Annotated in this window: 47 protein-coding genes (1 of these 47 running past the window's edge); 26 read left to right on the top strand and 21 right to left on the bottom strand. The window is 63.3% G+C overall.

Annotated elements, in window-relative coordinates:
• Positions 1-98: 98 nt before the first annotated feature.
• Positions 99-2,024: a transglycosylase SLT domain-containing protein gene (locus tag ACKLLE_RS23615; protein ID WP_064303194.1), complete on the bottom strand. Its 1,926-nt coding sequence runs from the start codon at positions 2,022-2,024 to the stop codon at positions 99-101.
• 205 nt (positions 2,025-2,229) lie between these two features.
• Between ACKLLE_RS23615 and ACKLLE_RS23620 the strand changes: the two genes are divergently transcribed.
• Positions 2,230-4,155, top strand: a complete 1,926-nt coding sequence (locus ACKLLE_RS23620) for an ATP-binding cassette domain-containing protein (protein WP_064303193.1) — start codon at positions 2,230-2,232, stop codon at positions 4,153-4,155.
• Between the two features lie 35 nt (positions 4,156-4,190).
• Here the strand turns inward: ACKLLE_RS23620 and ACKLLE_RS23625 are convergent, their stop codons facing one another.
• Positions 4,191-4,634 carry a universal stress protein gene (locus ACKLLE_RS23625; protein ID WP_009404606.1) on the bottom strand — a complete coding sequence of 148 codons (444 nt, stop codon included), beginning with the start codon at positions 4,632-4,634 and terminating at the stop codon, positions 4,191-4,193.
• Between the two features lie 110 nt (positions 4,635-4,744).
• On the opposite strand from ACKLLE_RS23625, the gene ACKLLE_RS23630 reads away from it, so the two are divergent.
• The 7 genes from ACKLLE_RS23630 (at position 4,745) to ACKLLE_RS23660 (ending at position 13,130) form a co-directional block, all read left to right on the top strand.
• Positions 4,745-5,182 (top strand): hypothetical protein, encoded by a 438-nt coding sequence (locus ACKLLE_RS23630; protein ID WP_009404608.1) that lies wholly within the window; start codon positions 4,745-4,747, stop codon positions 5,180-5,182.
• Between the two features lie 469 nt (positions 5,183-5,651).
• On the top strand, positions 5,652-7,799 hold the full coding sequence (gene fadB, locus ACKLLE_RS23635; protein ID WP_009404610.1) for a fatty acid oxidation complex subunit alpha FadB: 2,148 nt from the start codon (positions 5,652-5,654) through the stop codon (positions 7,797-7,799).
• 31 nt (positions 7,800-7,830) lie between these two features.
• Entirely contained in the window at positions 7,831-9,006 is a 1,176-nt protein-coding gene (gene fadA / locus ACKLLE_RS23640; RefSeq protein WP_064303191.1) for an acetyl-CoA C-acyltransferase FadA, read from the top strand.
• A gap of 74 nt (positions 9,007-9,080) precedes the next feature.
• Positions 9,081-9,332, top strand: coding sequence for a DUF1653 domain-containing protein (locus tag ACKLLE_RS23645; RefSeq protein ID WP_009404614.1), 252 nt, complete (start codon positions 9,081-9,083; stop codon positions 9,330-9,332).
• 100 nt (positions 9,333-9,432) lie between these two features.
• Positions 9,433-12,042, top strand: a complete 2,610-nt coding sequence (topA, locus tag ACKLLE_RS23650; RefSeq protein WP_420059224.1) for a type I DNA topoisomerase — start codon at positions 9,433-9,435, stop codon at positions 12,040-12,042.
• Positions 12,043-12,320: 278 nt separating this feature from the next.
• Entirely contained in the window at positions 12,321-12,842 is a 522-nt protein-coding gene (locus ACKLLE_RS23655) for a DUF6586 family protein (RefSeq protein ID WP_420059225.1), read from the top strand.
• Positions 12,843-12,893: 51 nt separating this feature from the next.
• Positions 12,894-13,130, top strand: coding sequence for a hypothetical protein (locus ACKLLE_RS23660; protein ID WP_009404620.1), 237 nt, complete (start codon positions 12,894-12,896; stop codon positions 13,128-13,130).
• 53 nt (positions 13,131-13,183) lie between these two features.
• On the opposite strand, the gene sulA is transcribed toward ACKLLE_RS23660, so the two are convergent.
• Positions 13,184-13,657 (bottom strand): SOS-induced cell division inhibitor SulA, encoded by a 474-nt coding sequence (sulA, locus tag ACKLLE_RS23665; RefSeq protein ID WP_064303188.1) that lies wholly within the window; start codon positions 13,655-13,657, stop codon positions 13,184-13,186.
• Between the two features lie 12 nt (positions 13,658-13,669).
• On the bottom strand, positions 13,670-14,284 hold the full coding sequence (gene lexA, locus ACKLLE_RS23670) for a transcriptional repressor LexA (protein ID WP_064303187.1): 615 nt from the start codon (positions 14,282-14,284) through the stop codon (positions 13,670-13,672).
• A gap of 183 nt (positions 14,285-14,467) precedes the next feature.
• Between lexA and ACKLLE_RS23675 the strand changes: the two genes are divergently transcribed.
• The 3 genes from ACKLLE_RS23675 to nagZ are packed head-to-tail and all read left to right on the top strand — an operon-like array spanning position 14,468 to position 16,771.
• Positions 14,468-15,181, top strand: coding sequence for a TetR/AcrR family transcriptional regulator (locus ACKLLE_RS23675; protein WP_420059226.1), 714 nt, complete (start codon positions 14,468-14,470; stop codon positions 15,179-15,181).
• A gap of 44 nt (positions 15,182-15,225) precedes the next feature.
• On the top strand, positions 15,226-15,750 hold the full coding sequence (locus tag ACKLLE_RS23680) for a L,D-transpeptidase family protein (protein ID WP_420059227.1): 525 nt from the start codon (positions 15,226-15,228) through the stop codon (positions 15,748-15,750).
• 22 nt (positions 15,751-15,772) lie between these two features.
• On the top strand, positions 15,773-16,771 hold the full coding sequence (gene nagZ / locus ACKLLE_RS23685) for a beta-N-acetylhexosaminidase (RefSeq protein ID WP_420059264.1): 999 nt from the start codon (positions 15,773-15,775) through the stop codon (positions 16,769-16,771).
• A gap of 38 nt (positions 16,772-16,809) precedes the next feature.
• Here nagZ and ACKLLE_RS23690 read toward each other — a convergent pair whose 3' ends face one another.
• The 4 genes from ACKLLE_RS23690 to mfd form a co-directional block, all read right to left on the bottom strand.
• The gene (locus ACKLLE_RS23690; RefSeq protein WP_420059228.1) at positions 16,810-18,279 is read right to left on the bottom strand and encodes a hypothetical protein; all 1,470 of its coding nucleotides are present in this window, start codon (positions 18,277-18,279) and stop codon (positions 16,810-16,812) included.
• A 152-nt stretch (positions 18,280-18,431) separates the two neighbouring features.
• Positions 18,432-21,713, bottom strand: coding sequence for a DEAD/DEAH box helicase (locus ACKLLE_RS23695; RefSeq protein ID WP_420059265.1), 3,282 nt, complete (start codon positions 21,711-21,713; stop codon positions 18,432-18,434).
• 12 nt (positions 21,714-21,725) lie between these two features.
• On the bottom strand, positions 21,726-22,298 hold the full coding sequence (locus ACKLLE_RS23700) for a CsiV family protein (protein ID WP_420059229.1): 573 nt from the start codon (positions 22,296-22,298) through the stop codon (positions 21,726-21,728).
• Positions 22,299-22,307: 9 nt separating this feature from the next.
• Positions 22,308-25,757, bottom strand: coding sequence for a transcription-repair coupling factor (mfd, locus tag ACKLLE_RS23705; RefSeq protein WP_009404629.1), 3,450 nt, complete (start codon positions 25,755-25,757; stop codon positions 22,308-22,310).
• A gap of 169 nt (positions 25,758-25,926) precedes the next feature.
• Here mfd and ACKLLE_RS23710 point away from each other — a divergent pair, with 169 nt between their 5' ends.
• From ACKLLE_RS23710 to sthA, 3 genes are all read left to right on the top strand, one after another.
• Positions 25,927-27,390, top strand: a complete 1,464-nt coding sequence (locus ACKLLE_RS23710) for a glyceraldehyde-3-phosphate dehydrogenase (protein ID WP_009404630.1) — start codon at positions 25,927-25,929, stop codon at positions 27,388-27,390.
• Positions 27,391-27,571: 181 nt separating this feature from the next.
• Entirely contained in the window at positions 27,572-28,594 is a 1,023-nt protein-coding gene (locus ACKLLE_RS23715) for an FAD:protein FMN transferase (RefSeq protein WP_420059230.1), read from the top strand.
• Between the two features lie 170 nt (positions 28,595-28,764).
• The gene (gene sthA / locus ACKLLE_RS23720; RefSeq protein WP_009394761.1) at positions 28,765-30,159 is read left to right on the top strand and encodes a Si-specific NAD(P)(+) transhydrogenase; all 1,395 of its coding nucleotides are present in this window, start codon (positions 28,765-28,767) and stop codon (positions 30,157-30,159) included.
• Positions 30,160-30,201: 42 nt separating this feature from the next.
• Here the strand turns inward: sthA and ACKLLE_RS23725 are convergent, their stop codons facing one another.
• Both ACKLLE_RS23725 and ACKLLE_RS23730 read right to left on the bottom strand, forming a co-directional pair.
• Positions 30,202-30,924 carry a glycerophosphodiester phosphodiesterase gene (locus tag ACKLLE_RS23725; RefSeq protein ID WP_279899201.1) on the bottom strand — a complete coding sequence of 241 codons (723 nt, stop codon included), beginning with the start codon at positions 30,922-30,924 and terminating at the stop codon, positions 30,202-30,204.
• A gap of 37 nt (positions 30,925-30,961) precedes the next feature.
• On the bottom strand, positions 30,962-31,549 hold the full coding sequence (locus ACKLLE_RS23730; protein ID WP_420059231.1) for a PilZ domain-containing protein: 588 nt from the start codon (positions 31,547-31,549) through the stop codon (positions 30,962-30,964).
• Positions 31,550-31,643: 94 nt separating this feature from the next.
• Here ACKLLE_RS23730 and ACKLLE_RS23735 point away from each other — a divergent pair, with 94 nt between their 5' ends.
• The 3 genes from ACKLLE_RS23735 (at position 31,644) to ACKLLE_RS23745 (ending at position 34,910) form a co-directional block, all read left to right on the top strand.
• Positions 31,644-32,894 carry a lipoprotein-releasing ABC transporter permease subunit gene (locus tag ACKLLE_RS23735; protein WP_009394767.1) on the top strand — a complete coding sequence of 417 codons (1,251 nt, stop codon included), beginning with the start codon at positions 31,644-31,646 and terminating at the stop codon, positions 32,892-32,894.
• Positions 32,895-32,901: 7 nt separating this feature from the next.
• Positions 32,902-33,585: a lipoprotein-releasing ABC transporter ATP-binding protein LolD gene (gene lolD / locus ACKLLE_RS23740; protein ID WP_170394411.1), complete on the top strand. Its 684-nt coding sequence runs from the start codon at positions 32,902-32,904 to the stop codon at positions 33,583-33,585.
• An 80-nt stretch (positions 33,586-33,665) separates the two neighbouring features.
• Positions 33,666-34,910, top strand: a complete 1,245-nt coding sequence (locus tag ACKLLE_RS23745; protein WP_064303179.1) for a lipoprotein-releasing ABC transporter permease subunit — start codon at positions 33,666-33,668, stop codon at positions 34,908-34,910.
• A 6-nt stretch (positions 34,911-34,916) separates the two neighbouring features.
• Here ACKLLE_RS23745 and ACKLLE_RS23750 read toward each other — a convergent pair whose 3' ends face one another.
• Positions 34,917-36,260 carry a heavy metal sensor histidine kinase gene (locus tag ACKLLE_RS23750; RefSeq protein WP_420059266.1) on the bottom strand — a complete coding sequence of 448 codons (1,344 nt, stop codon included), beginning with the start codon at positions 36,258-36,260 and terminating at the stop codon, positions 34,917-34,919.
• Positions 36,257-36,937, bottom strand: a complete 681-nt coding sequence (locus tag ACKLLE_RS23755; RefSeq protein WP_009394771.1) for a heavy metal response regulator transcription factor — start codon at positions 36,935-36,937, stop codon at positions 36,257-36,259. The genes ACKLLE_RS23750 and ACKLLE_RS23755 overlap by 4 nt, the downstream gene beginning before the upstream one ends.
• A 150-nt stretch (positions 36,938-37,087) precedes the next feature.
• On the opposite strand from ACKLLE_RS23755, the gene ACKLLE_RS23760 reads away from it, so the two are divergent.
• Positions 37,088-37,573 (top strand): cupredoxin domain-containing protein, encoded by a 486-nt coding sequence (locus ACKLLE_RS23760; RefSeq protein ID WP_420059232.1) that lies wholly within the window; start codon positions 37,088-37,090, stop codon positions 37,571-37,573.
• 57 nt (positions 37,574-37,630) lie between these two features.
• Positions 37,631-38,461 (top strand): NADPH-dependent 7-cyano-7-deazaguanine reductase QueF, encoded by an 831-nt coding sequence (gene queF, locus ACKLLE_RS23765; RefSeq protein WP_420059233.1) that lies wholly within the window; start codon positions 37,631-37,633, stop codon positions 38,459-38,461.
• A gap of 122 nt (positions 38,462-38,583) precedes the next feature.
• On the opposite strand, the gene ACKLLE_RS23770 is transcribed toward queF, so the two are convergent.
• Positions 38,584-38,847, bottom strand: a complete 264-nt coding sequence (locus tag ACKLLE_RS23770; protein WP_009394774.1) for a DUF4404 family protein — start codon at positions 38,845-38,847, stop codon at positions 38,584-38,586.
• Between the two features lie 110 nt (positions 38,848-38,957).
• Positions 38,958-39,548 (bottom strand): HAD superfamily inactivated hydrolase PcrP, encoded by a 591-nt coding sequence (locus ACKLLE_RS23775; RefSeq protein ID WP_420059234.1) that lies wholly within the window; start codon positions 39,546-39,548, stop codon positions 38,958-38,960.
• A gap of 174 nt (positions 39,549-39,722) precedes the next feature.
• On the opposite strand from ACKLLE_RS23775, the gene ACKLLE_RS23780 reads away from it, so the two are divergent.
• From ACKLLE_RS23780 to rssC, 3 genes are all read left to right on the top strand, one after another.
• Positions 39,723-40,427 carry an MlaA family lipoprotein gene (locus ACKLLE_RS23780; RefSeq protein WP_064303174.1) on the top strand — a complete coding sequence of 235 codons (705 nt, stop codon included), beginning with the start codon at positions 39,723-39,725 and terminating at the stop codon, positions 40,425-40,427.
• 378 nt (positions 40,428-40,805) lie between these two features.
• Complete coding sequence (gene rssB / locus ACKLLE_RS23785; RefSeq protein WP_420059235.1) at positions 40,806-41,990, top strand: two-component system response regulator RssB; 1,185 nt, start codon at positions 40,806-40,808, stop codon at positions 41,988-41,990.
• Positions 41,987-42,469 carry an anti-sigma factor antagonist RssC gene (gene rssC / locus ACKLLE_RS23790; protein WP_420059236.1) on the top strand — a complete coding sequence of 161 codons (483 nt, stop codon included), beginning with the start codon at positions 41,987-41,989 and terminating at the stop codon, positions 42,467-42,469. Before rssB ends, rssC begins: the two co-directional genes overlap by 4 nt.
• A gap of 92 nt (positions 42,470-42,561) precedes the next feature.
• Here the strand turns inward: rssC and ACKLLE_RS23795 are convergent, their stop codons facing one another.
• The 3 genes from ACKLLE_RS23795 to dusA form a co-directional block, all read right to left on the bottom strand.
• Positions 42,562-44,457: an alkaline phosphatase D family protein gene (locus tag ACKLLE_RS23795; RefSeq protein ID WP_420059237.1), complete on the bottom strand. Its 1,896-nt coding sequence runs from the start codon at positions 44,455-44,457 to the stop codon at positions 42,562-42,564.
• An 84-nt stretch (positions 44,458-44,541) separates the two neighbouring features.
• A complete protein-coding gene (tal, locus tag ACKLLE_RS23800; RefSeq protein ID WP_064303171.1) occupies positions 44,542-45,468 on the bottom strand; it encodes a transaldolase in 927 nt (308 codons plus the stop codon).
• A gap of 119 nt (positions 45,469-45,587) precedes the next feature.
• Positions 45,588-46,598, bottom strand: a complete 1,011-nt coding sequence (gene dusA / locus ACKLLE_RS23805) for a tRNA dihydrouridine(20/20a) synthase DusA (RefSeq protein WP_420059238.1) — start codon at positions 46,596-46,598, stop codon at positions 45,588-45,590.
• A 225-nt stretch (positions 46,599-46,823) separates the two neighbouring features.
• Here dusA and ACKLLE_RS23810 point away from each other — a divergent pair, with 225 nt between their 5' ends.
• Complete coding sequence (locus tag ACKLLE_RS23810) at positions 46,824-47,852, top strand: Fic family protein (RefSeq protein WP_420059239.1); 1,029 nt, start codon at positions 46,824-46,826, stop codon at positions 47,850-47,852.
• A gap of 49 nt (positions 47,853-47,901) precedes the next feature.
• Complete coding sequence (locus ACKLLE_RS23815; RefSeq protein ID WP_420059240.1) at positions 47,902-49,605, top strand: diguanylate cyclase; 1,704 nt, start codon at positions 47,902-47,904, stop codon at positions 49,603-49,605.
• Positions 49,606-49,623: 18 nt separating this feature from the next.
• On the opposite strand, the gene ACKLLE_RS23820 is transcribed toward ACKLLE_RS23815, so the two are convergent.
• The gene (locus ACKLLE_RS23820) at positions 49,624-49,857 is read right to left on the bottom strand and encodes a DUF362 domain-containing protein (RefSeq protein ID WP_420059241.1); all 234 of its coding nucleotides are present in this window, start codon (positions 49,855-49,857) and stop codon (positions 49,624-49,626) included.
• Positions 49,858-50,010: 153 nt separating this feature from the next.
• Here ACKLLE_RS23820 and ACKLLE_RS23825 point away from each other — a divergent pair, with 153 nt between their 5' ends.
• Positions 50,011-50,967, top strand: coding sequence for a DMT family transporter (locus ACKLLE_RS23825; protein WP_420059242.1), 957 nt, complete (start codon positions 50,011-50,013; stop codon positions 50,965-50,967).
• Positions 50,968-51,067: 100 nt separating this feature from the next.
• On the opposite strand, the gene ACKLLE_RS23830 is transcribed toward ACKLLE_RS23825, so the two are convergent.
• A complete protein-coding gene (locus ACKLLE_RS23830) occupies positions 51,068-52,657 on the bottom strand; it encodes a sensor domain-containing diguanylate cyclase (protein ID WP_420059243.1) in 1,590 nt (529 codons plus the stop codon).
• Between the two features lie 250 nt (positions 52,658-52,907).
• Here ACKLLE_RS23830 and ACKLLE_RS23835 point away from each other — a divergent pair, with 250 nt between their 5' ends.
• Complete coding sequence (locus ACKLLE_RS23835) at positions 52,908-55,487, top strand: sensor domain-containing protein (RefSeq protein ID WP_420059244.1); 2,580 nt, start codon at positions 52,908-52,910, stop codon at positions 55,485-55,487.
• Positions 55,488-55,545: 58 nt separating this feature from the next.
• On the opposite strand, the gene ACKLLE_RS23840 is transcribed toward ACKLLE_RS23835, so the two are convergent.
• On the bottom strand, positions 55,546-56,790 hold the full coding sequence (locus ACKLLE_RS23840) for an OprD family porin (protein ID WP_420059245.1): 1,245 nt from the start codon (positions 56,788-56,790) through the stop codon (positions 55,546-55,548).
• Positions 56,791-56,819: 29 nt separating this feature from the next.
• Positions 56,820-57,671, bottom strand: the 3' portion of a protein-coding gene (locus ACKLLE_RS23845) for a cation acetate symporter (protein ID WP_420059246.1). Its footprint extends 807 nt past the window's final position; only the last 852 of its 1,659 coding nucleotides appear in the window; the start codon falls outside the window, past its right edge; it ends in the stop codon at positions 56,820-56,822.

Raw genomic sequence — 57,671 nt, forward strand, 5'->3', positions numbered from 1 at the left:
ACCCGCCGCCCGGGCCCCCCCCCCCCCCCACCCGACCCCCCCCCCCCCCCCCCCCCCCCCCCCCCCCCCCCCCCCCCACAGGGGCTGCGCTGGCCTACTCACTGATCATCGAAATACCGCTCATGCCAATCCACCAACGGCTGTGGTGAGTTGAGCTTCTGCCCGTAGATCACCGCATAAGACAGCACGTTCTGTACGTACTGGCGGGTTTCATCGAAGGGAATCGATTCGACCCATACGTCGAAACTCAGGTGATCCGCGCCGCGCAGCCATTGCCGTACCCGGCCAGGCCCGGCGTTGTACGCCGCCGAAGCCAGCACCCGGTTGCCGTTGAACTGCCCGTGGACCTGGCTCAGGTAGGCCGCGCCCAGCTGGATATTCTTGTCCGGATCCAGCACCTGGCTGGGCGAAGCCAGCGGAATGCTGAACTTGCGCGCGGTCTCCTTGGCCGTCGCCGGCATCAATTGCATCAGCCCGCTGGCGCCGACGCTGGAGCGGGCGTCATCCATGAAGGCACTTTCCTGGCGGGTAATCGCGAATACCCAGCTCGAATGCAGGCCGCGAACCTTGGCCTCGCGTACCAGGGTGTCGCGGTGGGCCATCGGGAAGCGGATATCCAGGTCATCCCAGTATTGCGCCTGGCTGATGGTGCGGATGGCCGGGAAGTACCAGCGCAGGTCGTAGGCGATACGCGCCTGGGCGACCATCTCGTCGCGATTGAAGTGGCGGCTGACGTGGTACCACTCGCGGCGGCCGTTGACGATCTCGCCGCGTGCGTGGAACTCAAGGGCGCGCCGGATGCCCGGGGTGTTGCGCACCTTGTTCATCAATTGCTGGCTGATCACCAGCGGTTTGTTGTTCAGCTGATAGGGCGTTTGCGCACGGTCGGCAGCGAGGAACCCATAGAAATCACGTTCACGCGCAACGGTCTTGTACAGCAGCGGAATCTGCGGATTCTGCGGCTGCGCCAGTTCCAGGCTGCGCGCCTGCCAATAGCGCCAGCGGTTGCTGCTGGCAAGGTCCTGGGGCAGGCGCTTGCTCAGTTCATAGGCCTCTTCCCAGCGACCCAGGCGCAGCAGCAGGCGCATGCGCCATTCGCTGACGGTGTTGTCGCGCAGTTGCGGGTCGTAGCGGGTCATCAGGTCCAGCGCCCGCGGGTCGTAGCGACGGGCCAGGGTCAGGCCGATCTCGCGGGCGATGGCAACTTTCTCTTCTGCCGAGAAGTGCATGCGGTTGGCGTAGTCGTCGAGCAGCGCCATGGCCCGGTCCGGATCCTGGCGGGCCAGGCGACGCAGGCCGAGGCTGACCACGTCGGACATGGCTTCGTTGGCCGGGGTGAAGCGCGACGGCTGGTTGAGCAGTTCCGGCTTCTGTGCGACATCGATCAGCAGTCGACCTTCGTTGCCAAGGGTCGGCAGGGTTTTCACCAGGTTGTTGGCCAGCGCGTAGTTGCGAGCCTGTGCGGCCAGCTTGGTGCGCAGCCAGCGTTTCTGTTCGGTGAGCTGGCCTTCCGCAGCCCAGCGTTCGAACAGCGCGTCGCAGGCGGCCGGCTGCGACTTGCCCACGGCCCAGAGTTTGTCGGCGGTGGCATAGCCTTCGGCGCGCAGGCCGTGGGCCAGTTGGTACTGGCCATTGAGGCAGTCCAGTTCGGTGAAATTCAGTTTCGGGTCGTAGTACTTGACGAAGGGCTGCCAGTCGCCGCGCTCGGCCAGCCAGCGCAGCCAGCGCAATTTCATCCAGTTGGCCTGGGGCAGGTCGCCGTTTTTCGCCAGGAACGCTTCGATCTCGGCGTTGCTTGCGGTTTTCAGGCGGGCCGTCAGCTCGTCATAGGCGAGGTAGGGTTCCAGCGGATAGTCCTGCAACGCAGCGGCGTAGCGCTGGTACGGGCCTTTGTCGCCCTTGGCCAGGGCGCGCTTGGCTTCGTCGTACATCTGGCGTTGTTGGGCAAGATCGGCGGCTTGCGCGATGCCGGCCACCGAGGCGGAAAGAAGCAGGCAGGAAACGAGGTTGAGCAGGCGGCGCATGAGACTTCCAGGCAGTTGACCAAAACGAGTGGCGGCGTCGCCAGCACTGTGGGTTCACAGGCCTTAGCTTAGCTGTTTGCCAGCCGTCGATGAAAGCATTGTGCTTGCATCCGGACGTAATGGCGCGCCGCCCGGCGGATACCGGTGCAGGCTGTGTCGGACGGTCAAGTCGGGTAGAATGCGCGCCCGCTTTATGGAGAAGAACATGACCCTGCTCAAATTCAGCGATGTGTCCCTCGCTTTTGGCACCATGCCCTTGCTGGACAAGGTGTCCTGGCAGATCGCCCGTGGTGAGCGGGTCTGCATCATCGGCCGCAACGGCACCGGCAAGTCGAGCATGCTGCGTCTGGTCAAGGACGAGCAGAAGCCCGACGACGGTGAAATCTGGCGCGCCCCCGGCCTGAAGATCGGCGAATTGCCCCAGGAATTGCCGGTGGCCGACGACCGCACCGTGTTCGACGTGGTCGCCGAGGGCCTGCAAGGTGTCGGCGCACTGCTTGCCGAATACCATCATCTGAGCCAGAACATCCACAGCGATGCCGACCTGGAAAAGCTCATGCATGTCCAGCAGGACCTCGAGGCCCGTGATGGCTGGCGCCTGCAACAGCTGGTGGACAGCACCCTGAGCCGCCTGCAGTTGCCGGCCGACAAGACCCTTGCCGAGCTCTCCGGTGGCTGGCGCCGTCGTGTGCTGCTGGCCCAGGCCCTGGTCTCGGAGCCGGACCTGCTGCTGCTCGACGAACCGACCAACCACCTGGATATCGGTGCCATCGCCTGGCTGGAAGACGCCTTGAGCAGCTTCCCCGGCGCCGTGCTGTTCATCACCCACGACCGTTCCTTCCTGCAGAACCTGGCCACCCGTATCCTCGAACTGGACCGCGGCGGCCTGATCGACTGGAACGGCGACTACGCCAGCTTCCTGGTGCACAAGGAAGCGGCGCTGGCCGCCGAGGAAACCGCCAACGCGCTGTTCGACAAGCGCCTGGCCCAGGAGGAAGTGTGGATTCGCCAGGGCATCAAGGCCCGGCGTACCCGTAACGAAGGCCGTGTGCGCGCACTGAAGGCCCTGCGCGTGGAGCGCAGCGAGCGTCGCGAGCGCCAGGGCAAGGCGAACATTCAGATCGAATCTGCGGAAAAGTCCGGCAAGCAGGTGATGGTGCTGGAGAACGTCAGCTTCGCCCACCCGGGTGGCCCGACCCTGGTCAAGGATTTCTCCATGGTCCTGCAGCGCGAGGACCGTATCGGCCTGCTCGGCGCCAACGGTACCGGCAAGACCACCCTGCTCAAGCTGATGCTGGGCGATCTGCAGCCGACCAGCGGCAAGGTCGAGGCGGGCACCCGTATCGAGGTCGCGTACTTCGACCAGCTGCGCAACCAGCTGGAACTGGAAAAGACCGTGATCGACAACCTGGCCGAAGGCCGGGACTTCATCGAGATCGATGGCCAGAGCCGCCATGTGCTCAGCTACCTGGGCGACTTCCTGTTCAGCCCGCAGCGTGCGCGCACCCCGGTCAAGGCATTGTCCGGAGGCGAGCGCGCGCGGTTGCTGCTGGCCAAGCTGTTCAGCAAGCCGGCCAACCTGCTGGTCCTCGACGAACCGACCAACGACCTCGACGTGGAAACCCTCGAACTGCTGGAAGAAGTGCTGTCCGGCTACAAGGGCACTGTGCTGATGGTCAGCCATGACCGGGCCTTCCTCGACAACGTGGTGACCAGCACGCTGGTCTTCGAAGGCGAGGGGCGGGTGCGTGAGTACGTCGGTGGTTACCAGGACTGGATCCGTCAGGGCGGCTCGCCACGTCTGCTGGGGGTGAGCGAAAGCAAGTCGGGCAAATCCGAGCTGAACAGCGCAGTGGTTGCGGCGCCGGTGGCCGAGGCTGCGCCGGTCGCTGCCGCTGCGGCGCCGGAAGCGAAGAAGAAACTCAGCTACAAGCTGCAACGCGAGCTGGAGGCCCTGCCCGGGCAGATCGACGAACTGGAAGAGAAGATCGCTGCGGTGCAGCAGGAAATCTCCGACCCGGGCTTCTACCAGAAGCCGATCGACCACACCGCCAAGGTGCTGGCCAGCCTGGAGAGCATGCAGGCGGAGCTGGATGTGTTGGTGGAGCGTTGGGCAGAGCTGGATAGCTAATAAAGGAATGGGGCCGCAAAGCGGCCCCAAACCTGTCAGTCGGCTTTCTTCTGCAAGCGAACCGCCAGTACATCGCACGGCGCACCATGCAGCACGTCGTTGGCAGTCGAGCCGAGCAGCAAGGCCAGGCCGTGGCGGCCATGGCTGCCGACCACGATCAGGTCGCAACGCTGGTCCTTGGCCAGTTGGTGGATTTCCTGGCGGGGTTGGCCATAGGTCAGGTGCGAGTCGCCGCGATTGATCTCCGGATACTTGTTGAACAGGCGATCCATGCGCTCCTTGGCCTGGTCGAACTGCTGCTGTTGCAGTTGCGACAGGTCCATCGGCACGTCGCCGCCAAAGGCCATGGCCATCGGCTCGACGATATGCACCAGCGACACCTTGGCATTGCTCGGGCCGGCCAGCTCGCGGGCGCGCTTGATGACCGGATCGCATTCTTCGGTCAGGTCGACGGCAACCAGAATGTGTTCGTAGGGCATGAGAGGTACTCCTGACAATCGTAATAAAGAAAGTATGGCCCGTTTCAGGCTGATCGCATCCAGCTGCGGCTAACCCGCTCATCGGTAACGTGTTGATAGGAATAACAGATATGACGGTCTGGGTAGTTGTGTCAATCCTCGCGCTGATTCTCAGCCCCCTGGCCTGGCTGCTGCCGTCCCGGCGCATGAGCGGGCGCATGGCGTTGCGCCTGGAGGCGCGGCGCATGGGCATGAACATGCAACTGGCGCCACAGACCTGGCCGCACTGGCTGCCGCACGAGCCGCCGGCGACCTGCGCGCAATACCACCGGGCGCGGCGCAAGGGCAGTGCGGATACCTGGAGCTACTGGCAGACCGAGCCGGGTGTCTGGCTTGACCAGTGGCGTGAGCCCTGCGTTGACGAGCGCGTGCTGGAGCAGCTCAAGCGCTTGCCGGCCAGTGTCTACAAAGCCGAGGCTGGCACGCAGATGATCGCCCTGTGCTGGGGCGAGCGCGAGGACGCTGCTGTATTGCAGGATGTTGCTCAGGTGCTGCAAAACCTGGCATGAAAAAAGCCCGCCCGGGCATCCGGGCGGGCTGCGTTACGCTGCTGAAAAAAAGGCCAGGCAGGCCGGGAGGTATTTCAGTAGTTCGCAGTGTAGTGGGCAATTCATCTTCGCGCGCGGCAAATTCCCTTCTTTTTTCTCCTCTACTCCTGTTTACCCCGCTGGATCGATTTCCGGCCACGGGCGTCTATCGCTTACGTGAATGATCGCCGATCACCGTCATGCGCTGTTGCTCAAAAGCCGTACAGAACTGACTGCAAGGTCGCTTTTTGCCAGTGCTTTTGGGGGTTTGACAAAGATCATCTTTTCGTTGAATGTGTGCACACCCCAATCAAACGGGCGTATGAATTGAGCGTTTGTATTGTAAGAAAGCTCGTACAGAATCCCGACTATCACGCTGCCGGTCAGGTCTGAAACAGAACAAAAGCGGTCAGCGTGTACAGTTCAGCTTCCATATCGTGGAGATCAGTTGATGATTTACGAAGGTAAAGCCATCACGGTTAAGGCTCTTGAAAGCGGCATCGTCGAACTGAAGTTCGACCTCAAGGGTGAGTCCGTCAACAAATTCAACCGTCTTACCCTGAACGAACTGCGTCAGGCGGTGGATACCATCAAGGCCGACGCTTCGATCAAGGGCGTGATTGTCAGCAGTGGCAAGGACGTGTTCATCGTCGGTGCCGACATCACCGAATTCGTCGACAACTTCAAGCTGCCCGAGGCCGAGCTGATCGCCGGCAACCTGGAAGCCAACCGCATCTTCAGCGACTTCGAAGACCTCGAGGTGCCGACCGTCGTCGCCATCAACGGCATCGCCCTGGGTGGCGGTCTGGAGATGTGCCTGGCGGCCGACTTCCGCGTGATGTCCACCACTGCCAAGATCGGCCTGCCTGAAGTCAAGCTGGGTATCTACCCGGGCTTCGGCGGTACCGTGCGCCTGCCGCGCCTGATCGGCGCCGACAACGCGGTCGAGTGGATCGCCTCCGGCAAGGAAAACCGCGCCGAAGACGCCCTGAAAGTGGGCGCGGTCGATGCCGTGGTCGCTCCTGAGAAACTCGGCGAAGCGGCCCTGGACCTGATCAAACGTGCCATCAGCGGCGAGTTCGATCACAAGGCCAAGCGCCAGCCGAAGCTGGAAAAGCTCAAGCTCAACGCCATCGAACAGATGATGGCCTTCGAAACCGCCAAGGGCTTCGTCGCTGGCCAGGCCGGCCCGAACTACCCGGCGCCGGTCGAAGCGATCAAGACCATCCAGAAGGCCGCCAACTTCGGTCGCGACAAGGCCATCGAAGTGGAAGCCGCCGGCTTTGCCAAGTTGGCCAAGACCTCGGTAGCCGAAAGCCTGATCGGTCTGTTCCTCAATGACCAGGAACTCAAGCGCAAGGCCAAGGCCCATGACGAGATCGCCCACGACGTGAAGCAGGCAGCCGTGCTCGGCGCCGGCATCATGGGCGGCGGCATCGCCTACCAGTCCGCGGTCAAGGGCACGCCGATCCTGATGAAGGACATCCGCGAGGAAGCTATCCAGCTCGGCCTGAACGAAGCGTCCAAGCTGCTCGGCAAGCGTGTCGAGAAAGGCCGCCTGACGCCTGCCAAAATGGCCGAGGCCCTGAACGCGATTCGTCCGACCCTGTCCTACGGCGACTTCGCCAATGTCGACATCGTCGTCGAAGCCGTGGTCGAGAACCCCAAGGTCAAGCAAGCGGTGCTGGCCGAGGTTGAAGCCCAGGTCAAGGACGATGCGATCCTTGCCTCGAACACCTCGACCATCTCCATCAACCTGCTGGCCAAGGCACTCAAGCGCCCGGAAAACTTCGTTGGCATGCACTTCTTCAACCCGGTGCACATGATGCCGCTGGTGGAAGTGATCCGTGGCGAGAAGTCCAGCGAAGTGGCGGTGGCTACCACCGTTGCCTACGCCAAGAAGATGGGCAAGAACCCGATCGTGGTCAACGACTGCCCGGGCTTCCTGGTCAACCGCGTGCTGTTCCCGTACTTCGGCGGCTTCGCCAAGCTGGTCAGCGCCGGCGTCGACTTCGTACGCATCGACAAGGTCATGGAAAAGTTCGGCTGGCCGATGGGCCCGGCGTACCTGATGGACGTGGTCGGCATCGACACCGGTCACCATGGTCGCGACGTGATGGCTGAAGGCTTCCCGGACCGCATGAAGGACGATCGTCGCTCTGCCGTCGACGCTCTGTACGAGGCCAACCGCCTCGGCCAGAAGAACGGCAAGGGCTTCTACGCCTACGAAACCGACAAGCGCGGCAAGCCGAAGAAGGTCGCCGATGCTTCGGTGCTGGAAGTGCTCAAGCCGGTGGTCTACGAGCAGCGCGAGGTCAGCGACGAGGACATCATCAACTGGATGATGGTCCCGCTTTGCCTGGAAACCGTGCGCTGCCTTGAAGACGGCATCGTCGAGACCGCAGCCGAGGCCGACATGGGCCTGGTCTACGGCATCGGTTTCCCTCCCTTCCGCGGCGGCGCGCTGCGCTACATCGACTCCATCGGTGTAGCCGAGTTCGTGGCCCTGGCAGACAAGTACGCCGATCTGGGCCCGCTGTACCACCCCACCGCGAAGCTGCGTGAAATGGCCAAGAACGGCCAGCGCTTCTTCGGTTAAGCGCCCAACGGTATAGAGCGAGAGTAAATATATGAGCCTGAATCCAAGAGACGTGGTGATTGTCGACTTCGGTCGCACGCCGATGGGCCGCTCCAAGGGTGGCATGCACCGCAATACCCGTGCCGAAGACATGTCCGCGCACCTGATCAGCAAGGTGCTGGAACGCAACGCCAAGATCGACCCGGCCGAAGTCGAGGACGTGATCTGGGGCTGCGTCAACCAGACCCTGGAACAGGGCTGGAACATCGCGCGCATGGCGTCGCTGATGACCCAGATCCCGCACACCGCCGCCGGCCAGACCGTCAGCCGCCTGTGCGGCTCGTCGATGAGCGCCCTGCATACCGCCGCCCAGGCGATCATGACCGGCAACGGTGATGTCTTCGTGGTCGGTGGTGTCGAGCACATGGGCCACGTCAGCATGATGCACGGGGTCGACCCGAACCCGCACATGTCCCTGTACGCCGCCAAGGCCTCGGGCATGATGGGCCTGACTGCCGAGATGCTCGGCAAGATGCACGGCATCAGCCGTGAGCAACAAGACCTGTTCGGCCTGCGCTCGCACCAGCTCGCCCACAAGGCGACCGTGGAAGGCAAGTTCAAGGACGAGATCATCCCGATGCAGGGCTACGACGAGAACGGCTTCCTCAAGGTCTTCGACTACGATGAAACCATTCGCCCGGACACCACCCTGGAAAGCCTCGCGGCGCTGAAGCCTGCCTTCAACCCGAAAGGCGGCACCGTGACTGCCGGTACCTCCTCGCAGATCACCGACGGCGCTTCGTGCATGATCGTCATGTCGGCCCAGCGCGCCCAGGACCTGGGCATCCAGCCGCTGGCGGTGATCCGCTCCATGGCGGTGGCTGGCGTGGACCCGGCGATCATGGGCTACGGCCCGGTCCCTGCGACCCAGAAAGCGCTCAAGCGCGCAGGCCTGAGCATTGCCGACATCGACTTCATCGAGCTCAACGAAGCCTTCGCCGCCCAGGCCCTGCCGGTGCTGAAGGATCTGAAAGTGCTCGACAAGATGGATGAGAAGGTTAACCTGCACGGCGGCGCGATCGCCCTGGGTCACCCGTTCGGCTGCTCGGGCGCGCGTATTTCCGGTACGCTGCTCAACGTCATGAAGCAGAATGGCGGTACCCTCGGCGTTTCGACCATGTGCGTCGGCCTCGGCCAGGGCATCACCACGGTCTTCGAGCGCGTCTGATCGCGTGGTTGACCAAACCGGGGCCTGGTGCCCCGGTTTTTGTTTTTTCGGATTTTTTCAGGAGGGCCAGCGGCATGCAGATACAACCAGGCGTATACCGGCATTACAAAGGGCCTGAGTACCGTGTCTTCGGCACTGCGCGGCATTCCGAAAGCGAGGAATGGGTAGTCTTCTACCAGGCGTTGTACGGCGAATTCGGCCTGTGGGTACGGCCGTTGTCGATGTTTCTCGAATCGGTGGAAGTTGACGGGGAGCAAGTCCCACGCTTTGCTTTGGTCGAGGCCGAAGCGACGCTGTTTTCGCGACCGGATGGCGCAGGCGGCTGAACTCCCGTGCTTGACCTCATTCTATAGCCACTATATATAGCGGTGCCGCGTCAGGTGCCTGGCGTGTTTTTTATTTCGATATTCAGGAATTTTCCGATCCATGGGCAAATCGCTGGTCATTGTGGAATCCCCGGCTAAGGCCAAGACCATCAACAAGTACCTGGGCAACCAGTACGTGGTGAAGTCGAGTATCGGCCATATCCGCGACCTGCCCACCAGCGGTTCGGCCAGTGCCACCAAGGAACCGGCCGCCAAGCGCGGCAAGGCTGCCGGTGAAGCGCCGGCGCTGTCGCCCAAGGAAAAGGCGCGCAAGCAGCTGGTTGCGCGCATGGGCGTGGATCCGGATCACGGCTGGAAGGCCAAGTACGAGATTCTCCCGGGCAAGGAGAAGGTCATCGACGAACTGCGTCGGTTGGCCAAGGATGCCGACACCATCTATCTCGCAACCGACTTGGACCGCGAAGGGGAGGCCATCGCCTGGCACCTGCGCGAAGCCATCGGTGGTGACGACAGCCGCTACAAGCGCGTGGTGTTCAACGAAATCACCAAGAAGGCCATCCAGGAAGCCTTCTCGCAACCGGGCGACCTCGATATCGACCGGGTCAATGCCCAGCAGGCGCGGCGCTTCCTCGACCGCGTGGTCGGCTACATGGTCTCGCCACTGCTCTGGGCCAAGATCGCCCGTGGCCTGTCCGCTGGCCGGGTGCAATCGGTGGCGGTGAAGCTGGTGGTCGAGCGTGAGCGCGAGATCCGCGCCTTCATTCCCGAGGAGTACTGGGAGGTCCACGCCGACCTCGGTACCGCGAAGAACGCCAAGGTGCGCTTCGAGGTTGCTCGTGAGAAGGGCGAGGTGTTCAAGCCGCTGAACGAAGCCCAGGCCATGGCGGCGCTGGACAAGCTCAAGGCCTCTTCCTACAGCGTGGCCAAGCGTGAAGACCGGCCGACCAGCTCCAAGCCTTCGGCACCGTTCATTACCTCGACCTTGCAGCAGGCGGCGAGCAACCGTCTCGGCTTCGGGGTGAAGAAGACCATGATGATGGCGCAGCGGCTGTATGAAGCCGGCTACATCACCTATATGCGTACCGACTCGACGAACCTGTCGACCGACGCCGTGGAAATGGCGCGCAGCTATATCGAGAGCGAGTTCGGCAAGAAATACCTGCCCGATGCGCCGATCGTCTATGGCAGCAAGGAAGGCGCCCAGGAGGCGCACGAAGCGATTCGTCCTTCCGACGTCAACACCCATCCGAGCAAGCTCAGTGGTATGGAGCGTGATGCCGAGCGCCTGTACGAGCTGATCTGGCGCCAGTTCCTCGCCTGCCAGATGCCACCTGCACAATACCTGTCGACCACCGTCAGCGTCGCTGCTGGTGATTTCGAGCTGCGAGCCAAAGGGCGCATCCTCAAGTTCGACGGTTATACCCGCGTGCTGCCACAACAGAGCAAGCCGGGCGAAGACGATGTCCTGCCGGAAATGAACCAGGGCGAAGTGCTCAAGCTGATCCAGCTGGATCCGAGCCAGCATTTCACCAAGCCGCCGGCGCGCTACTCCGAGGCCAGCCTGGTCAAGGAAATGGAAAAACGTGGTATCGGTCGTCCATCGACCTATGCCGCGATCATTTCCACCATCCAGGACCGCGGCTACGTGACGCTGCACAACCGCCGCTTCTATTCCGAAAAGATGGGCGACATCGTTACCGAGCGCCTGTCCGAGAGCTTCTCCAATCTGATGGACTACGGCTTCACCGCCGACATGGAGGAGAACCTCGACGACGTTGCCCAGGGCGAACGCGACTGGAAGAACGTGCTGGACGAGTTCTACGGGGACTTCAGCAAGAAGTTGCAGGCCGCGGAGTCCAGCGAGAACGGCATGCGTGCCAACCAGCCGACCCCCACCGACATTCCGTGCAAGGAATGCGGCCGGCACATGATGATCCGTACCGCCTCCACCGGCGTGTTCCTTGGCTGCTCGGGCTATAGCTTGCCGCCGAAGGAGCGCTGCAAGGCCACGGTCAACTTGGTGCCGGGCGACGAGATCGCTGCGGACGACGAGGGTGAATCGGAGTCTCGTGTGCTGCGCGGCAAGCATCGTTGCCCGATCTGTTCGACGGCGATGGACGCTTACCTGCTGGACGAAAAGCACAAGCTGCATATCTGCGGCAACAATCCGGACTGCCCTGGCTACGAGATCGAGGAGGGCAGCTACCGGATCAAGGGCTACGAAGGCCCGAGCCTGGAATGCGACAAATGCGGTAGCGAGATGCAGCTCAAGACCGGCCGATTCGGCAAGTTCTTCGGTTGCACCAATCCCGAGTGCAAGAACACCCGCAAGTTGCTCAAGAACGGCGAGGCGGCACCACCGAAGATGGACAAGGTGGATATGCCGGAGCTCAAGTGCGAGAAGGTCAACGACACCTATGTGTTGCGCGACGGCGCCTCGGGCCTGTTCCTGGCGGCCAGCCAGTTCCCGAAGAACCGCGAGACCCGGGCGCCACTGGTGCTGGAGATCATCCCGCACAAGCATGAGATCGATCCGAAGTACCACTTCCTCTGCGACGCACCGCAGAAGGATCCTGAGGGTCGCCCGGCGGTGATTCGCTACAGCCGCAAGACCAAGGAGCAGTACGTGCAGACCGAAGTGGACGGCAAGCCGACCGGCTGGCGCGCGTTCTACGACGGCAAGGCGTGGAAGGTCGAAGACAAGCGCTAAGCGCTTCGGCGGGTAATGTGGAGGCCGCGGCTGACGATGTCAGGCGCGGCCTTTTTGTTTGAATATCCCGGGCACCATGCGGATCCTGTGGGAGCGGGTTCACCCGCGATTGCAATTGTGGATTCACTACCGCAATCGCGGTGAACCCGCTCCCACAGGGTCCGCGTTGTATCAGATCCCAATCTCAAATACGAAAAAGCTTACAGATCCTTGCACAGGACAAGGCCTTCCCCGAAACTGACAGACCCCGCCTCGCAGCCCTACCGGAGAGCGCCTCAATGGCCCAGGAACTCTACACCCGCACCAATCAGAAAATCTTCTTCGCCGGCCTGGCCCTGGAAGGCTTGGGCAAGGCGCAGGAAAGCCGGGCCATGAATGCCCAGGCGCTGGTCCAGGCCGAGCGGGAGTCGGCGCTGTTCCACCTGTACGGTGCATTGCTGGGGCTGTGCCATGAGATCGCCGGGTTTTATCGCCTGCCAGAGGCCAATGCGTCCCGCGCCGAGCAACTGTTGATCCCGCAGGTTCTGGAAAGCATCGCAATCCCGGAAATGGCCGAACTGGTAGAACTGGCCCAACAGCCGGAAACCTGGCTGGCGCGTTTGTTGAAAGCTTATTCCGATTTGTTCAAACCGCCGGTCGCCAATAAAGCGCCGAAAGGCGACGTCACCCAGCCGCTGATTCAGGCCGTCAACCTTGACGAGCCTTTTGTCGCGCCGCTTTCCCGGGAGGAACTGGAGGAATGGCGGCAAAACCTGAAGAAGCTGACCGTGCGTTTCCGCGAGGGTTTGAGTGAGTGCTGATTGTGACCGGCACTGTTACAATATCGCCCTTTCCTGGAGACCTCTGCTGATATGCCCACGTCCTTTCTAGAAATTGTCGAATTGCCAGACGGTCGCATCGAGCTGCGCCGTGCCGAGGACGAGGGTTCCCTGGTTACCCTGAGTTTTTCCGAAGACGCCAAGGCGTTCCTGCAGGGCCAGCATGTCGAGGTGGCGAAGGCCATGCTCAGCGTTGGCGTGCAGATGGCGGGGCGTTTGGTGGAAGGTGAGATCGAGCGTGAAGACGAAGGACCGCGCGTCCTTCATTGAGACTGGCCGGGCTTCCTCGCAATGAGGAAGCCGGATGTTCGGCGTCGTAGCGGTTAACCCAGGCGAATGTTCAGGCTCTGCGCGCTTCCGGCGTTGGCGGCACGGGTTAGTTGTTGCCGTGCTGCGCTGCCAAGTGGGGTCAGCCAGCTCACCACGGTGTGGCTGCGGCCCAGGCGCAGGGCGTCGCAGGCCAGTTGCAGGGCGCTTTGGTTGCCACGCGGTTGCAGGATCAGGATGCGCTCGCGGTTCAGCCCGGCATCACGCAGCCAGGCCTGGGTGAGGCTGGCAGGTGGTGCGATCAGTGTCAGCCAGCGTGCATCTTCTTCCTCGCTCAATTCCCGCAGGACCGGTGCCAGCAGGTTCTGGCAGTGCTCCAGCGCACCACGGAAAGACAACTCGCTGAAGACCTGCGGTTCATTGCTGGAACGCGCAGGCTTTTCCGCTTTGAGTCCAGGCAGCGCAGGCTGGGCCAGGAATGCCTCGAACAGGGGTAACTGTGCTTGCTGTGGTGTGTGGGTAAACTGCATGACGCCTCCTGGTTACCGGCGAATGACGCCGACGCTCAACCCCTCGATCACCAGGTCCTGTTCCTTCAGGTTGACCTCGATGGGGGCGAATTCGGGATTTTCCGCGATCAGCCAAACCTTGCTGCCTTCACGTTTGAAGCGCTTGACCGTGACTTCGTCACCCAGCCGGGCTACGACGATCTGCCCATTGCGTGCTTCGCGGGCGGTGTGCACGGCGAGAAGGTCGCCGTCGAAGATGCCGACGTCCTTCATGCTCATGCCATGCACGCGCAACAGATAATCGGCGCGAGGATGGAAGAACGAAGGGTTGATGGCGCAGGACTCCTCGATGTGCTGCTCCGCGAGGATGGGGGCGCCGGCGGCGACCCGGCCGATGATCGGCAGCGAGGTCTCGTCCTGTGGCGGGCGGGCTTCGAAGCCTGGAATGCGGATGCCACGGGATGCGCCCGGCGTCATCTCGATTGCACCCTTGCGTGCCAGTGCCTTGAGATGCTCTTCGGCGGCATTGGGAGACTTGAAGCCCAGCTCCTGGGCGATTTCGGCGCGGGTAGGCGGGAAGCCGTTGTCTTCCAGGCAGCGCTTGATAAAAGCCAGAATCTCAGCTTGGCGTGGCGTCAGTTTTAGCATGTCGATGGCTCTGTCTTTTTATACAGTGACTGGGATTATATACAGTAGATTGGCTGCTGCAAGCTTCAGGCTACAGGCGGTAAGAAAAAGCGGGGCGGCTGTGCTCTAATAGCGCCCTCTGACTTGACAGTCACGTAGATGAAACGTATGTTTCAAACAACTGTTTGTCAGGTAGATCATTTCATGGCCCAATCGGAAACCGTCGAACGCATTCTTGATGCTGCAGAGCAGCTGTTCGCGGAAAAAGGCTTCGCCGAAACCTCGCTGCGCCTGATCACCAGCAAGGCCGGGGTCAACCTGGCGGCGGTCAATTATCACTTCGGCTCGAAGAAAGCCTTGATCCAGGCGGTTTTCTCGCGTTTCCTGGGGCCGTTCTGCCAAAGCCTCGAACGCGAACTGGACCGGCGCCAGGCGCGCCCCGAGCACAGGCCAAGCCTCGAAGAGCTCCTTGAAATGCTCGTGGAACAGGCACTGGTGGTACAGCCGCGCAGCGGCAACGACCTGTCCATCTTCATGCGCTTGCTGGGCCTGGCCTTCAGCGAGAGCCAGGGGCACCTTCGGCGGTATCTGGAGGACATGTACGGCAAGGTCTTCCGCCGCTACATGCTGCTGGTCAACGAGGCAGCCCCGCGCATTCCCCCGATCGAGCTGTTCTGGCGCGTGCATTTCATGCTCGGTGCCGCAGCGTTCAGCATGTCCGGGATCAAGGCGTTGCGGGCGATCGCCGAAACCGATTTCGGTGTCAACACGTCCATCGAACAGGTGATGCGCCTGATGGTGCCGTTCCTCGCCGCCGGCATGCGTGCCGACAGCGGGGTCACCGACGAGGCCATGGCCGCAGCGCAACTGCGCCCGCGCAGCAAGTCGACCGGTGCGCCGGCTCCGGCCAAGGCCTGATTGCGACTGGGCGTGACGCCTGGCTTCGGCTAAGCTAGCGCCCCATGTCTACTCTCGATCTGCTGCATATTTCCCTCGCCGACCAGGCCCTGTACGGCTTCGCCCAGGGGCGCCTGGTCGTGCGCCTGCCGGTGTCCACGGCGCTCAACGGCCCGGGTGAACGCAACGGTTCGGGCTGTACGCCGCGTGGCCTGCACCAGGTGCGGGCGAAGATCGGTGCCGGCCTGCCACAAGGTGCGGTGCTGCGTGGCCGACGCTGGACCGGTGAAACCTGGAGCCCCGCGCTGCACGAGCAGTTTCCCGGCCGCGACTGGATCCTGACCCGCATTCTCTGGCTCAGCGGCTGCGAACCCGGCCGCAATCGCCTGGGGCCGGTCGATACTTTCCGCCGCTACATCTATCTGCACGGCACGCCGGACACCGAGCCCATGGGCGTGCCGTTGTCCCATGGCTGCATTCGCCTGCGCAATGTCGACCTGTTGAAGCTGTTCGACCAGGTTCCGGCGCACTGCCCGGTACGAATCGAAGAAGCCGCCTGCCCGCAGTGGGCAGGCGCGCCCCTTAACTGAAGGATCATTCATGACTGCCAGCCTGCAAGGCTCCCTGATGGTGGATATCGCCGGTACCTGGCTGACCGCCGAAGACCGCCATCTCCTGCGCCAGCCCGAAGTGGCCGGCCTGATCATCTTTGCCCGCAACATCGACAGCCCGCGCCAGGTGCGCGAGCTGACCGCGTCGATCCGCGCCGTCCGCCCGGACCTGATCCTCGCCGTGGACCAGGAAGGCGGCCGTGTCCAGCGCCTGCGCCAGGGCTTCGTGCGTTTGCCGGCGATGCGCGCCATCGCCGACAACGACAACGCCGAGTACCTCGCCGAGCAGTGCGGCTGGCTGATGGCGACCGAAGTGCTGGCGGTGGGCCTGGACCTGAGTTTCGCTCCGGTGCTGGACCTCGATCACCAGCGCAGCGCTGTGGTCGGCAGTCGCGCGTTCGAGGGCGATCCGCAACGCGCCACGGCCTTGGCCGGCGCCTTTATCCGCGGTATGAACGCGGCGGGCATGGCGGCTTGTGGCAAGCACTTCCCCGGTCACGGCTGGGCCGAGGCCGACTCCCATGTGGCCATTCCTACCGACGAGCGCAGCCTGGAGCAGATCCGTGCTGCCGACCTGGTGCCGTTCACCCGGCTCAGCGGCCAGTTGGCAGCTGTAATGCCGGCCCATGTCATCTACCCGCAGATCGACAACCAGCCCGCTGGTTTCTCCCGCCGGTGGCTGCAGGAAATCCTGCGTGGCGAGCTGGGCTTCGATGGTGTGATCTTCAGCGATGACCTGTCCATGGCCGGTGCCCACGTGGTGGGTGATGCGGCGAGCCGGATCGAGGCGGCGCTGAGCGCCGGCTGTGATATGGGGCTGGTGTGCAACGATCGCGCTGCGGCGGAGTTGGCCTTGAGTGCGGCGCAGCGGATGCAGGTCAAGCCTTCTGCGCGCATTGCGCGGATGCGCGGGCAGGGTTTTGCGCGTACCGACTACCGGCAGCAGCCGCGCTGGCTGGAGGCGCTGGGGGCGCTGAAGCAAGCGCAGCTGGTCGACTGACGACGTTGCGGTTTTTTGGTCCGCTGTTGCAAGACCTGCTAGTCGGCAGGGTGGGTAAACCAATGGTATCCGGGGTCGTCGGGATTGGCTGGCGCGCCTGGTACGGCGGTAAGGCTGTTGTCGCTGAACCTGACCATGTACATGATCAGGTTGTATCCCGAAGTCCTCAGGGCCCTTCCCTCGGCAAGCCAGCGTTCATTGGCGCAAGTCGATTCTGAAAGGCTGACGCTTTGGTAACCCGTGCCTACCCCCATACGAAGGCAAAGTGATGGTTTGGCCGCGAGCCTGAACTGGATTTTCTCGTCGTAGTAGCTCTTGTACCAGCGCTGATTGGGGTTGAACCTGTCGCATAACCAGAGCCCGACTTCAGAGCCTTCCCCGGGGTTGCCACCCAGTACGTCCACGCATTGGGTGGGTGCGCTGAGGCTGCTCAACAGCATAGGCCTGGTCATATCGTTGCCCTCACCACTGCTTTTGCCTGGCGCGTTCTCTCGCCAGACCCGGGCCATGTCGGCAGTTGCCGGATCGCCGAGGGGGACACCGTCCGGGGCGCGCTTGGCTGGATTGGAGTACGAAAGGAACCAACTGCCCTTGCGGCACAGCAATGAGCTGTACTCTCCCGTGAAGTAACCGAAGTGGTATCCATTTCCCTCCGGGCAATGTATGCCGCCGATGTTATGGCCTATCTCATGGGCGAAGGTGCTGGTGGTGGCTACATGGGTCATGCTGAGTCGGCCATTCCGGTAGGCTATTCCATTGATGCCATTCCAGGTTCCGACGAAGCTGGCTATCAGGTCCGCTTTGGCATGGTTGGGAAAGAGACTTTCCAGCATGGCCAGGCTGGGTGAGCTTATCTCGTAATCGATCGGGGTCGTGGAAACACCGGCAAGGACCGCCTTGATATGGAGCAATCCAGTGTTTCTGAGCGCCATGTTCAAGGTCTCGATCTGTGCCTGTGCAAAAGCGGTCGGGTCACCGACCCGCTCTGCGGAGGCATGCGAGAATCCTGCAAGTATCGTCAGGACGACGGGCTGTTCGGCGTCCGCAGGGGTAGCGGGGGATTTATCCGTTCGCCGGGTCTGTTCCGCCGTCGGCTGCGGCTCCATGACGTAGTCATCCTCCCTGTCCGATTTCGGCTCTTCCTGGAACGTCTGGGAGCCATCGGCCTTACCCACGACCAGGCCGCTTCGTGCCGCGGTGTTGACCAGTGCTGTAAAGGCGCCATCGTCGCGATTGACCAGTACGATAAACCCATCGGGCTTGCCCTGCGTATCGACCAGCATGGCGCTGTTCACGCGATAGCCGGCGGCGCTGGGCTGCGCTTCCAGATGCGGTGCCTTGATATTGGCCAGAAGGGGCGAGGTGCTGGTGTCCGCATGGTTTTCCAGCAAGGCGGGCACATCCAGGAAGTGCCCCTTGACCTCCTCGGGCGTTGCAGCGAACGCTGCGTGCGCCATAACCACCATCATCGCCGCGAACGCGCAGCGGCCCAGGTTGGATATGCCCATGTTGGACTCCTGTTTCGTGAATGAACCATTCATGAGGAATACAGGTAGCCCTACTGCGGAAATAAAGAGCGTCTCTCAAGCCTGACTGTAGTGCATGTCCGAAGTCCCGGCTTCAGTCGGATCGGGCTAATGCTTAAGTGGTGCGGATGTTCTCAGCGAGCCTTCTGCTGCTCCGGCAACGGCGAGAACAACGCCTCGATATCATCCGCCGCCAGCTTCCACTGACCCGCGGCGTTCCCCTCCAGCAACCCCGCTGCCAGCGCCGCCTTTTCCTTCTGCAGTTGCTGGATCTTCTCTTCCACGGTGCCGCGGGTGATCAGTTTGTAGACGAATACCGGCTTGTCCTGGCCGATGCGATATGCGCGGTCGGTGGCCTGGTTTTCCGTGGCCGGGTTCCACCAGGGGTCGTAATGGATCACGGTGTCGGCGGCGGTGAGGTTGAGCCCGGTGCCGCCGGCCTTGAGGCTGATCAGGAACAGGGGTGTGTCGCCATTCTGGAACTCCTGCACCGGCGTGCGCCGGTCCTTGGTGTCGCCGGTCAGCAGGCTGTAGCGGATCTTGCGCTTCTCCAGTTCTTGCTCGATGAGCGCCAGCATCGAAGTGAACTGGGAGAACAGCAGGATCTTGCGCCCTTCGCTGAGCAGGTCGTCGAGCATGTCCATCAGGCTGCCCAGTTTGCCCTTGTCGGACTGCGACCCTTTCACTGTGGCATTGGCCACCAGGCGCAGGTCGCAGCAGACCTGGCGCAGCTTGAGCAAGGCTTCGAGAATCACGATCTGGCTGCGCGCCGCGCCATTGCGGGTGATTTCGGCGCGGACCTTGCTGTCCATCGCTACCCGCACGGTTTCGTAGGTGTCGCGCTGGGCGTCGCTGAGATCGACCCAGTGGATGATCTCGCTTTTCGCCGGCAACTCGGTCGCCACCTGCTCCTTGGTCCGGCGCAGCAGGAACGGGCGGATCCGCGCGGCCAGGTGGCTCATGCGTTCGCTATCGCCGTACTTCTCGATGGGCGTGCGGTAGTCGCGGGCGAAGGTCTTGCTGTCGCCCAGCCAGCCCGGCATGAGGAAGTGGAAGATCGACCAGAGCTCGCCCAGGTTGTTTTCCATGGGCGTGCCGGTCAGGCACAGGCGCTGGTCGGCTTTCAGCTCGCGGGCGGCCTGGGCGGCCTTGCTGGTGGCGTTCTTGATGTTCTGCGCTTCGTCGAGGATCAGCAGGTGCCAGTCGATCGGGGTGAAGTGCTCGAGATCGCGAGGGAGCAGGGCGTAGGTGCTGAGGACCAGGTCGTAGTCGCGCAGGTTGGCGAAATGCCGGTTGCGCCCGGCGCCATGCAGGGCGACGACCTTGAGCTGCGGAGCGAAGCGCTCGGCCTCGTCAAGCCAGTTGGGGATCAGGCTTGTCGGCATGATCGCCAGTGCCGGGCTTTCAAGGCGACCGGCGTTCTTTTCCGCGAGCACATGGCTGAGGGTCTGCAGGGTCTTGCCCAGGCCCATGTCGTCGCCGAGCAAACCACCCACCTCCAGTTCACGCAGGGTTTGCAGCCAGCTCAGGCCTTCCAGCTGGTAAGGCCGCAGTGTTGCATTCAGGCCTTGCGGCGCCTGGACTTCGGTGTACTGCGCATTCTTCAGGCGCGAGGCGAAGTCACGCAGGCGTTCGCCGCCTTGCCAGGTCAGGGAGATGTCGTCGAGGTTGCTCAGGCGCGCCGCATCCGGGGCGGACAGGCGCAGGCTGCGGCCATCGTTTTCCGTCAGGTACAGCTCGCCAAGGGTCGCCATCAGCGGTTTGATCCGCGCGTAGGGCAGGGCGACCCGTGCTGCCGTGGTGCCGTGGCGATGGCGATTGAGGTCGATCAGCAGGTGTTCGTCGTCGCCGCGCCTGGCCAGTTCGCTGCTGCGCAGCAGTTCCGGATTGCTGCGCAGCAGGTGCAGGAGGATCGGCAGCAGGCTGTGGCGTTCGCCGTTGACCACGATGCCCAGCTCCAGGTCGAACCATTGGTGCCCGCCGCCTTCCTCGATGTCGGCGTACCACTCGTCCACTTCCTGCAGGTTGAAGGCGAAGTCGGCGTGGATCTCGATTTCCCAGCCAGCCTCACGCAGCGCGGGCAGGCCTTCACGGGCGAAGTCCAGCCATTGCTGGTCGGTGTCGAGCAGCAGCAGTTCGCCGGCGCTTTCCGGCAGGGCCTTGCTTTGTCGGGTGGCGACCTTGAAGCCCCAGCCATGCAGGACCTTGCGCAAGGCTTGTTCGGCCTTGGCGTCGCGCTGGATATGCTGGGTGACATTGTCGACGAAGCGGGTCAGTGGCTTGTTGCCGCTGGCACGCAGGCCGTCGTAGTTGAACGACAGGGCGGCGCGGTGTTGCAACTGGCGCTGCATGCGCCCGCTCTTCGGGGCGTAGGCGCTGAATTCGTGGCTTCCGAGGATCAGGTGGGCGATGGGCTGGATGCCGTCGAGGGTTTCTTCGCGCAGCCTGGTGGGTGTCGGCAGTTGCTTGTCCAAAGCCGCGAGGCGGTGGCTGAGCTGGGCTACCAAGGGTTCCGGTACGTCCGGTGCCAGGGTCAGTTGCTGGGCAACGTAAGGATCCAGGCTATGCCGGAGCAGGCCGGCCTGCATGATGGTGATATCGAACCAGTACAACGGTTGCAGCGGCAGGACCCGGCGCACGGGTTCATCGCCGTGATGCCACATTCCCCAGTAGTGACCGTTCTTCTGGCGTACCCAACGGAACTCGGCGTCCCGGACCGGGCCCTGGGTCACCGGGCGCATGCCCTCGTCGAACATCAGGCGGCCGCTGTCCAGCGCTTGCTGGAACACCTCGCTGTCATGTTTTTCATCGAGGGGGAAGGTCATGCCCCAGAATCGCTCCTTGCGATTAAGGTGCAGGAGAATCTGCCGGTCTTGCGGGGTGACGTACCTGGGTGGCTGGAACAGCAGTTCGGGGATCGAGCGCAGGTTGGCGAACTGGATGCTCCCATTGGGTTGCCGTGTGCCTTTCCTGATCTTCAGGCAGAAGATGTCTTCATCGAAATGGATGAAGTAGTAGAGGGCACGGCCCTGGCTGTCTGGCCGCTGCTCGACGCTGTCCGGCGCGGGCTTTTCCAGTTTGTCCAGCCAGGACTCCAGATCCGCGGTCAGCCTCTCACCCGAGGGTTCGAGATGATCCTGGGCGTAGTAGAGCACGGCAGCGCAGTGCTTGCAGTCGACGCCCACCGGGCAGGTGCAATCGCAATCAACCCAGTATCCATCGTCTCCACGCGGTTTTATGCCGATCACCTGCCTGTAGCGGTGATCGCCCGAGCCTTCGCAGGTGGCGTGGATCGTGTCGTTCTCGACCTTTACGATGCGGACCCGCTGCTGTCTCGCGTAACCGAGCCCGCGTTCCAGCACCCTGGCACTGAATTCGTCCTGCCAGGCGCTACTTCCGAGCAGTCGGTCGAGCATATGAGGCATGTCTTACTGCTCCATCATCTCGGGATCAGGCGCCGGGCTCGCCGGCGCTCCGACTTTGCGAATCTTCACCAGCAGCGCCAGGTGTCCGCCATCGAGGAAGGTCAGTTCCGCGCTCTTCACGTTCTTGTTGCCCTGCTTGAACGCCTCGCTCTGTATCACTGCGCCGTTGGCGTCGAACTGGTTGACCCAGAAGTTTGCCTCGACACTGATGAACCGCGCTTCGCCCAGACTCAGGTTGCCTTCGATGGGGAAGTGGCCGAACTGCTCCTGGCCGTCACTGATGGCGACCTTCGACACGCCACTGCCAACGCTCTGCTGCCAGGCCTTGTGCGCCAGCACGGTGTACTGGCTGTTGGCGGCGAGCGCGGCCACTTCCTTGTCGAGAATCGGCTGGCGCACATCGTACTGCGCGATCGGTGCGGCGCCGTCGCTCCAGTTTTCCGGAGCGAACTGGCTGGTGATGGCCGGTACCGCGTTCTGTCGCACCAGGATCATTTCCACCAGGTACTGGGTGTCGGCGAAGACCGCCGGCGCGACCAGCGCCAGCAGCAGGGTGAGGTTGCGAATGGCACGCATGGATCTTCCTTACGCGGTTTGCGGGGTGAGGCGCTCGAACAGCGCTTCGAGTGTCGAGAATCGTTCATCGGCGCGCTCCATGGGCACCATGAACCTGAACTGGGTGGCGCCTTCGAATTTGTAGCGCTTGGGCTGGCCCTGGATCAGCTTGATCAGCACCAGCGGATCGACCGGGGTCTCGCTTTCGAATTCGATCTTGCCGCCTTGCGGGCCGGCATCGACCTTCTTGATCCCGAGCTTCTCCGCCTGCAGCTTGAGCAGGGTCAGGCGGATCAGGTTCTTGGTCGGCTCGGGGAGCAGGCCGAAGCGGTCGATCATCTCCACTTGCAGGTCGTTGAGGCCGTCTTCGTCCACCGCCGAGGCGATGCGCTTGTACAGGATCAGCCGCGCATGCACGTCGGGCAGGTAGTCCTCGGGAATCAGCGCCGGCAGGCGCAGGTTGATCTCCGGGCCACCGCCCAGCGGCTGGTCGAGGTTCGGCTGGGTGCCCTTGCGGATTGCCTTGACCGCACGTTCGAGCATTTCCATGTAGAGGGTGAAACCCACCGCCTGGATCTGCCCGCTCTGGCCTTCGCCGAGCAGCTCGCCAGCGCCGCGGATTTCCAGGTCGTTGGTCGCCAGCACGAAGCCGGCACCCAGATCCTGGGTGTTGGCGATGGCCTCCAGGCGCTTCTCCGCATCGGCGGTGATCTGCTGGCGCGGCGGCGTCAGCAGGTAGGCGTAGGCCTGGTGGTGGCTGCGTCCGACCCGGCCGCGCAACTGGTGCAGCTGGGCCAGGCCGAACTTGTCGGCGCGCTCGATGATGATGGTGTTGGCACTCGGCACGTCGATGCCGGTCTCGATGATGGTCGAGGCGATCAGCACGTTGAAGCGCTTGTGATAGAAGTCGCTCATCACCTGTTCGAGTTCGCGCTCGCGCATCTGCCCGTGGCCGATGCCGATGCGCGCCTCGGGCACGAGTTCGGCGAGGTCGGCGGCGCATTTCTCGATGCTCTTCACATCGTTGTGCAGGTAGTAGACCTGGCCGCCGCGCAGCAGCTCGCGCAGCAATGCTTCCTTGATCGTGCTCTTGTTCTGCTCCATGACGAAGGTGCGCACCGACAGGCGGCGGGCCGGCGGGGTGGCGATGATCGACAGATCGCGCATGCCCGACACCGCCATGTTCAGCGTGCGCGGGATCGGCGTGGCAGTCAGGGTGAGGATGTCGACTTCGCTGCGCAGGGCCTTGAGCTGTTCCTTCTGGCGCACGCCGAAACGGTGCTCCTCGTCGATGATGACCAGGCCCAGGTCCTTGAACTTGACGTCGTCCTGCAACAGCTTGTGGGTGCCGATGACGATATCGATCTTGCCCTCGGCCAGCTCGCCCATGGCGGTGCTGACTTCCTTGGCCGACTTGAAGCGGCTCATCACTTCAACGCTTACTGGCCAGTCGGCGAAGCGGTCGCGGAAGCTGTTGTAGTGCTGCTGGGCGAGCAGGGTGGTGGGCACCAGGATGGCCACCTGGCGACCGCTGTGCACAGCGATGAAGGCGGCGCGCATGGCCACCTCGGTCTTGCCGAAGCCGACGTCGCCGCAGACCAGGCGGTCCATCGGCTTGGCGGCAAGCATGTCCTCGCGCACCGCTTCGATGGCGTTCTGCTGGTCCGGGGTTTCCTCGAAGGGGAAGCCGGCGCTGAATGCGGCGTAATCGGCGGCCGGGTCGGCGAAGGCGTAACCCTTGCGCGCGGCGCGGCGGGCATAGATGTCGAGCAGCTCGGCGGCGACATCGCGAACCTGCTCGGCCGCCTTGCGCTTGGCCTTCTGCCACGTCTCGGAGCCGAGCCGGTGCAGCGGGGCCAGAGCGTCGTCGCTGCCGGTGTAGCGGGCGATCAGGTGCAGGTTGGCTACCGGCACGTAGAGCTTGGCGCCTTCGGCGTATTCCAGGGTGAGGAATTCGGCGGCCTGGTTGTCGATCTCCAAAGTCGCCAGGCCCAGGTAGCGGCCGACACCGTGGTCGATATGCACCACCGGGGCGCCTTCGCGCAGCTCGGTAAGGTTCTTGATCACCGCGTCGTTGCTGGCGTCGCTGCGTTTTTCGCGACGTCGGCGCTGCATCACGCGCTGGCCGAACAACGGGCTTTCGGCGACCAGCGCCAGGGCCGGGTCTTCCAGCACCAGGCCGTCGTCCAGCGGGGCGATGGTGATCGCCAGGCGCTCCTTGCCGGTGACGAAGTCGAGCCAGCTGTCCACGGTCTGCGGGCGCAGTTTCAGGCGTTCGAGCAGTTCCAGGAGCACTTCGCGCCGGCCTGCGGATTCGGCGGTGAACAGTACGCGGCCGGGGAACTGGTCGAGGAACTCCGAAAGCGCGGCCAGCGGCTGGTTGGCCTTGGCCTCGATGGCCAGGTTCGGCAGTTTCTGCGCCGGGAAACGCTCGCGGCCGACGCCGGCATCCACGTCATCGGCGCTGACCACGATGCGCGGCCAGCCCTTGAGCCTGGCAAAGCAGTCTTCCACCGGCAGGAACAGCTCGGCGGGCGGCAGCAGTGGCCGGTTCGGATCGATGCGGCGCTCTTCGTAGCGGCCGCGCACGTCGTTCCAGAAATGCTCGGCGGCCTGTTCCACGCCCGGCAGGGAGAACACCTGGGTATCCTGGGGCAGGTAGTCGAACAGGGTCGAGGTTTCATCGAAGAACAGCGGCAGGTAGTACTCGATGCCGGCGGGGATGATCCCGCTGGTGAGGTCCTGGAAGATCGGGCTGCGGCGGAAGTCCACGTCGAAGCGCTCGCGGAAGCGCGCCTTGAAGCGGGTCACCGCGTCCTTCTGCAGGGGGAATTCCCGCGCCGGCAGCAGGCGTACCGAGCCGACCTTGTCGATGGAGCGCTGGGTCTCCGGGTCGAAGGTGCGCAGGGTCTCGATCTCGTCGTCGAACAGATCGATGCGGTAGGGCAGCTTGCTGCCCATGGGGAACAGGTCGATCAGGGCGCCGCGCACGGCGAACTCGCCATGTTCGTAGACGGTATCGACGCAGCGGTAGCCGCTGGCCTCCAGGCGGCTGCGCATCTGTTCCACATCGAGCTTCTGGCCGATATCCAGGACCAGGCTGCTGCCGAGCAGGAAGCGGGTTGGCGCCAGGCGGTGCAGGGCGGTGGTGATCGGCACCACCAGGATGCCGTGGTCCAGCTCCGGCAGGCGGTACAGGCTGGCGATCCGCTGCGAGATGATGTCCTGGTGCGGGGAGAACAGGTCGTAGGGCAGGGTTTCCCAATCGGGGAAGGGCAACACCGCCAGCTCCGGCGCGAAGAAGCGCAGTTCCTGTTCCAGCCGGTCGGCGCTCTGGCTATCGGCGGTCAGTAGCAGGGTGAAGCGCTTGGCGGCGCTGGCAGCCTCGGCGATGGCCAGGCTCAGGGCGGCGCCGGGCAGGTTGCCCCAGGTTTGTTTGCCGGCGGTGGCCGGAAGGTGCGGTAGACGCAGAACTGGCACGGGAGGTCGAGCTCCAAGCGTTGCGACAAAGAGATCGATTGTACCGGTCCGAAGCCCATGGGGTAAGGCTTGCAGTGGTCAAATTGGCGCGACGTAACGGGGGCGACAGGCGCTCATTGCTCGAACGAGAGCTCGGCGTCATAATGTAGCCCCTTTTTTCTGTCCCTACATGTGGAAGGTTCCCGTGACTCAGAAGCCCGACCAGTGTCTTGGTGAGTGGATTGATCGTGAAGCACTTGCAGAAGCGATGATCCCGCTTATCGGTCAGCTCTACCGCAATAACAACGTGGTGAGCTCGATCTATGGCCGCAGCCTGATCAACCGCTCGGTGATCTCGATCCTCAAAGCGCATCGCTTTGCCCGCCATCGCCAGAGCGACGAAACCGAACTGTCCGTCCACGAGACATTCCCCCTGCTCAAGGCCATGAGCGAGCTGAAACTGGGCGCCGCCTCGGTCGACCTGGGCAAGCTGGCCAACAAGTTCAAGCTCGAAGGCAACGGCCGCAGCGTCGAGCAGTTCGTCCGTGAAGAACTGGCCGAAGTGGTCGGTCAGCAGAACGCTTCCGCACGCAAGGGCACCGACGTCGTCCTGTACGGTTTCGGCCGCATCGGCCGCCTGCTGGCGCGCATCCTGATCGAGAAGACCGGTGGTGGCGACGGCCTGCGCCTGCGCGCCATCGTCGTGCGCAAGGGCGCGACCAACGACCTGATCAAGCGTGCCAGCCTGCTGCGTCGTGACTCGGTTCACGGCCCGTTCGACGGCACCATCACCGTCGACGAAGAGAACAACACCATCACCGCCAACGGCAACCTGATCCAGGTGATCTACGCCAAGGCGCCGAGCGAAGTCGACTACACCCAGTACGGTATCGACAACGCCCTGATCGTCGACAACACCGGTGTATGGCGCGACGCCGAGGGCCTGGGCCAGCACCTGGCCTGCCCGGGCGCTGCCCGCGTGATCCTCACCGCACCTGGCAAGGGCGCGCTGAAGAACATCGTGCACGGCATCAACCACGGCGACATCACTGCCGACGACAAGATCATCTCCGCCGCTTCCTGCACCACCAACGCCATCGTGCCGGTGCTGAAGGCGCTGAATGACCAGTACGGCATCGTCAACGGCCACGTCGAAACCGTTCACTCGTTCACCAACGACCAGAACCTGATCGACAACTTCCACAAGGGCAGCCGTCGCGGTCGTGCCGCGCCGCTGAACATGGTCATCACCGAGACCGGCGCCGCCACTGCTGCCGCCAAGGCACTGCCAGTGCTCAAGGGCAAACTGACCGGCAACGCCATCCGCGTTCCGACGCCGAACGTCTCCATGGCGATCCTCAACCTGAACCTGGAAAAGGCCACGACTCGCGAAGAGCTGAACGAGTACCTGCGCCAGACCGCCATGCACTCCGAGCTGCACAAGCAGATCGACTACGTGAGCAGCCAGGAAGTGGTATCGACCGACTTCGTCGGTTCGCGTCACGCCGGTGTGGTCGACGCCGAAGCCACCATCTGCAACGAAAACCGTGTTGTCCTGTACGTCTGGTACGACAACGAATTCGGTTACAGCTGCCAGGTAGTGCGCGTGATGGAAGACATGGCTGGTGTGAACCCGCCTGCGTTCCCGCGCTAAGCTTGCTGGTGCGTTGAAAAGGAACGGGAGCCTGCGGGTTCCCGTTTTTTTGGCGTTTTGTTTTGTTCTTGAGGGCCCTATCGCCGGCAACGCCGGCTCCCACAGGTGGCGGTGCACGCAATTCCTGTGGGAGCCGGCGTTGCCGGCGATGAGGCCCTCAAGGCTTGCCTAGGAGGACGGTTTGAAACCAATCCTGAGCACCCTCTGTGCCCTGATAATCCTGACCGGATGCAGCAAACCCGACCCGGTCGAGCGCCTCACCGGCCCCACCATGGGCAGCACCTGGACCGTGCAATACGTCCCGCCCGCCTCGGGCCCGGACGCCGGCCAGGTCAAGCAGGAGATCGAAAGCATCCTCGCCGAGATCGACCAGCATTTCTCCACCTACCGCAGCGACTCCGAAGTCGCCCGCTTCAACCGCCTGCCCGCCGACAGTTGCCAGCCGATGCCCGCCGATGTGCTCAAGCTGGTGCGCCTGGGCGAAACCCTCTGGCGCGAAAGTGGTGGCGCCTTCGATCTCAGCGTCGAACCCTTGATGGACCTTTGGGGCTTCGGTCCGCAGTCGCGCGAAGAAAAAGTCCCCTCTGCCGAGCGCCTGGCCGAAGTCCGCCAGCGCGTAGGGCAGGGCCATCTGCGTATCGACGGCCAGCAGTTATGCAAGGACATCGCCCTGGAGCTGGACTTCAACAGCATCGCCGCCGGCTTCAGTGTCGATCGCATCGTCGAACGCCTGCACGCGCTGGGCATCGACGACCTGCTGGTGGAAGTCACCGGCGAACTCAAGGCGGTCGGCCGCAAGCCCGATGGCAGCGCCTGGCGCGTGGCCCTGGAGTGGCCGCGGGAAGACCGCCAGATCGCCGAGCAGATCCTCGGCATCGATGGGCTTGGAGTGTCCACCTCGGGTGACTACCGCAACTATTTCGAGGAAAATGGCCAGCGCTTTTCCCACACCTTCGATGCCCGGCTCGGCAGGCCGATCGCTCATGCGCTGGCGGCGGTCACGGTGTTCGAGACTTCGGCGCTGGTAGCCGACGGTTATTCGACCCTGTTGCTGATCCTCGGGCCGGAGCAGGGTTGGGAATTCGCCGTGGCACAGAATCTGCCTGCGGTTTTCGTCATGCGTGCCGATAGCGGTTTTATCGCCCGTGTGACCCCGGCCTTCGAGCGGATCGTCGGTAGGAACGCAGGGAAAAACGAAGAATGAATGTCTTGCATGTAGTGCAGAGAAAAATAGCCTACGACGCGACCAAGGGTTAATGTGCGCGCCGTTCAAGCTTGATTAGACTGCACCCGAATTTTTTCATGGCGTCCAACCGTGCGCCATGATGCCCCGGTCGCCGGTGTGGCGCCCGGGCCTGTTCTGAAGGAGTACGCATGGCTGTCTACAACTACGACGTAGTGGTGCTGGGTTCCGGCCCCGCAGGAGAAGGGGCTGCAATGAATGCCGCCAAGGCAGGACGCAAGGTGGCGATGGTCGATAGCCGTCGCCAGGTCGGCGGCAACTGCACCCATCTGGGCACCATCCCGTCCAAGGCCCTGCGTCACTCGGTGCGCCAGATCATGCAGTTCAACACCAACCCGATGTTCCGGGCCATTGGCGAACCGCGCTGGTTCTCCTTCCCCGACGTGCTCAAGAGCGCCGAGAAGGTGATTTCCAAGCAGGTCGCCTCGCGCACCGGCTACTACGCGCGCAACCGCGTGGATGTCTTCGTCGGCACCGGCAGCTTCGCCGACGAGCAGACCGTGGAAGTGGTCTGTGCCAATGGTGTGGTCGAGAAACTGGTGGCCAAGCACATCATCATCGCCACCGGCTCGCGCCCTTATCGCCCTGCCGATATCGATTTCCATCACCCGCGCATCTACGATAGCGACACCATCCTCAGCCTCGGCCACACCCCGCGCAAGCTGATCGTCTACGGCGCCGGTGTGATCGGTTGCGAATATGCGTCGATCTTCAGCGGCCTGGGTGTCCTGGTGGAGCTGGTGGACAACCGTGGCCAGCTGCTGAGCTTCCTCGATTCGGAAATCTCCCAAGCCCTGAGCTATCACTTCAGCAACAACAACATCACGGTGCGTCACAACGAAGAGTACGAGCGCGTCGAAGGCCTGGACAACGGGGTGATCCTGCACCTGAAGTCGGGCAAGAAGATCAAGGCCGACGCCTTGCTGTGGTGCAACGGCCGCACCGGCAACACCGACAAGCTCGGGCTGGAAAACATCGGCATCAAGGTCAACAGTCGCGGCCAGATCGAAGTGGACGAGGCCTACCGTACCCAGGTGCCGAACATCTACGGCGCCGGTGACGTGATCGGCTGGCCGAGCCTGGCCAGTGCCGCCCATGACCAGGGCCGTTCCGCTGCCGGCAGCATCGTCGACAATGGCAGCTGGCGCTTCGTCAACGACGTGCCGACCGGGATCTACACCATTCCCGAGATCAGCTCGATCGGCAAGAACGAGCAGGAACTGACCCAGGCCAAGGTGCCTTACGAAGTGGGCAAGGCCTTCTTCAAGAGCATGGCCCGGGCGCAGATCGCCGGCGAGCCGCAAGGCATGCTGAAGATCCTGTTCCACCGTGAAACCCTGCAGATCCTCGGTGTGCACTGCTTCGGCTACCAGGCGTCGGAGATCGTCCATATCGGCCAGGCCATCATGGATCAGCCGGGTGAGCGCAATACCCTGAAGTACTTCGTCAACACCACCTTCAACTACCCGACCATGGCCGAAGCCTATCGGGTAGCGGCCTACGATGGCCTCAACCGGCTTTTTTGAGCGGCTCCGGCCGGTGGCCTGAGCCGGCCGGGGAGATCGATTTCAGCGATTCCCGAGGGTGGCAGTGGCCAAACCGGGAAAGTCTGTAATCAGGCTGTCCACGCCGAAGTCGGCGAGTCGGCGCATCAGCGCCGGCTCGTTGACTGTCCACACCGACACATGCAATCCCTGGCGCTGGGCCTTGACCAGCCGCTCGGGGCTGCACAGCGTCCAGTTCAATGCCAGCAGCTCGCAACCGTAGTTCTGCGCGACCTTCAGCGGGTCGAGCCAGGCATATTCCGCCACCAGCCCGCGGGAAATGTCCGGGACCAGTTCCTGGGCGGCACCCAGTACTTCGCGGGAGCTGGAGGTGATGGTCACCTTGTCCAGCAGGCCGAAGCGCTGGGCCATTTCGCGAATGGCCAGGACGGTGGTTGCCGCACGGGTGCGCGAGGCGCTCTTGACCTCCAGTTGCCAGTGCTCGAACGGGCATTTCTCGAACAGCTCCTCAAGGCGCGGGATAGGGCAGGGCTGCACCCAGCCCGGACCACCCTTGCGCGCGTCGTAGGTCACCAGGTCGGCGGCGGGATGCTCGACCACCTTGCCGCGGCGGCCGGTGGTGCGTTTCAGGGTCGGGTCATGGATCACCATCAGCTCGTTGTCGGCCGACAGGTGCAGGTCGAGTTCGCAGCGCCGCACGCCGTGCCCGAGGCACTGCTGGAAGCTGGTCAGGGTGTTTTCCGGGGCTTCGCCCTTGGCGCCGCGATGGCCGTAGATCTGCGTCACGTTTGTTCCTTCAATGAAAAAGACCGAAAGCTGAAAATCAGGAAGTCGGTGGGGCGTTCTGTTCCAGTGCCTGGCGGCGTTGCTGTTGCTGGCGTTGCAGGATATAGCGGGCGAGCAACTGGCGCTGGGCATCGCTCATGTCGATGAACACGCAGCCCAGCTCGTAGCTGCCGTCGGCCCGCCTGGCGCAATGGGTGACCTTGCCGCGCAGGAGCAGGCCGGAAGCCCGGGGCATCAGCACCATCTTGAGGGCGACGCGGCTGCCGGGCTCGAAGGGCTCGGGGCTGTTGAACTCGACCCCGCCTTCGGAGAGCTTTACCGGTTGCGGTGCGCCGATCTCGCCGATCAAGGTCTGCGCGAGTACCGCGCTGAGCAGGTCGATGCGTTTGTTCTGGGCCTTGAGGAAGGCGGCGAGGGTGCGGTCCTTCTCGCTCAGCTGGCGCAGCAGGTGCTGGGATTCGAACTCGCTCAGGTGCAGTTCGCTGAGCAGATTGAACAGCGGGGAATCATCTTGCAATAAGTCCGTGCCAAGGGCCTCCGCTGCGCTCAGCGGGCTAATTTCCAGTGCGATCCTGTCGTCGATACGGTAGTATTCGCGGCGATCTTCTTCATCTAATGTCGACATGGCGAACCCATGGTTACGGCGGTGGTCTGAGTGTAAATCCGCTGTCCTGCCCCCGCCACAAGGACGTTCCTCTTTCATCCGAACAAGCCCCGACATGTTCAGACCTCTTTTCGTCTACATCGGCACGCGCTACACCCGTGCCAAGCGTCGCAACCACTTCGTCTCGTTCATTTCCCTGACCTCGATGATCGGCCTCGCCCTTGGCGTGGTGGTGATGATCGTGGTGCTCTCGGTCATGAACGGTTTCGACCATGAGATGCGTACCCGGGTCCTGGGCATGGTCCCTCATGCGACCCTCGAGACCGGGCAACCGCTGACCGACTGGCCAGCCCTTGCCGATCAAGTAAAGCAGAATCCATCGGTGCTCGATGTCGCGCCCTTCACCCAGATGCAGGGGCTGCTGACCCACGCCGGCAAGGTACAGAAGGTCCTGCTCAATGGGGTTGACCCGGCGCAGGAGCGCAAGGTTTCGATTATCGGCGACTTTATCCGGCAGGGGCGGCTGGAAGACCTGGCGCCCGGTGACTTCGGCATCATGATCGGCGACAAGGCCGCGAGCAGGCTGGGTGTCGGCATCGGCGACAAGGTGACCTTCGTCGCCCCCGAGGTCACCGTGACCCCGGCCGGCATGTTCCCGCGCATGAAGCGCTTCACCGTGGTCGGCACCTTCCATGTCGGCGCAGGCGAGATCGATGGCTTCCTGGGGCTGACCAACATCGCCGACCTGTCGCGCCTGCATCGCTGGAAACCGGACCAGGTCCAGGGCCTGCGCTTGAAGTTCGACGACCTGTTCCAGGCCCCGCGCATTGCCTACAACATTGCCCATCAACTGGGCGACCAGGAGTTCTACGCCCGCGACTGGACCCGCAGCTACGGCAACCTGTACCAGGCGATCCGCATGGAGAAGGCGATGATCGGCCTGCTCCTGCTGCTGATCGTCGCCGTGGCGGCGTTCAACATCATTTCCACCCTGGTCATGGTGGTGAACGACAAGCGCGGCGATATCGCCATCCTGCGTACCCTGGGCTCCACGCCGCGACAGATCATGGCGATCTTCATGGTCCAGGGCACCATCATCGGCGTGCTCGGTACCGCCATCGGTGCCGTCGTCGGCATTCTTGCGGCGCTGAATGTCAGCGCCGCCATCGCCGGTCTGGAAACCCTGATCGGGCATAAATTCCTCAACGCCGACGTCTACTTCATCGACTACCTGCCGTCCCGGATCATGGCCGAGGACGTATGGATGGTCTGCGGCGCGGCGCTGGTCCTGAGTTTCCTCGCCACCTTGTATCCGGCCTGGCGTGCGGCACGCACCCAGCCCGCGGAGGCGCTTCGTTATGAGTGAGTTGGGCATGAGTGATAAAGCCGTACTGAGTTGCCGCAACCTGGGCAAGTCCTATGACGAGGGCCCGGAGTCGGTGCAGGTGCTGTCGAACCTGCAATTGGAACTGTTCCCCGGCGAGCGCGTGGCCATCGTCGGCAGTTCCGGATCGGGCAAGAGCACCTTGCTCAACCTGCTGGGTGGCCTCGATACCCCGAGCCAGGGCAGCGTGTGGCTGGCCGGCGAGGAACTGTCCGCCCTTGGCGAACGTGCCCGCGGCCTGCTGCGCAACCGCGCGCTGGGCTTCGTCTACCAGTTCCACCACTTGCTGCCCGAGTTCACCGCGCTGGAGAACGTGTGCATGCCGCTGTTGATCGGTCGTACCGCGATTCCCGAAGCCCGCGAGCGTGCCGAGGCGTTGCTCAAGCGCGTCGGCCTCGGTCATCGCCTGGGGCACAAGCCGGCCGAGCTGTCCGGTGGCGAGCGCCAGCGCGTGGCGATCGCCCGGGCGCTGGTCAACCGTCCCGGCCTGGTGATGCTCGACGAGCCGACCGGCAACCTCGACCAGCACACCGCCCAGGGTATCCAGGACCTGATGCGCGAATTGAGCACCTCGTCGCAGACCGCCTTCCTGGTGGTGACCCATGACCTGAACCTGGCCCGGCAGATGGACCGCGTGCTGCGCCTGGAAGAGGGCCACCTGGTTCCGATCTGAAGCGTCGATCTGACTCGTGGCGGGCGTCCGTGGCATAGCCGGACGCCCTGGTCGTTTTCCTTGCCTGGGTGCATCACTTCATGTTCAGACCCTTGTCCATTTTCATCGGCGCTCGCTACACCCGCGCCAAGCGCCGCAACCACTTCATCTCGTTCATTTCCATGACCTCGATGATCGGCCTGTCCCTGGGCGTGCTGGCGATGATCACCGTGCTCTCGGTGATGAACGGCTTCCAGCGCGAAATGAGCGCGCGCATTCTCGGCATGGTGCCCCACGCCATGATCATCGGCGCCAAGCCGCTGGATGACTGGCAGCCGGTGGCTGCGGCCGCCCTGAAGAATCCCGAGGTAGTCGCCGCGGTACCCTTCACCGAGATGGAAGGCATGCTGTCCTACAAGGGTTCGATGCAGCCGATCCAGGTCAGTGGCATCGACCCGGCCCAGGAAGGCAAGGTCTCGATCGTCACCCAACACATCGTCCAGGGCAGTCTTGAAGACCTGAAGCCGGGCGAATTCGGCGTGGTCGTCGGCGACATCACTGCGCGGCGCTTCCGTCTCAATGTCGGTGACAAGCTGACCCTGATCGTTCCGGAAGCGAGCAGCGAGCCGGGTGGCATCACGCCGCGCATGCAGCGCTTGAACGTGGTCGGCATCTTCAAGGTCGGTGCCGAACTGGACGGGTCCATGGCCATGATCCATATGGCCGATGCCGCGCAGATGCAGCGCTGGGAGCCGAACCAGGTGCAAAGCGTGCGCCTGAAGATCAAGGACCTGTACGCCGCGCCGGCGGTTTCCGGCGCCATCGCCGGCAGCCTCGGCGACGGCTATCGTGCCGACGACTGGACCCACACCCAGGGCAGCCTGTTCAGCGCGATGAAGATGGAAAAGACCATGATCGGCCTGTTGCTGCTGATGATCATCGCGGTGGCGGCCTTCAACATCATCGCCACCCTGATCATGGTGGTGAACGACAAGGGGGCCGACATTGCGATCCTGCGCACCATCGGTGCCACACCGGGACAGATCATGGGCACCTTCATGGTCCAGGGCAGCCTGATCGGTGTGGTCGGCACCCTGATCGGCGGCGTGCTGGGCGTGGCCCTGGCACTGAACGTCAGCGACGTGGTGGGCTGGATCGAGCGCGTCAGCGGCCAGCACATCTTCACCTCCGACGTGTACTTCATCAGTTCGCTGCCGTCGGAACTGCAATGGGGCGATGTGGTGCTGATCTGCAGTGCCGGCCTGGTGATGAGCTTCCTCGCCACCATTTATCCGGCCTGGCGTGCCTCGCAGGTCGAGCCGGCGATGGCGCTGCGCTACGAATAAGCCTGCTCAGGCGGCGGGCAGCTCGATGATGAATCGGGTCCAGCCCGCCGCCGATTCGGCGCGAATGCTGCCGCCATGGGCGCGGACGATGGATTGGGTAATGGCCAGGCCCAGCCCGGCATGCTCGCTGCTGCCGGCCCGGCGTGCCGGATCGGCGCGGTAGAAACGGTCGAACAGGCGCGGCAACAGCGCCGCGTCGATTGGCTCGCCGCGATTGGCGACTTCCAGGTGAATCCCGCCGTCGCATTCTTCGATACTGATCCTGATCTCTCCATCGCCGGGGGTGAAGCGCAGGGCATTGTCCAGCAGGTTGGACAGGGCGCGCCGCAGCATATGCCGGTCGCCGGCCAGGATCGCTTCTCCCGTGCGGCTCAAGCCAACCCCGGTGTCCTCGGCCAGCGCGCCGTAATACTCCAGCAACGCATCCGCTTCCCCGTGCAGCGCCAGCGGCTCGCGATTGGGCATCAGCAGGCCGTGGTCGGCCTTGGCCAGGTACAGCATGTCGTTGACCATCTGCGCCATCCGTTGCAGCTCTTCCAGGTTGCCGTGCAGGGCTTCCCGGTATTCGTCCAGGCTGCGCGGGCGGGTCAGGGTGACCTGGGTGTGGGTCAACAGGTTGGACAGCGGCGTGCGCAGCTCATGGGCGATATCTGCGGAGAAGGCTGAAAGGCGCTGGAAGGCGTCGTCCAGGCGTTCGAGCATGGCGTTCATGGTGCCGGCCAGCTCCGCCAGTTCCACGGGCATTTGCTCGACCGGAAGGCGCGTGGTCAGCGAGCGTGCGGACACGCTGGCGGCCACTTCGCCCATCCGGCGCAAGGGGCGCAGGCCGCTGCGCGCGGCCCAGGCGCCGAGCAGCGCAGTGGCCAGGGCGCTGAGGCCGACGGTCAGCCAGATCAGGTGCTGCATGCGCTGCAGGAAATGCTGGTGGTGGGTGATATCGAGGTACAGGGTCAGTCGGGCATCCGGCAATTGCACGTCGAGGCTGCGGTAATCGCTGTGGTCGGCGTGCAGGGTAGCGAGGCCTGGCGTGCCCGGGCTGTCGGGCAGGTTGCTGCGGCTGGCGAACCACAGGCTGCCGTCCGGGCCTTGCAGGCGCAGGGCGAGATCCGCCTGGTGAGCCAGTTCTTCCTTCAGCCCGGGAAGCCGGGATTCGAGGGAGGCAGGGCTGTCGACACCTTCAAGGATCCGTTGCAGCACTGGCAGGCGGCTGTTCAGCAATTGCTGGTCCAGCTCGACGAAATGCGCCTCGCTGGCGCGGCTGAACAGTATGCCCGCCAACAACGAAACCACCGCCGTGCAGGCAGCGAACAGCAGGGCCAGGCGTGCGCCGAGGGACAGGCGGGGCATCAGGCTCGACGCTCTTCCAGCACATAACCCATGCCGCGCACCGTATGGATCAGCTTGTTCTCGTGGGCGTCGTCGATTTTCAGGCGCAGACGGCGGATCGCCACTTCGATGACGTTGGTGTCGCTGTCGAAATTCATGTCCCAGACCTGCGAGGCGATCAGCGACTTGGGCAGCACTTCGCCCTGGCGGCGCAGGAGCAGTTCGAGCAGGGCGAATTCCTTGGCGGTCAGGTCCAGGCGCTGGCCGGCGCGTTCAACGCGACGGCGGATCAGGTCCAGGCGCAGGTCGGCCAGGCCGAGGGTGGTTTCCTGCGCCGGATTGCTGCCGCGGCGCAGCAGGGTGCGGACCCGGGCCAGCAGCTCGGAAAAGGCAAACGGCTTGACCAGGTAATCGTCGGCACCCAGTTCCAGGCCGTGGACGCGGTCCTCGACGGCATCCCGGGCGGTGAGGAACAACACCGGCACGCTGTGGCCGGCGTCGCGCACCGCCTGGAGAATCTGCCAGCCGTCGCGGCCAGGCAGCATTACGTCAAGAATCAGCAGATCGTAGTCGCCGGTCAGGGCCATGAACTGGCCGGTTTCACCGTCGCTGGCCAGTTCTGTGCTGAACCCGGCCTCGCTGAGGCCCTGGCGCAGGTACTGGCCGGTCTTGGCCTGGTCTTCGACGATCAGCAGTTTCATTGGGGGACTCGGCTCGGGATGACGGTGACGTTATACCTGTCCGGCGAAGGAGCAGGGCGAAGCTGACAAAGTTGTAATCTTTTCGTCAGGTCGATGCCAGCGCGGTTTTTGCACCATGGCCCCCTGAACCGATTGCAACGAGGTACCCCGATGAAACGCGCACTGACCACCGTCCTGTTTACCTTGCTCAGCCTGCCGGCCCTGGCGGCACCGGACCAGGGGTTCGCCTTCGGCCAGCCAGCCCCGGCGGCCAAGGCGACCCGGACCGTCGAGGTGACCCTGGGAGACATGTACTTCGAGCCGCGTACCCTGGAGGTCAAGGCCGGCGAAACCGTGCGTTTCGTGGTGATCAACAAAGGGCAGGTGGCTCATGAGTTCAACCTCGGCGATGCGGCGATGCATGCGGCGCACCAGAAGGAAATGCTCGCCATGGCGCAGATGGATCACTCGAAAATGGGCCACGGCGATATGAACCACGGCATGCAGCACGACGACCCCAACACGGTTCTGGTCCAGCCCGGACAACGGGGGGAACTGACCTGGACGTTCAGCAATTCCGCGCCCATCGAGTTCGCTTGCAATGTGCCTGGCCACTATCAGGCGGGGATGGTCGGCACGCTGAATATCGCCCGGTGAGCCATCCATGGCTCAAACCCGATAAACTACGACAATTTCGTCCTTCAGGTTTGAGCCATGCACCCCGCTGCAGAACACTCCCCGCTGGGTAAATCCAGCGAATACGTCTCCACCTACACCCCGTCCCTGCTGTTTCCCATCCCGCGCCTGGCGAAGTGGGCGGAGCTGGGCGTCAGCGGTGACAACCTGCCGTGGCAGGGCGTCGACTTCTGGAACTGCTTCGAGCTGTCCTGGCTGCTGCCTTCGGGCAAGCCGGTGGTGGCGATCGGCGAGTTCGCCATTCCTGCCGACTCGCCGAACATCATCGAGTCCAAGTCGTTCAAGTTGTATCTCAACTCGTTGAACCAGACGCCATTCGACTCCACCGAGGCGTTGCAGGCGTGCCTGGTGAAAGACCTCAGTGCCGCCGCCGGCAAGCCTGTGGGCGTGCGCATCCGCAGCCTGGGTGAAGTGTCTGGGGAGGGCGTAACGAGCCTGCCGGGGCAGTGCATCGACGATCTTGATGTCAGCATCAGCAACTATGAGCAGCCGCAGCCGGAACTGCTGCGCTGCAACCGGGACAAGCCGGTCGAGCAGGTACTGCACAGCCATTTGCTGAAATCCAACTGCCCGGTCACCGGCCAGCCGGACTGGGGCAGCGTGGTGGTGGACTATCGTGGGCCGGAGCTGGATGCCGCGAGTCTGCTGAGCTATCTGGTCAGCTTCCGCCAGCACGCGGACTTCCATGAGCAATGCGTGGAGCGGATCTGGCTGGACCTCAAGCGCCTGCTCGATCCCGAGCACCTGACCGTGTACGCGCGCTATGTGCGGCGTGGCGGGCTGGATATCAATCCGTACCGGAGCATGGGGCCGGTCGAGGTGGATAACCGGCGGTTGGTGCGGCAGTAATCTGTAAAGCTCCGCGAACCCTGTGGGAGCGGGTTTACCCGCGATTACGGTAGTGGATTCACCGACGCAATCGCGGGTGAACCCGCTCCCACAGGGGCCGCAGCGTTCTCTTGATCAGTGTTTCAGATTCCCATGCTCTGCAAGCTTTGCACGATATTGCGCAGGGTCGCCGTCAGCCCCGGGTGATCCACCTCGAAGCGCTCCACCGCCAGGTTCACACCGTCCACCAGGTTGTTGTCCTGGGTCGCGGCCTCGAGCTTGATCTGGGCATCGATCTGCTGCATCAGTTCATGCAGGTGGAGGCGCTCTTCTTCCGAGAGCGGCGGATCCTGCTCCAGTTGCTGGCGCAGGGTGTCGAGCTGGTGTTGCAGATCGCTGTTGGACATGGCGATTTCCCTTCTATCAATAGGCACAGCCATGGACCGTCGACACTGGCGAAAGGTCCATGCGACGTTTGACAGATTAATCCACGCCGCCCCGCTTTGCATGATCCGGATCAGGGCTTCTCGCCCTTGATCCGGCGCTGGCCGATATCCGCCAGGCAGTCCGCCAGTTCCTGCAGATGGTCGATCACCGAGTGGACGCCAAGCCCGAACAATTGCAGGGTGGCCTGGCCGCGCCTGTGCTCGCGCTGCTTGTCGTCCAGCGCCTGCCATTGTTCCTGCGACAGGCCGCACAGCGGCCCGCAGGCGGCCAGGCCGATGGTCCACAGGCCGGCATTGAGGCCGGCCTGGAGCAGGCGCGGATCACCACTGACCAGCACGCAGCCGTCGAGCCGGGCGACGTCGATCTGCATCAGCGCTTTCCAGCACGCATCCGGGGCCGGCCATGGCCTGGCATCGCCATGGTGGACCGGGTGCAACCAGCCGGGCAGGGCATGGCTGAGGTGCTTGCCGTGCTCGGCGGCGACATCATCGAGCCAGGCGCAGGGCACTTGGTGCCGATGCAGCCAGGCAAGTGCGTCGAGCGCGCCGGGCGTGGGCCGGGCCGCAACCGTCCCGGCCGCGTCCAGGCCGGTCCCGCCGAAATCGACCAGGCAGCCACGTAGTCCGAACAACAGCGCAGTGAAGGCGGGAGCATGAGGCATGGCAACATCCTTGAAATAGCCGGGACCTTACCGATCGCGGATGACGATTTGGTGACGGGCCGGTCAAGCCGGTGGCGTCAACTATTTGCGACGCGGCCTTCGCCAGGCTTTATACTTGTTTACTTTGGCGCGGAGCCCGGCGGCTCCGTTCGACCTTCATCCAGGAGAATTGCTATGCGTGGGATCGGTACGGGAGTGCTCGATCGTTTGTTCCGGGCCAGTGTCTGCGCGACCGCGCTGCTGGCGCCGCTGGCGGCCCAGGCGGCTACCGAGGAGGACCCTTGGGAAAGCGTCAACCGGCCCATCTTCCGTTTCAACGACACGGTCGATACCTATGCGCTGAAACCCCTTGCCCAGGGCTACCGCTACATCACCCCGCAATTCCTCGAGGATGGCATCCACAACATCTTCCGCAACCTGGGCGACGTGACCAACCTGGCCAACAACATCCTCCAGCTCAAGCCCCATGCGGCGGGCGTGGATACCGCGCGGCTGATCGTCAACACCACCTTCGGCCTCGGTGGCTTCTTCGATGTCGGCACCAAGATGGGCCTGCAGCGCAACGACGAAGACTTCGGCCAGACCCTCGGCTACTGGGGCGTCGGTAGCGGGCCCTACGTGATGCTGCCGCTGCTCGGCCCGAGCACGGTGCGCGATGCCCTGGCCAAGTACCCGGACACCTACACCGAGCCCTACCAGTACATCGACCACGTCCCGACCCGCAACACCATCCGCGCGGTCGATGTGGTGGATACCCGGGCCAGCCTGCTGCAGGCCGAGAAGATGATCCAGGGCGACAAATACATCTTCATTCGCAACGCCTACCTGCAGAACCGCGAGTTCAAGGTCAAGGATGGTCAGGTCGAAGACGATTTCTGATTTGTTGCCAAATGCAAAAAAAAACGCGGGCTGCGGGTTGATGCCTTCCAGCCAGTATTTCGGGGCCGCTATGCGGCCCCGAATCGTTCGGATGACAAATATTGCATGCGGTCATCCTTCCATTGGGTTGCCACAAAACGGTTTTTTATAACCACCGGTGATTTGCCCGCCATGCCCCGTCGCAAGCGCACTGCTGTACGCTTGAAACGCCTGACGGATGGGAGTACCGTCTGCGCCTTACAGGGCACCTCTGCCTGTTGCCGGTCAGGCGTTCCGACCGCAACCCGTAAACGCAGAGAGGCTAGAAGAGAATCCAGTACGTGAGCTCCAGCCTGTCGAGCCACCTACGCCAACCTATTTCTGGCGCCGTTTGCCCACATGCAGAAAACCAGTGCAACGCTGCTGATAATCGATGACGACGACGTGGTGCGCGAGAGTCTCGCCGCCTATCTGGAAGACAGCGGTTTCAGTGTCCTGCAGGCGAGCAATGGCCAGCAGGCTCTCGAAGTGTTCGAACAGGATCGGCCCGACCTTGTGATCTGCGATTTGCGCATGCCGCAAATGGGCGGTCTCGAGCTGATCCGCCAGGTCACCGAGCGCGCGCCCGACCTGCCGGTGATCGTGGTTTCCGGTGCCGGGGTGATGAACGATGCCGTCGAAGCCCTGCGTCTCGGTGCTGCCGACTACCTGATCAAGCCCCTGGAAGACCTCGCCGTGCTCGAGCACTCGGTGCGCCGTGCCCTCGACCGCGCGCGCCTGGTGCTGGAAAACCAGCGCTACCGTGACAAGCTCGAAGCTGCCAATCGCGAACTGGAAGCCAGCCTGCACCTGCTGCAGGAGGACCAGACCGCCGGACGCCAGGTGCAGATGAACATGCTCCCCGAAAACCCATGGCAGTGTGGCGGGTTCTCCTTCGAGCACCAGATCATTCCGTCGTTGTACCTGTCTGGCGATTTCACCGACTACTTCCGCGTCGACGAGCGGCGTATCGCCTTCTACCTGGCGGACGTTTCCGGACATGGCGCATCTTCGGCGTTCGTTACCGTATTGCTGAAGTTCATGACCACCCGGCTGCTGTTCGAATTCAAGCGTGCCGGTTCGCTGCGTGACTTCAAACCGTCGGAAGTGCTCAGCCACATCAACCGCGGCCTGATCAACTGCAAGCTGGGCAAGCACGTGACCATGGTCGGCGGTGTCATCGACGAAGAAACCGGTCTGCTGACCTACGCCATCGGTGGCCATCTGCCGCTGCCGGTGCTGTTCACCCCGGGGCAGGGCCGCTATCTCGAAGGGCGTGGCCTGCCGGTCGGTCTGTTCGACGAGGCGAGCTACCAGGACCATGTGCTGGAGCTGCCGGAGAAGTTCAGCCTGACCTTGCTTTCCGACGGCATTCTTGACCTTTTGCCCGGCGAGACACTCAAAGATAAAGAAGCGGCCCTGCCTGAGATCATCAGGGACGCGGGCGGCAGCCTGGATGGCCTGCGCCGACGATTCGAATTGGCTACGCTTGGGGAGATGCCGGATGATATCGCCCTATTGGTGTTGAGCAGGAACCTTCAATGAGTACCGGTAGAATCCAGTTCGCCGAACAGAACGGCACCTTTGTTCTGAAATTTGTCGGTGAAGTGCGCCTGACCCTGTGTTCGGCGCTGGATGCAACTATTGAGAAGATCTTCACCGCGCTGAATTTCTCGGCGATCGTCATCGATCTGACGGAAACCCAGAGCATCGACAGCACCACGCTCGGCCTGCTGGCCAAGCTGTCGATCCTGTCGCGGCAGAAGGTCGGCCTGCTGCCGACCGTGGTCACCACCCACGCCGACATCACCCGCCTATTGCAATCGATGGGCTTCGATCAGGTGTTCAACATCGTCGATCGCCCGATTCCCTGCCCGGAATGCCTGACCGACCTGCCGTCCCAGGATCAAGACGAGGAAGTGGTGCGCTCGAAGGTGCTGGAGGCGCACAAGATCCTCATGGGGTTGAATGACTCCAACCGGGATGCCTTCCATGACCTGGTGAGTGCGCTGGAGCGCAGCTAGCTCTCCAGGGCGTCATCGCTGGCAAGCCAGCTCCCACAGGTCCAGCGGTGTATGCGGTCACTGTGGGAGCTGGCTTGCCAGCGATGACGCCCTCAGTCTCGCCGCAAAAACTCGGTAGCCTCCGCGCCATCCGCATTCAGCTGATAGATCCGCTCCGGCTGCCCCGCCTCATTGAAGAACACCTGCCCCAGCCCCGCGCTGTTCCACAGCCGCTCCCCGGCCTCGCTATGGCTCGGCACCCGCGGCACCACCTCCATCGAGCGCCGCCGGGTAAACCAGTTCAGTGGCGAACGCGGTGAATACAGCCAGCGATTCAAGCGGTCGAACACCTCCAGCAAGCGCGCCGGAAAGCGGTTCTTGATGCCGCTGCTGGTGATCTGCCACAGGTGCGGACTGCGCTGGCGATGGCGAATCAGCACCTCGTAGACGAACGAATAATGCACGTCCCCGGACAGGATCACGTAATGCCCCGGTGTGCGTGAGTGGCGAAAGATGTTCAGGATGACCTGCGCCGCACCGCGGTGTGCCATCCAGTTTTCCGCGTCCACCAGCAGCGGGTAGCCGCACCAGCTGAATACCTTCTGCACCGTCTCGATCAGCTTCACCCCGAAGATCGGCGCCGGCGAGACGATGATTGCCGAGGGATGGTCGAGCAGGGCCTGTTGCAGCTCGCTCAGCGCTTCCCAGTCGAGCAGGCCCGAAGGCTTCTGCAGGTTGCTTTCGCTGCGCCAGCGCCGGGTGCGGGTGTCGAGCACCAGCAGGGGCGGGCTGGTCGGCAGGACGAAATGCCATGCGCTGAAACGCAGCAGGTCGTTGATCAGTTCGTCCTGCACCGGGCTGTCCAGGTGGCCATCAGCTCCGGTGCTGGCGAACAGCCCACGGCACTTGTCCAGCAGGTCGGCAAAGGCATCCGGATTGTTGCCCCAGCCCTGGCACAGCAGGTAGGCAAGCAGGGCGTTGCCGATGATTCGGCGGGAGAAGGGATGGCCATACGCGGTTTCCTCCCACTGAGCCGAGAGGTTCCAGTCATCGGTGACATCGTGGTCGTCGAAGATCATCAGGCTCGGCAAGTGCGCCAGCACCCGGGCGGCAGCACCCAGCCCGTCGACGAAGCCATCCAGGCACTGCTGTTCGGAGCGGTAACGGCTTGCTAGACGCGGTTCGAGGGGCGGCACCTGTGTCTCGATCAGCGTCCATGGCACCGGCGACCAGACCAGCAGGTACATGGCCAGCGTCTCGGCGAAGGTCACCAGATGGTTGTCGGCATTGCTGCTGGTGAAGATCGGCTTGCGTGTACCGCCGAAAAAACGCTCGCGCAGGGACTGGTTGCTTTTCAGCGCAGGCAGCAGGTCGCCCCGGTGGTAATAGCTGGCGGGATGGCTGTACAGCTCGGTACTGTCGCGGATCACTGCGCCATCCAGGCATTCCTCGAACAGGCCAAGGCGCTGGATCAGGGCATGGATGGCGCGCAGCATGGGCCCGGCGACGTCATCGGCATAGATCTGGTCGCCGCTCATCATCAGCAAGGCCGGGCGTTCATTGCCCTCATGGGCGGCGGCCAGCAGGCGATCGGCGCAGAGCAGGCCGTCGGCTGCGGGGTGGTGGGGCTTGCGGCACGAACCATGGAGCAATTGATCCAGGCGCGAGCGCACCACCAGGTCCGGACGCGTTGCGCCGGCATACAGCAGGTGTGGCGCCCATTCGGCTATGCCCTTGCCCTCGACCAGCAGGTCGTAGCCGATCCGCTTGTCGCACGGCAGTGGGATATCCAGCTGGACATCGATCAGGTGAACGAAGGCATGACGGCCTACCGGCAGGATCTGGCAGCGGGTTTCGTCCAGGGGCAAGCGCAGCGGTTCGGGGGTGTCGAGGTGCAGTTCGGCCTGCAACGGTCGCGAGGCGACCAGCCATAGCACCACGCGACGGTCTTCCAGGCGGCGCAGCAGCGGCCCGGCGAGTACCAGCGGCAATGACGGGGAATTGGACATCAGGACGGGCAATCGTCTGCCAGTAGTTGCGAAGGAGGCGGGACTTTCCCCGCTGTCGCCGCTACTGGCAAACCGATATTTGTATCAAGCTTTTGCAGAGAGCAGGGCTTCGAGTTTTTCCTGGTCACGGGCGAACTGGCGAATGCCTTCGGCGAGTTTCTCGGTGGCCATGGCATCTTCGTTGAACGCCCAGCGGAACTGGCTTTCGTTCAGCGTCTGGCGCGGTTCGCCGGCGGCACCCGGCGCCAGCTTGCGCTCCAGGTTGCCCTGGTCGTCGCTCAGCTGTTGCAGCAGCTCGGGGCTGATGGTCAGGCGGTCGCAGCCGGCCAGTTGCTCGATCTGGCCGATGTTGCGGAAGCTGGCGCCCATGACCACGGTGTCGTAGCCGTTGGCCTTGTAGTAGTTGTAGATGCGGGTCACCGACTGCACGCCGGGATCTTCCGCACCGACATACTCCTTCCCGGTGGACTTCTTGTACCAGTCGTAGATCCGCCCTACGAACGGCGAGATCAGGAAAACCCCGGCATCGGCGCAGGCGGCAGCCTGGGCGAAGGAGAACAGCAGGGTCAGGTTGGTCTGGATGCCTTCCTTCTCCAGGACTTCGGCAGCGCGGATACCTTCCCAGGTCGAGGCCAGCTTGATCAGCACGCGGTCGCGGCCAACGCCGGCCTGGTCGTACAGTTCGATCAGCGTGCGAGCCTTGCCCAACAGGGCGGGCTGGTCGAAGGACAGGCGCGCATCCACTTCAGTGGAAATGCGGCCTGGAATCGCTTTCAGGATGCCGCTGCCCACCGCCACCGCGAAGGCGTCGCAGGCCAGGTCGACATTGCCCTTGCTGCCGCGGATCGCCTGGTCGAGCAGGTCGGCGTAGCCGGGCATGGCGGCGGCCTTGAGCAGCAGGGAAGGGTTGGTGGTGGCATCGACCGGCTTGAGACGGCTGATCGCGTCGATATCGCCGGTATCGGCGACGACCGTGGTGAACTGCTTGAGTTGTTCCAGCTTGGAAGTCATGAGCGTGCTCTGTCCTGTGCGGTGCGACGACATTACCCGAGCGCCGCCAGCGGCTCAAGGGCCGGGCCGGCGGGGTTTCGGGAGGGTAAGTCTTCGAGTGCGGACGCGCCCGTGGGTTCCTAGTGGCCTTTTAGCAATTCTGCGGCTTGATCAAGCAATCCAAGTGGATCGTCGGTCTTGTGCACATCCACCGAAAGCAACTGGCGGAAGCGCCGGGCGCCCTTGAAACCCTGGGCCAGGCCGAGCACATGGCGGGTGACGTGGTGCATCGCTCCGCCGGCCGCCAGATGCGCGGCGATGTACGGCTTGAGCTGCTCCAGCGCTTCGGCGCGGGTGATGACGGGGGCGCTGCTGCCGAACAGTTGCTGGTCCACCTGGGCCAGCAGGTAGGGGTTGTGATACGCCTCGCGGCCCAGCATCACGCCGTCGAAGGTCTTCAGATGCTCGTGGCATTCCTCGAGCGTCTTGATGCCGCCGTTGAGGATGATTTCCAGGTCCGGAAAGTCGTGCTTCAACTGCGCTGCGATGTCGTAGCGCAGGGGCGGGATCTCGCGGTTTTCCTTGGGCGACAGGCCTTCGAGGATGGCGATCCGCGCATGCACGGTAAAGCTGCGGCAACCGGCATCGCGCACCTGGCCAACGAAATCGCACAGCTCGGCATAGCTGTCACGGCCATTGATGCCGATGCGGTGCTTGACCGTCACCGGAATCTGCACGGTATCGATCATCGCCTTCACGCAGTCGGCCACCAGCGCCGGATGGCCCATCAGGCAGGCGCCGATCATGTTGTTCTGCACCCGATCGCTGGGGCAGCCGACGTTCAGGTTCACCTCGTTGTAGCCGGCCACCTCGGCCAGCTTCGCACAGGCCGCCAGGTCCGCCGGCACGCTGCCACCCAATTGCAGGGCCAGCGGGTACTCCGCGGCGTCATGCCCGAGGAAGCGCGCGCTATCGCCATGAAGCAGCGCACCGGTGGTGACCATCTCGGTGTAGAGCAGCGCATGGCGCGAGAGCAGGCGCAGGAAGAACCGGCAGCGGCGATCGGTCCAGTCCATCATCGGCGCCACGCTGAAGCGGCGGGACAGGACAGCGGGCTCGGTGTGCGGTGTGGCGGTGGGTTCTGGGAGCATTTTTCGACTACGTGGTATGGGGGCTCGTCAGGGTTACTTCGGCTGGTGGGCGCAAAGGGCGGTGATCGAGAAAAGGGCGCCAGTTTACCAGTATGGGCGGGGGTTGGCTTGTCGGAGCGCTGGCCAGGAGAATGCCGGGTTGATTTCCCTCGGGCCGGCGTTAACCTTGAGCCCTCGAGATGATTCTTCAATCGGCCCTGTGGCCGTCGCCGGAGTGCCAGGCCGTTGAGCCGTTACCAGCCCCCTTTGACCCTGACCTCGCGCATGCTGGCCCTGACCGCCGAGATAGCCGAGCGCGTAGGGCGGTTGTGCGCCGTGCATGAGGACGCCCTGACCCCGCAACTGCGCCGGGGTAATCGCATCCGCACCATCCAGGCATCTCTCGCGATCGAGAACAACACCTTGAGCGTCGAGCAGGTGACTGCGGTGCTGGAAGGCAAGCGCGTGCTTGGCCTGCCACGGGAAATCCAGGAAGTGCGCAACGCCTTTTCGGCCTACGAGGCCATGCCTGGCTGGCATCCGGCCCGTCGCGATGATCTGTTGGCGGCCCATGCGTTATTGATGCACGGACTGATCGATGATGCCGGTCACTACCGAAAGGGCGGTGTCGGTATCTATCGAGGTGACCGTTTGCTGCATATGGCACCACCGGCCAGCCGTGTAGCGCAGTTGATGGACGATCTGCTGGATTGGCTGGAGCGCAGTGAGCTGCATCCGTTGATAGCCAGTTGCGTGTTCCATTACGAGTTCGAGTTCATTCACCCTTTCGCGGATGGCAACGGACGTATGGGGCGACTATGGCAGACATTGATCCTCAGCCAGTGGCGAGCGGTCCTCGCCTATCTGCCAGTGGAAAGCGTGATTCGTGAACAACAGGATGCTTACTACGAGGCTCTGGCCCTGTCGGATAAGGTTGCCGAGGCGACGCCTTTCGTTGAGTTCATGCTGGGCGCGCTGCGCGAAGCGTTGCTTGAGAGCGATACCACCGCACAAGTAACCGCACAAGTAACCGCACAAGTAACCGCACAAGTAACCGCACAAGTAAGCGAACAAGTAGAACGCCTGGTGGAAATTCTCCGGCCCGGGGAGGCATTGAAGGCCAGTGAACTGATGCAACGCCTGGGGCTGACTCATCGCCAGGCATTCAGCAATAGCTATCTCAAGCCAGCCTTGGCGGCCGGTGTGATCGAGATGCTGAATCCCGACTCTCCCCGCAGCCCGGCGCAAAAGTACCGTCGAACGTCCAGGGCATAGCCCGCGGCCCACCTATACTCACCGCTCCCAGTCCCCACCCGGAGCCCTCATGGAGCGGAGAAAGTCCGGTTTCATCGCCATCTTCCATCTTCTCCAGGCCCGTGCCCGGGGCAATCCGCGGCGTACGGTGCTGCTGTGCTTCGCGGCGCTGTTCCTGATCACCTTCGTCCTCGCCTGTCGGCAATACTGGTTGGTCGAGGCCCGGGAACTGGATCATCGCCGATACAACCTGCATCTGCAGGCAATCATGATGGAGACCGCGCTGGCCACCGACCGCAAGCAGATGCAGTTCCTGCGTTCAACGGCCGAGCGTACCTTGCTTGCTGCCCGGGACTCGCCGTCGCAACCGCTGCCGGACCTGACGACCAACGCCGTGGTTGGCATCGATATGCTGCCTGGGGATGCGCCTGTGCGAATCCTTGGCGACGCGCGCCTGCAGGCCATCGCAGGGTTGACCCGCAGCCCTGGGCAATTAGCCGAGGATCTGCGTCTGGCGAGGCAGATGAGCCGCATGCTGGCGGTGCTGTACCAGGGCGGAAACCAGCTGGATCATCTGGTCTACGTGGCCAGCTCCGGCGTACTGGTGGCCTATCCGCCGCTCGATGATCGCCTGGTGGAGCCGCTGCTGCGCCAGTTCGCCGCCTCGTCGTTGTACAGGACGCCGCAGACGCCCTCCGGTGAGTTCGACGTTCGTTTCAGCACGGCTCCCGGGCATTTCATCGACAAGGGGCCGCGGCTGCTGCTCGGTACGCCTTTGCTGGTAAACGGCCTGCCGCGCGGCGCGGTGATACTCGATGCGCCGCAGCAGCGGGTGCAGGAATATCTGCATCGCACCACGCCCGAGGGCGAACACCATGTCTTGCTGGATGATTCCGGTACGCTGATCGCCTCCAGCGAGCGCAATTTCGATGTCCGGCAGGACCTCACCGCTCTGTTTGGCGAGGCTGCCGATGCAGACACCGACCTGCGCGGTGCCGGGATGGTCGATTATGGCCGGGGGCCGGTGTTGTACCGCGAACTGGAGGGCACCCGGGCGCTGTTGTTGGCGCATATCCCATCGGCCGGTTTGCGCTGGGCGGTGATTTCCCAGTTCAGCACGCTATTCGTCTGCCTCTGGCTATCGCTTGGCGTGCTGCTGGTGATCACCCTGCTGATCGTCGATCGCCTGCTTCTCGGCCAGCTCGCCGTCAACGAGCGCCTGCGCGACCTCGGTCTGGTCGATCCGCTGACCCGCCTGGCCAACCGCCGCCGCCTGCAGACCGACTTCGACGGCCTGGCCCGACGCCTCAAACGCCAGCAGCCGATGGTCCTGCTGATGCTCGACATCGACAGGTTCAAGCTGATCAACGACAACTGGGGCCATTCCACCGGCGACGAAGTGCTCAAACACCTGGCGACCCTCTGCTCGGCGCTGGTACGCCCGCAGGACCTGATGGCCCGCTACGGTGGCGAGGAATTCTGCGTGCTGATGCCCGGCATCGCCATCGAACAGGCCAGTGTCATGGCCGAAACCTTGCGCGCGGCGGTGGCGCAGTCGGTGTGCCTGCCCAATCCGCAGACCATGCTCAGTACAGCGCCTTCGCCGGAAGTGCGCTTGACCATTTCGATTGGTGTCGCCGAGCTGTTGCAGGATGACTGCCATTCGCTGGAGGAACTGGTCGCCCGGGCGGACCGGCGCCTGTATGCGGCCAAGCAGAACGGGCGCAACCAGGTTGTGGCGGATGACGCATTAGTGGCGATGAGGCAAACTTGAGGCTCAGGTATCGATTGCCTATTTCGGTTTTAGCTTTGCACTCTCTGCCTTGTTGAATTTCAAGTCCGCTGCCGACGCAGAACTACCTTGGACGATGGCGTCGACTGGGCAGTGGCCAACACACTCCCCGCAATCGAGGCAGGCGACCGGATCGATGACAGCCCTGTCTTCTGCCAAGAAAATGCAGCTCACAGGGCATTCCGGTACACAGGATTGGCTGTATATACATTCTTCGGTCACAACATAAGCCATGGCAGCAGTCCTCGCTCAACGAGCCTGAGCCTTCATGCTAGTTTTTCCGCCGTCAGCGCAAACCTGACAGAAATGCCAGTTTTCAATATCGATTTGAAATCATCCTCGGGTTTGTCCAACCGAAGGGCAATATCATTGGTGCAGAGTTACCTGATGACCCCACTTCCCCGGATTCAGCGTTACATCGACAACGGCAGCCTGTTCGCAGTGATGGCTGCACTGGGCTTCAGCCTCAAGGCGATCTTCGTCAAGCTCGCCTACGCCGCCGGCACGGTGGACGCGATCACGCTGCTGGCCTTGCGCATGGCCCTTTCCCTGCCGCTGTTCCTCTGGCTGGTGTGGTCCAGCCGCCACCACGTCAATGCGCCACTGACCTGGGGTAGCGTGGGGCGGGTGATGTTGCTGGGGTTGTTCGGTTATTACCTGGCGAGCCTGTTCGATTTCTACGGTTTGCAATACATCAGCGCCGGGCTGGAACGGCTGATTCTCTTCCTCTACCCGACCCTGGTGCTGATCTTCCAGGCCGTGGCCCTTCGCGAGAAACCGACGTTGCGGGTACTGGCGGCGATGGGGCTGTGCTACTTCGGGCTGGGCATCGCCTTTGTGCATGACGTCAGTATGTCGGGGGGCGGCAACCAGGTGGTCATCGGTTCGCTGTGGGTGTTCGCCAGTGCCGTGACCTACGCCCTGTACTACTCCGGCACCGGGATGATGCTCAAAAGCATGAGTTCGATGCGCCTGGCCGGGCTGGCAGGGACGGCATCCTCGTTGATGGTGCTGGGGCATTATGCGCTGACCGCAGACTTCTCCCTGCTCGGGCAACTGCCCGCAGCGGTGTGGATCAACGCCTTGCTGATGGCGGTGTTCTCCACGGTATTGCCGATCTACTGGGTATCCCTGGCAATCCAGCGCATGGGCGCGACGCAGACTGCGGCCATAGGCAATCTCGGCCCGGTGCTGACGGTGTTCGCCTCGTGGGCGGTGTTGAGCGAGGAGATTTCGCTGTACCAGATTGTGGGGATGGGCCTGGTGTTGTTCGGGGTTTCGCGGTTGAAGCCTGGGAAGCCCAAGGTCGAGGCGGTGGTGGTCGGGAAGGATGTGGCTGCCTGAGGTTTTCTGGTGGTCTCAAGGGCCTCATCGCTGGCAAGCCAGCTCCCACAGTGACCCTGTGGGAGCTGGCTTGCCAGCGATGAGGCCATCAGCAACACCATCAAGCCGAAGATTTGACCCCATCTTCCAACGCCACACAAATCCGGTTCCGGCCCTCCTGCTTGGCCCGATACAACTGCTCATCCGCCACTTCGAACACCCTGGCCGCGTTCTCCGAGTGCAGTGGCCAGACCGCCACGCCCATGGATACGGTCATGTGCCCGATGGTTTCGAACGTCGTTTCCTCCACCACGCTGCGCAACCGCTCGGCCACCCGCGCCGCGGCTTCCGGCGTGGCCCCCGGCAGCAGCATGAAGAATTCCTCGCCTCCCGAGCGGCACACCACGTCGTTGTCCCGCGAGCAGCCGCGCATCAGCTCGGCCAGTGCCTGTAGCACTTCGTCGCCCACGGCATGCCCGAAGCGGTCGTTGACCTGCTTGAAGTGATCGATATCGATCGCCACCACGGCGAACGGGCGTTTTTCCGCCTGCCACAAGGTTACCGCCAGGTCCAGGCCGCGGCGGTTGCGCAGGCCGGTCAGCGGGTCGGTCTGGATATCGTGGTTGAGTTTGCCCAGGCGCTCGTGCAGCAGGTTCAGCCCGATCAGCAAGGCGCGCTTGAGCTCCGAGGACTCGAAATACCAGGAGCGCACGCCCTGGATATGCGTACTGGTTTCCGGCTCGCTGAGGCGATGCGCGCCGGCGGCCAGTTGCTTGAGCGGCTGGGCGATGATCCGCGAGAACCACCAGATCAGGATGAAACTGACGATGGCCAGCGGCACGGTCTTGGCGAACATGCTCAACAGCAGGTCGTTGAGGCCCTCCAGGGTCGCCTCGGTGGAGCGCTGCGCGACGATGCCCCAGTGCGCCGAGGGCACCGTGGCGAAGCCGGCCAGCATGTCCTGGCCTTTGCTGTTGATCACCCGCTGGGTCCCGCTCTGGCGATAGGCGAGGCTGTCGATCAGGCTGTTGGCGCCGACGATGGTGCCGACCCGGTCGGCGTCCGGGTGGTACAGCAGGCGCCGGTTGGCATCGACCACATAGAGGTAGGAACCGTTCTTGTAGTAATGCTCGCCAAGCAGTTCGTTGAGGATGCTCTTGTGCTTGAGGTAGATGCTTCCGCCCACCAGGCCCAGGTAGTTGCCGCCGCGATCGAACACCGGGTGGGAAACGAAGATGATCAGGTTATTGGTCGAGGAGATGTAGGGGCTGGAGATCAGCGGCTTGCGCTCGCGCAGCGCGGCGGCCGCGCCTTCGGACTGCAGCTTGCGCCCGACGATCTGCAGGGTGTCGGGGGAGGTGGACAGCACCACGCCCTGGGCATTGGTGACGATCACCGAGTTGAACGTGTTGGTCTGCAGCCGCAGGCGCGCCGCTTCGGCATCGAGAAAGGCGATATCGTCGAAATCCCGGGCCAGCAGATTGGCCGCGTAGGCCAGTTGCTGCTGTGAGGCTTGCAGGTAGGTTTCGGTACTGGAGGCCAGCTTCGACGCGTAGGCCAGGTTGGCCTCCAGGGCGTTATCGATCAGCAGCTGGTACTGCACGCGATAGCTGGCATGAAAGCTGTTGAGCAGGGTGACCAGCGCCGTGAGCAGCGTCAGCAGCAGAATGAGGCTGCGCAGGTCCCAGCGGAAGAACGTCTTGAACGGCACCGAAGCCCCCTTGCTTCTGATCACCTGGAATGGGTGCGCCAAGGGTAAAGCGACTTTCCCTCGATAGCCACAACGCGGGTAAGGCGATGGGCTGTCGGTCACGGTGATGGACCCGCGACTGGCGGCAGTAATATCATGGAGCTATCAATACGTGTGCCATGGAGGCGAGACCCGTTGATCCCCGGCTATCACCTGGCACCGGCTTCCCCTACCACCCGGTCGCCCGGCGCCGGAATCCATTGAGTAGAAGATGACGCCTCAGGACAACCGTTCCATCGAATTGTCGCTGGCTCAACTGGCCGCCCTGGACCGGGTGATGGCAATCGCCGAATTCACCCCGGACGGCACCTTGCTGCGGGCCAACGAAAACTTCCTGATGCTGATGGGCTACACGCTGGAACAGGTCACCGGTCGCCATCACCGCACGTTCTGCTCGGCCAAGCAGGTGCAGAGCGCCGACTATGCCGATTTCTGGCCGCGCCTGCGCGATGGCGGCGGCAGTTCCGGGATTGTCGAGCGGATCCGCAGCGACGGCCGCAGTTGCTGGCTCGAAGCGACCTACACCCCGGTGTTCGACGGCCAGGGCGAACTGACCCAGATCCTCAAGATCGCCACCGACATCACCCCGCGCCTGGCCTTGGAACGCATGCAGCAAGAGCGCCTGCGCATGCTGTCGCTGGTGGCCGACGCCAGCGATACGGCGGTGATGATCAGCGACAGCCAGCGCCGCATCGCCTACACCAACGCCGGCTTCGGGCGCATGTTCGGCTGGCAGGCCGAGGAGATCAAAGGGCGCAGCCCCATGGCCCTGCTGGTGCCGGAAAAGGACGAGCAAAGCATCGCCGAGTACTACGCCGAGCTGTACGCCGCCGGATCGATGCAGCGCGAAGAGATCGTCGTCGGCAAGCACGGGCAACGCTACTGGGCCAAGGTCGTGAGCAACCCGGTGTTCGATGCCGGCGGCCATCTGCAGCACACCGTGACCCTGTTCACCGATATCACCCAGGCCAAGATGCACGAGGCCCTGCAACACCGGGTGCTCGAAGCCATGGCCCGGGAACAGCCGTTGACCGAAGTGCTGGAGCTGATTTGCCTGGAAGTGGAACGCATCGCCCCGGAGCTGGCCGCCTCGATCCTGCGGGTCGACGACGAGGGGCAGTTGCATTCGCTGGCTGCGCCGAGCCTTCCGGGGGAATACAGCCGCCAGCTCAATGGCGTGCGCATCGGCCCGACGGTCGGGTCCTGCGGGACGTCGGCGTGGCGCAACGAAGCGGTACTGGTCGATGACATCCACAGCGATCCGCTGTGGGCCGACTACCAGGACCTGGCCAGCCAGCTGGGCTTTCGCAGTTGCTGGTCGACGCCGATCCGCAACAGCCAGGGCGCGGCCATCGGCACCTTCGCCTTCTATTTCCGTGAACCGCGCAACGTCGCTTCGGCGTTGTTCCACCAGCGCCTCGTGGACGCCTGTGCGCACCTGTGTTCCCTGGCCCTGGAGCGTGAGAACTCGCGCCAGCGGATCCGCCAGCTGGCCTATTACGACGCCCTCACCGGATTGCCCAACCGCAGCCTGCTGCAGGCCAAGGCCGACCAGGCGATCGCCAGCGCGGACCGCAATAACGAGCAGGTCGCGGTGCTGTTCATCGACCTCGATCGCTTCAAGCAGGTCAACGACTCCCTCGGCCATCCGGCCGGCGACGAACTGCTGCGCCAGGTGGCGAAGCGGATGCGCAGCGAACTGCGTGCCTCCGATATCGCCGGGCGGCTATCGGGCGATGAATTCGTGGTGATCCTGCCGCAATGCGACGGCGACCATGCCGCCGATGCGGTGGAGCGCATCCAGCTGCTGCTCAGCGAACCGCTGACCATTGCCCAGACCCACCTGGCGATTTCCGCCAGCGTCGGCGTGGCCATGTATCCCGCCGATGGCTGCGATGTCGAAACCTTGCTGCACCGCGCCGACATGGCCATGTACCAGGCCAAGAGCAGTGGTCGCGGCTGCTTCAGCTTCTTCAGCAGCGAGCTGAACAAGCTCGCCCAGGAGCGCCTGGCCCTGGAAAACGCCCTGCGCGAGGCCTTGCAGAAAGACCAGTTGCGCCTGCATTACCAGCCGCAGGTGGAAATGGCCACTGGCCGTCTGTACGGCGTGGAAGCCTTGGCACGCTGGACCCATCCGCAACTGGGCGAGATCTCCCCGGCGCGTTTCATTCCACTGGCGGAAGAGTGCGGACTGGTCGCCGACCTGGGGCGCTGGGCACTGCGCGAGGCGTGCCGGCAGTTGTCCGAATGGCGTGCCCGGGGCCTGGCGGTTCCGGCGGTGGCGGTAAACCTGTCGCCGACCAGTTTCCATAACCTCGACCTGCCACGGATGATCGCCGATACCTTGCGCAGCCATGACCTGGCCCCGGCGGACCTGACCCTGGAACTGACCGAGAACATCCTGCTGGACACCAACCCGAGCACCATGAAGACCATCGACGAGGTACATGCCCAAGGGGTGCGCCTGTCGATGGATGACTTCGGCACCGGGTATTCCAGCCTGAGCTACCTGCGGCGCCTGCCGGTGTCGGAGCTCAAGCTCGATCGCAGTTTCGTCGCCGACATCGAAACCGATGAAGCGGCCCGGGCCTTGAGCAACGCGATCCTCGGCATCGGCCGCAGCCTGCACCTGACGGTGGTGGCGGAGGGCATCGAGACCGAATCGCAGAGCATCTGGCTGGAGAAGCAGGGTTACCCGGTTGCGCAGGGCTATCTGTTCTCGCCACCGCTGGCGCCTGATGCGCTGGCCCGGTGGCTGGAGGAGCGGGTGGTGGTGATGGGGGAGGCTTAAGTCTTGGGGTGACTTTCAGGGCCTCATCGCTGGCAAGCCAGCGATGAGGCCCTGAGGATCACCAGAGCGCCAAGGTGTAACTCATGATCAAGCGGTTCTCGTCCAGATCATTGCCGAAGTGGCTGGAACGCACCGTCGCATTCCTCCATTTCACCCCAAGGTTCTTCAGCGGTCCGCTCTGGATCACATAGCCGATATCCATATCCCGCTCCCATTCCTTGCCGTCCGGTCGTCCTGCACCGAGGTCGATCGCGTCGCCACTCAGGTAGCGGGTCATGAAGGTCAGCCCGGGAATCCCGACGCTGGCGAAATTGAAGTCATAGCGCGCCTGCCAGGAACGCTCGTCCTTGTTGGCGAAGTCGCCGATCTGCACGAAGTTCACCAGGTACGCGTCGGCGCCATTGATGTAGGCGAAGCCGGTGTCGCCGCTCATGCGCTGGTAACCCAGGCCGAAGGCATTGCCGCCGATGCCGTAGGTGAACATCGCGCCCAGGGCCTTGTTGTCGACATTGCTGGCGCCGTCATCCAGCGAGCGGGCAAAGCGCAGGTCGCTCTTCAACGTCTGCCCGCCGCCCAGCGCCCAGGTGTGGCCGAGGCCGAGCATGTGCTGGCGATACAGGTGCTCGAGTTCGCCGTAGCTGTAGCTGGTGCTCAGGCTGTCGGTCCACTTGTAGTTGAGGTGGCCGAAGTTGAAGCGGTCGCTGGCATTGGAGCGGGTAACGATGCCCTTCGCCGCTCCGGTGGTGAGGCTGATGTCCTCGTAGTCCTGGGAGTCGCGCTGGTTGACCTGGCGCAACTGGCCGAGGTCGACGCTCAGGTTGCTGATTTCCTGAACCGTGAGCTGCCCACCTTCGAACACCTGTGGCAGCAGGCGCGAATCGTTGGACATGAGTACCGGCAACTTGGGAATCAACGTACCGAGTTTGAGCACGCTGTTGGACGCGCGGACCTTGGCGGTCAGGCCGAGGTCGCCATAGCTGTCCTGGGCACGCCTGGGCGCTTCGCGGTCACGCTGCAGCAGGCCGCTGCCGGCGCGGTCCGGGCTGGAGTCGAGCTTGAGGCCGAGCAGGCCGATGGCATCGACGCCGAAACCCAGGGTGCCCTCGGTAAAGCCGGATTCGTAGCGCAGCAGGAAGCCCTGGGCCCATTCGTCGATCTTCGACTGCGCGGCGCCGTCCTGGCGGAAGTCGCGGTTGAAGTAGAAGTTGCGCATTTCCAGGCTGGCCTTGCTGTCGTCGACAAAGGCGGCCTGGGCCTGGCAGCAGAGGAGGGCGAGGGCCAGCGGGGTAAGGGTGCGGTACATGCTTGGGATCTCTTGTTGTTGTTATGGAATCAGTGACTGGACGCGGCAGCGGCACCGAGGCCGGTCTGGGCGCGGACGAACTGGTCGTCGAAGGACTCGCGTTCACGGGCCGCGCGAGCGCTGTTGTCGAGCAGCGAGACGACCACGGTGACCAGGAACGCCAGCGGCATGGAGAACAGCGCCGGATGGTCGTAGGGGTAGATGGCCTGGGCGTTGCCCAGCACGGCGATCCACACCACCGGCGACAGGATCACCAGCACCAGCGCGCTGACCAGCCCGGTAAAGCCACCGGCCAGGGCGCCGCGGGTGGTCAGGCCTTTCCAGTACATGGCCATGATCAGCACGGGGAAGTTGGTCGAGGCGGCGATGCCGAAGGTCAGGCCGACAAGGAAGGCGATGTTCTGGTTCTCGAACAGCAGGCCCAGGCAGATCGCGACCAGGCCAAGGCCTACGGTGGCGAAGCGGGTCACGCGCATTTCCTGTTGCTCGGTCGCGCGGCCTTTCTTCAGCACTGTGGCGTACAGGTCATGGGAAATCGCCGAGGCCCCGGCCAGGGCCAGTCCGGAGACCACCGCCAGGATGGTGGCGAACGCCACTGCCGAGAGGAAACCGAGGAACAGGTTGCCGCCCACCGCCTTGGCCAGGTGCATGGCGACCATGTTGCCGCCGCCGATCAGCGCCGCCTTCACATCGCCACCGACGAAGAACTGCGGGTCGGTGCCGACGATGACGATGGCGGCATAGCCGAGGACCATCACCACCAGGAAGAAGAAACCGATGAAACCGGTCGCGTAGAACACCGATTTGCGCGCCTCCTTGGCGTTAGGCACGGTGAAGAAGCGCATCAGGATATGCGGCAGCCCGGCGATGCCGAACACCAG

Source organism: Pseudomonas bharatica, from assembly GCF_048586865.1.
In the GTDB taxonomy this organism is placed as follows: Bacteria; Pseudomonadota; Gammaproteobacteria; order Pseudomonadales; family Pseudomonadaceae; genus Aquipseudomonas; species Aquipseudomonas bharatica.

Excerpts from the sequence above, each read along its gene's own strand:
- topA (WP_420059224.1), top strand. The coding sequence starts at position 9,433 with ATGGGCAAATCGCTGGTCATTGTGGAATCCCCGGCTAAGGCCAAGACC.
- ACKLLE_RS23710 (WP_009404630.1), top strand. The coding sequence starts at position 25,927 with ATGTGGAAGGTTCCCGTGACTCAGAAGCCCGACCAGTGTCTTGGTGAG.
- sthA (WP_009394761.1), top strand. The coding sequence starts at position 28,765 with ATGGCTGTCTACAACTACGACGTAGTGGTGCTGGGTTCCGGCCCCGCA.
- ACKLLE_RS23835 (WP_420059244.1), top strand. The coding sequence starts at position 52,908 with ATGACGCCTCAGGACAACCGTTCCATCGAATTGTCGCTGGCTCAACTG.
- ACKLLE_RS23795 (WP_420059237.1), bottom strand. The coding sequence starts at position 44,457 with ATGTCCAATTCCCCGTCATTGCCGCTGGTACTCGCCGGGCCGCTGCTG.
- ACKLLE_RS23770 (WP_009394774.1), bottom strand. The coding sequence starts at position 38,847 with ATGTCCAACAGCGATCTGCAACACCAGCTCGACACCCTGCGCCAGCAA.
- ACKLLE_RS23680 (WP_420059227.1), top strand. The coding sequence starts at position 15,226 with ATGTCTACTCTCGATCTGCTGCATATTTCCCTCGCCGACCAGGCCCTG.
- tal (WP_064303171.1), bottom strand. The coding sequence starts at position 45,468 with ATGACTTCCAAGCTGGAACAACTCAAGCAGTTCACCACGGTCGTCGCC.
- ACKLLE_RS23780 (WP_064303174.1), top strand. The coding sequence starts at position 39,723 with ATGCGTGGGATCGGTACGGGAGTGCTCGATCGTTTGTTCCGGGCCAGT.
- ACKLLE_RS23625 (WP_009404606.1), bottom strand. The coding sequence starts at position 4,634 with ATGCCCTACGAACACATTCTGGTTGCCGTCGACCTGACCGAAGAATGC.
- ACKLLE_RS23775 (WP_420059234.1), bottom strand. The coding sequence starts at position 39,548 with ATGCCTCATGCTCCCGCCTTCACTGCGCTGTTGTTCGGACTACGTGGC.
- ACKLLE_RS23840 (WP_420059245.1), bottom strand. The coding sequence starts at position 56,790 with ATGTACCGCACCCTTACCCCGCTGGCCCTCGCCCTCCTCTGCTGCCAG.
- fadA (WP_064303191.1), top strand. The coding sequence starts at position 7,831 with ATGAGCCTGAATCCAAGAGACGTGGTGATTGTCGACTTCGGTCGCACG.
- ACKLLE_RS23655 (WP_420059225.1), top strand. The coding sequence starts at position 12,321 with ATGGCCCAGGAACTCTACACCCGCACCAATCAGAAAATCTTCTTCGCC.
- ACKLLE_RS23660 (WP_009404620.1), top strand. The coding sequence starts at position 12,894 with ATGCCCACGTCCTTTCTAGAAATTGTCGAATTGCCAGACGGTCGCATC.
- sulA (WP_064303188.1), bottom strand. The coding sequence starts at position 13,657 with ATGCAGTTTACCCACACACCACAGCAAGCACAGTTACCCCTGTTCGAG.
- ACKLLE_RS23815 (WP_420059240.1), top strand. The coding sequence starts at position 47,902 with ATGGAGCGGAGAAAGTCCGGTTTCATCGCCATCTTCCATCTTCTCCAG.
- ACKLLE_RS23730 (WP_420059231.1), bottom strand. The coding sequence starts at position 31,549 with ATGTCGACATTAGATGAAGAAGATCGCCGCGAATACTACCGTATCGAC.
- rssB (WP_420059235.1), top strand. The coding sequence starts at position 40,806 with ATGCAGAAAACCAGTGCAACGCTGCTGATAATCGATGACGACGACGTG.
- ACKLLE_RS23700 (WP_420059229.1), bottom strand. The coding sequence starts at position 22,298 with ATGCGTGCCATTCGCAACCTCACCCTGCTGCTGGCGCTGGTCGCGCCG.
- ACKLLE_RS23745 (WP_064303179.1), top strand. The coding sequence starts at position 33,666 with ATGTTCAGACCCTTGTCCATTTTCATCGGCGCTCGCTACACCCGCGCC.
- fadB (WP_009404610.1), top strand. The coding sequence starts at position 5,652 with ATGATTTACGAAGGTAAAGCCATCACGGTTAAGGCTCTTGAAAGCGGC.
- dusA (WP_420059238.1), bottom strand. The coding sequence starts at position 46,598 with ATGCTCCCAGAACCCACCGCCACACCGCACACCGAGCCCGCTGTCCTG.
- ACKLLE_RS23735 (WP_009394767.1), top strand. The coding sequence starts at position 31,644 with ATGTTCAGACCTCTTTTCGTCTACATCGGCACGCGCTACACCCGTGCC.
- ACKLLE_RS23620 (WP_064303193.1), top strand. The coding sequence starts at position 2,230 with ATGACCCTGCTCAAATTCAGCGATGTGTCCCTCGCTTTTGGCACCATG.
- ACKLLE_RS23825 (WP_420059242.1), top strand. The coding sequence starts at position 50,011 with ATGACCCCACTTCCCCGGATTCAGCGTTACATCGACAACGGCAGCCTG.
- lolD (WP_170394411.1), top strand. The coding sequence starts at position 32,902 with ATGAGTGATAAAGCCGTACTGAGTTGCCGCAACCTGGGCAAGTCCTAT.
- lexA (WP_064303187.1), bottom strand. The coding sequence starts at position 14,284 with ATGCTAAAACTGACGCCACGCCAAGCTGAGATTCTGGCTTTTATCAAG.
- rssC (WP_420059236.1), top strand. The coding sequence starts at position 41,987 with ATGAGTACCGGTAGAATCCAGTTCGCCGAACAGAACGGCACCTTTGTT.
- ACKLLE_RS23630 (WP_009404608.1), top strand. The coding sequence starts at position 4,745 with ATGACGGTCTGGGTAGTTGTGTCAATCCTCGCGCTGATTCTCAGCCCC.
- queF (WP_420059233.1), top strand. The coding sequence starts at position 37,631 with ATGCACCCCGCTGCAGAACACTCCCCGCTGGGTAAATCCAGCGAATAC.
- ACKLLE_RS23820 (WP_420059241.1), bottom strand. The coding sequence starts at position 49,857 with ATGGCTTATGTTGTGACCGAAGAATGTATATACAGCCAATCCTGTGTA.
- ACKLLE_RS23675 (WP_420059226.1), top strand. The coding sequence starts at position 14,468 with ATGGCCCAATCGGAAACCGTCGAACGCATTCTTGATGCTGCAGAGCAG.
- ACKLLE_RS23760 (WP_420059232.1), top strand. The coding sequence starts at position 37,088 with ATGAAACGCGCACTGACCACCGTCCTGTTTACCTTGCTCAGCCTGCCG.
- ACKLLE_RS23645 (WP_009404614.1), top strand. The coding sequence starts at position 9,081 with ATGCAGATACAACCAGGCGTATACCGGCATTACAAAGGGCCTGAGTAC.
- ACKLLE_RS23615 (WP_064303194.1), bottom strand. The coding sequence starts at position 2,024 with ATGCGCCGCCTGCTCAACCTCGTTTCCTGCCTGCTTCTTTCCGCCTCG.
- ACKLLE_RS23695 (WP_420059265.1), bottom strand. The coding sequence starts at position 21,713 with ATGCTCGACCGACTGCTCGGAAGTAGCGCCTGGCAGGACGAATTCAGT.
- ACKLLE_RS23755 (WP_009394771.1), bottom strand. The coding sequence starts at position 36,937 with ATGAAACTGCTGATCGTCGAAGACCAGGCCAAGACCGGCCAGTACCTG.
- ACKLLE_RS23690 (WP_420059228.1), bottom strand. The coding sequence starts at position 18,279 with ATGGGCATATCCAACCTGGGCCGCTGCGCGTTCGCGGCGATGATGGTG.